At 35.1% G+C, this 57,671-nt stretch carries 56 protein-coding genes, 1 tRNA gene and 1 other RNA gene (1 of these 58 running past the window's edge); 30 read left to right on the top strand and 28 right to left on the bottom strand.

The window, feature by feature from the left end:
* The 7 genes from ACGH47_RS10140 to argA all read left to right on the top strand — a co-directional run.
* Window positions 1–340, top strand: partial view of a LysR family transcriptional regulator gene (locus ACGH47_RS10140; RefSeq protein WP_220215953.1) — the 3' end only. 560 nt of this gene lie to the left of the window's left edge; only the last 340 of its 900 coding nucleotides appear in the window; its start codon lies off the left edge, out of view; the stop codon is at window positions 338–340.
* 327 nt (window positions 341–667) lie between these two features.
* A complete protein-coding gene (gene aroE, locus ACGH47_RS10135; RefSeq protein WP_411623352.1) occupies window positions 668–1,498 on the top strand; it encodes a shikimate dehydrogenase in 831 nt (276 codons plus the stop codon).
* 153 nt (window positions 1,499–1,651) lie between these two features.
* On the top strand, window positions 1,652–2,005 hold the full coding sequence (locus ACGH47_RS10130) for a DUF1870 family protein (RefSeq protein ID WP_267350143.1): 354 nt from the start codon (window positions 1,652–1,654) through the stop codon (window positions 2,003–2,005).
* A gap of 213 nt (window positions 2,006–2,218) precedes the next feature.
* Window positions 2,219–2,731, top strand: coding sequence for a shikimate kinase AroL (gene aroL, locus ACGH47_RS10125; RefSeq protein ID WP_267350141.1), 513 nt, complete (start codon window positions 2,219–2,221; stop codon window positions 2,729–2,731).
* Between the two features lie 290 nt (window positions 2,732–3,021).
* Window positions 3,022–4,221 (top strand): MFS transporter, encoded by a 1,200-nt coding sequence (locus tag ACGH47_RS10120; RefSeq protein ID WP_411590627.1) that lies wholly within the window; start codon window positions 3,022–3,024, stop codon window positions 4,219–4,221.
* A 74-nt stretch (window positions 4,222–4,295) separates the two neighbouring features.
* On the top strand, window positions 4,296–5,576 hold the full coding sequence (locus ACGH47_RS10115; RefSeq protein ID WP_411623351.1) for an MFS transporter: 1,281 nt from the start codon (window positions 4,296–4,298) through the stop codon (window positions 5,574–5,576).
* 333 nt (window positions 5,577–5,909) lie between these two features.
* Window positions 5,910–7,238: an amino-acid N-acetyltransferase gene (gene argA / locus ACGH47_RS10110; RefSeq protein WP_411623356.1), complete on the top strand. Its 1,329-nt coding sequence runs from the start codon at window positions 5,910–5,912 to the stop codon at window positions 7,236–7,238.
* Between the two features lie 29 nt (window positions 7,239–7,267).
* Here the strand turns inward: argA and mutH are convergent, their stop codons facing one another.
* The 3 genes from mutH to ACGH47_RS10095 form a co-directional block, all read right to left on the bottom strand.
* Window positions 7,268–7,936 (bottom strand): DNA mismatch repair endonuclease MutH, encoded by a 669-nt coding sequence (mutH, locus tag ACGH47_RS10105; RefSeq protein ID WP_267360922.1) that lies wholly within the window; start codon window positions 7,934–7,936, stop codon window positions 7,268–7,270.
* A 49-nt stretch (window positions 7,937–7,985) separates the two neighbouring features.
* Entirely contained in the window at window positions 7,986–8,534 is a 549-nt protein-coding gene (locus ACGH47_RS10100) for an NADPH-dependent FMN reductase (RefSeq protein WP_411623350.1), read from the bottom strand.
* 79 nt (window positions 8,535–8,613) lie between these two features.
* Complete coding sequence (locus ACGH47_RS10095) at window positions 8,614–9,198, bottom strand: Dps family protein (RefSeq protein WP_065558418.1); 585 nt, start codon at window positions 9,196–9,198, stop codon at window positions 8,614–8,616.
* 274 nt (window positions 9,199–9,472) lie between these two features.
* On the opposite strand from ACGH47_RS10095, the gene srlA reads away from it, so the two are divergent.
* The 6 genes from srlA (at window position 9,473) to srlR (ending at window position 13,559) form a co-directional block, all read left to right on the top strand.
* Window positions 9,473–10,021, top strand: coding sequence for a glucitol/sorbitol-specific PTS transporter subunit IIC (srlA, locus tag ACGH47_RS10090; protein WP_267350127.1), 549 nt, complete (start codon window positions 9,473–9,475; stop codon window positions 10,019–10,021).
* 27 nt (window positions 10,022–10,048) lie between these two features.
* A complete protein-coding gene (locus ACGH47_RS10085; protein WP_324123839.1) occupies window positions 10,049–11,056 on the top strand; it encodes a PTS glucitol/sorbitol transporter subunit IIB in 1,008 nt (335 codons plus the stop codon).
* A gap of 24 nt (window positions 11,057–11,080) precedes the next feature.
* Window positions 11,081–11,449, top strand: coding sequence for a PTS glucitol/sorbitol transporter subunit IIA (locus ACGH47_RS10080; protein WP_267360918.1), 369 nt, complete (start codon window positions 11,081–11,083; stop codon window positions 11,447–11,449).
* Window positions 11,450–11,459: 10 nt separating this feature from the next.
* Window positions 11,460–12,239: a sorbitol-6-phosphate dehydrogenase gene (gene srlD, locus ACGH47_RS10075; protein WP_267360916.1), complete on the top strand. Its 780-nt coding sequence runs from the start codon at window positions 11,460–11,462 to the stop codon at window positions 12,237–12,239.
* Between the two features lie 72 nt (window positions 12,240–12,311).
* Window positions 12,312–12,677, top strand: coding sequence for a transcriptional regulator GutM (locus ACGH47_RS10070; RefSeq protein ID WP_267380258.1), 366 nt, complete (start codon window positions 12,312–12,314; stop codon window positions 12,675–12,677).
* 102 nt (window positions 12,678–12,779) lie between these two features.
* Window positions 12,780–13,559, top strand: coding sequence for a glucitol operon DNA-binding transcriptional repressor SrlR (srlR, locus tag ACGH47_RS10065; RefSeq protein WP_411623349.1), 780 nt, complete (start codon window positions 12,780–12,782; stop codon window positions 13,557–13,559).
* 137 nt (window positions 13,560–13,696) lie between these two features.
* Here the strand turns inward: srlR and serA are convergent, their stop codons facing one another.
* Window positions 13,697–14,938, bottom strand: a complete 1,242-nt coding sequence (gene serA / locus ACGH47_RS10060) for a phosphoglycerate dehydrogenase (protein WP_267380257.1) — start codon at window positions 14,936–14,938, stop codon at window positions 13,697–13,699.
* Between the two features lie 59 nt (window positions 14,939–14,997).
* On the bottom strand, window positions 14,998–15,672 hold the full coding sequence (rpiA, locus tag ACGH47_RS10055) for a ribose-5-phosphate isomerase RpiA (protein ID WP_411623348.1): 675 nt from the start codon (window positions 15,670–15,672) through the stop codon (window positions 14,998–15,000).
* 208 nt (window positions 15,673–15,880) lie between these two features.
* On the opposite strand from rpiA, the gene ACGH47_RS10050 reads away from it, so the two are divergent.
* From ACGH47_RS10050 to ACGH47_RS10035, 4 genes are all read left to right on the top strand, one after another.
* Entirely contained in the window at window positions 15,881–16,780 is a 900-nt protein-coding gene (locus tag ACGH47_RS10050; RefSeq protein WP_065558410.1) for a LysR family transcriptional regulator ArgP, read from the top strand.
* Between the two features lie 89 nt (window positions 16,781–16,869).
* Window positions 16,870–17,943 carry a uroporphyrinogen decarboxylase gene (gene hemE / locus ACGH47_RS10045; protein ID WP_411623347.1) on the top strand — a complete coding sequence of 358 codons (1,074 nt, stop codon included), beginning with the start codon at window positions 16,870–16,872 and terminating at the stop codon, window positions 17,941–17,943.
* On the top strand, window positions 17,936–18,529 hold the full coding sequence (locus tag ACGH47_RS10040) for a YjaG family protein (protein ID WP_267350113.1): 594 nt from the start codon (window positions 17,936–17,938) through the stop codon (window positions 18,527–18,529). The genes hemE and ACGH47_RS10040 overlap by 8 nt, the downstream gene beginning before the upstream one ends.
* Before the next feature lie 176 nt (window positions 18,530–18,705).
* Entirely contained in the window at window positions 18,706–18,978 is a 273-nt protein-coding gene (locus ACGH47_RS10035) for an HU family DNA-binding protein (protein WP_065558407.1), read from the top strand.
* Between the two features lie 172 nt (window positions 18,979–19,150).
* Here the strand turns inward: ACGH47_RS10035 and ybaK are convergent, their stop codons facing one another.
* The 3 genes from ybaK to glyQ form a co-directional block, all read right to left on the bottom strand.
* Complete coding sequence (ybaK, locus tag ACGH47_RS10030) at window positions 19,151–19,636, bottom strand: Cys-tRNA(Pro) deacylase (RefSeq protein WP_267350111.1); 486 nt, start codon at window positions 19,634–19,636, stop codon at window positions 19,151–19,153.
* A 965-nt stretch (window positions 19,637–20,601) separates the two neighbouring features.
* Window positions 20,602–22,674 carry a glycine--tRNA ligase subunit beta gene (glyS, locus tag ACGH47_RS10025; protein WP_411623355.1) on the bottom strand — a complete coding sequence of 691 codons (2,073 nt, stop codon included), beginning with the start codon at window positions 22,672–22,674 and terminating at the stop codon, window positions 20,602–20,604.
* A gap of 8 nt (window positions 22,675–22,682) precedes the next feature.
* Complete coding sequence (gene glyQ / locus ACGH47_RS10020; protein ID WP_065558403.1) at window positions 22,683–23,618, bottom strand: glycine--tRNA ligase subunit alpha; 936 nt, start codon at window positions 23,616–23,618, stop codon at window positions 22,683–22,685.
* Between the two features lie 212 nt (window positions 23,619–23,830).
* On the opposite strand from glyQ, the gene envC reads away from it, so the two are divergent.
* Together envC and ACGH47_RS10010 are read left to right on the top strand one after the other, a co-directional pair.
* Window positions 23,831–25,039 (top strand): murein hydrolase activator EnvC, encoded by a 1,209-nt coding sequence (envC, locus tag ACGH47_RS10015; RefSeq protein ID WP_267380249.1) that lies wholly within the window; start codon window positions 23,831–23,833, stop codon window positions 25,037–25,039.
* On the top strand, window positions 25,036–25,857 hold the full coding sequence (locus ACGH47_RS10010; protein WP_267360900.1) for a divergent polysaccharide deacetylase family protein: 822 nt from the start codon (window positions 25,036–25,038) through the stop codon (window positions 25,855–25,857). Before envC ends, ACGH47_RS10010 begins: the two co-directional genes overlap by 4 nt.
* On the opposite strand, the gene rapZ is transcribed toward ACGH47_RS10010, so the two are convergent.
* The 4 genes from rapZ to dsbB form a co-directional block, all read right to left on the bottom strand.
* Entirely contained in the window at window positions 25,858–26,706 is an 849-nt protein-coding gene (gene rapZ, locus ACGH47_RS10005) for an RNase adapter RapZ (protein ID WP_267380246.1), read from the bottom strand.
* 99 nt (window positions 26,707–26,805) lie between these two features.
* Window positions 26,806–27,402 carry an XTP/dITP diphosphatase gene (locus ACGH47_RS10000; protein WP_411623346.1) on the bottom strand — a complete coding sequence of 199 codons (597 nt, stop codon included), beginning with the start codon at window positions 27,400–27,402 and terminating at the stop codon, window positions 26,806–26,808.
* A 76-nt stretch (window positions 27,403–27,478) separates the two neighbouring features.
* Window positions 27,479–28,135: a bifunctional tRNA pseudouridine(32) synthase/23S rRNA pseudouridine(746) synthase RluA gene (gene rluA / locus ACGH47_RS09995; RefSeq protein WP_267360896.1), complete on the bottom strand. Its 657-nt coding sequence runs from the start codon at window positions 28,133–28,135 to the stop codon at window positions 27,479–27,481.
* 78 nt (window positions 28,136–28,213) lie between these two features.
* Window positions 28,214–28,744, bottom strand: coding sequence for a disulfide bond formation protein DsbB (dsbB, locus tag ACGH47_RS09990; RefSeq protein WP_267350097.1), 531 nt, complete (start codon window positions 28,742–28,744; stop codon window positions 28,214–28,216).
* 146 nt (window positions 28,745–28,890) lie between these two features.
* On the opposite strand from dsbB, the gene rluC reads away from it, so the two are divergent.
* Both rluC and ACGH47_RS09980 read left to right on the top strand, forming a co-directional pair.
* Window positions 28,891–29,868 carry a 23S rRNA pseudouridine(955/2504/2580) synthase RluC gene (gene rluC, locus ACGH47_RS09985; RefSeq protein ID WP_065558396.1) on the top strand — a complete coding sequence of 326 codons (978 nt, stop codon included), beginning with the start codon at window positions 28,891–28,893 and terminating at the stop codon, window positions 29,866–29,868.
* 30 nt (window positions 29,869–29,898) lie between these two features.
* Entirely contained in the window at window positions 29,899–30,561 is a 663-nt protein-coding gene (locus ACGH47_RS09980; RefSeq protein ID WP_267350095.1) for a histidine phosphatase family protein, read from the top strand.
* A gap of 61 nt (window positions 30,562–30,622) precedes the next feature.
* On the opposite strand, the gene ACGH47_RS09975 is transcribed toward ACGH47_RS09980, so the two are convergent.
* The 3 genes from ACGH47_RS09975 to proS form a co-directional block, all read right to left on the bottom strand.
* Window positions 30,623–32,074 (bottom strand): M48 family metalloprotease, encoded by a 1,452-nt coding sequence (locus ACGH47_RS09975; RefSeq protein WP_267360891.1) that lies wholly within the window; start codon window positions 32,072–32,074, stop codon window positions 30,623–30,625.
* Window positions 32,075–32,239: 165 nt separating this feature from the next.
* On the bottom strand, window positions 32,240–32,824 hold the full coding sequence (locus ACGH47_RS09970; protein ID WP_267350093.1) for a tyrosine-protein phosphatase: 585 nt from the start codon (window positions 32,822–32,824) through the stop codon (window positions 32,240–32,242).
* A gap of 24 nt (window positions 32,825–32,848) precedes the next feature.
* Window positions 32,849–34,570 carry a proline--tRNA ligase gene (gene proS / locus ACGH47_RS09965; RefSeq protein WP_411623345.1) on the bottom strand — a complete coding sequence of 574 codons (1,722 nt, stop codon included), beginning with the start codon at window positions 34,568–34,570 and terminating at the stop codon, window positions 32,849–32,851.
* A 329-nt stretch (window positions 34,571–34,899) separates the two neighbouring features.
* Between proS and ACGH47_RS09960 the strand changes: the two genes are divergently transcribed.
* A complete protein-coding gene (locus tag ACGH47_RS09960; protein WP_267350091.1) occupies window positions 34,900–36,258 on the top strand; it encodes an L-serine ammonia-lyase in 1,359 nt (452 codons plus the stop codon).
* A gap of 196 nt (window positions 36,259–36,454) precedes the next feature.
* Here ACGH47_RS09960 and mpl read toward each other — a convergent pair whose 3' ends face one another.
* The 4 genes from mpl to xerD all read right to left on the bottom strand — a co-directional run bounded on the left by mpl (window position 36,455) and on the right by xerD (window position 41,397).
* Window positions 36,455–37,846 (bottom strand): UDP-N-acetylmuramate:L-alanyl-gamma-D-glutamyl-meso-diaminopimelate ligase, encoded by a 1,392-nt coding sequence (mpl, locus tag ACGH47_RS09955; protein WP_411623344.1) that lies wholly within the window; start codon window positions 37,844–37,846, stop codon window positions 36,455–36,457.
* A 117-nt stretch (window positions 37,847–37,963) separates the two neighbouring features.
* Window positions 37,964–39,700, bottom strand: a complete 1,737-nt coding sequence (recJ, locus tag ACGH47_RS09950) for a single-stranded-DNA-specific exonuclease RecJ (protein WP_411623343.1) — start codon at window positions 39,698–39,700, stop codon at window positions 37,964–37,966.
* Window positions 39,701–39,777: 77 nt separating this feature from the next.
* Complete coding sequence (gene dsbC / locus ACGH47_RS09945; protein ID WP_267350088.1) at window positions 39,778–40,473, bottom strand: bifunctional protein-disulfide isomerase/oxidoreductase DsbC; 696 nt, start codon at window positions 40,471–40,473, stop codon at window positions 39,778–39,780.
* A gap of 24 nt (window positions 40,474–40,497) precedes the next feature.
* Window positions 40,498–41,397 carry a site-specific tyrosine recombinase XerD gene (gene xerD / locus ACGH47_RS09940; protein WP_411623354.1) on the bottom strand — a complete coding sequence of 300 codons (900 nt, stop codon included), beginning with the start codon at window positions 41,395–41,397 and terminating at the stop codon, window positions 40,498–40,500.
* A 235-nt stretch (window positions 41,398–41,632) separates the two neighbouring features.
* On the opposite strand from xerD, the gene ACGH47_RS09935 reads away from it, so the two are divergent.
* Window positions 41,633–42,253: a Pr6Pr family membrane protein gene (locus tag ACGH47_RS09935; RefSeq protein ID WP_267360883.1), complete on the top strand. Its 621-nt coding sequence runs from the start codon at window positions 41,633–41,635 to the stop codon at window positions 42,251–42,253.
* 2 nt (window positions 42,254–42,255) lie between these two features.
* On the top strand, window positions 42,256–42,906 hold the full coding sequence (gene grxB / locus ACGH47_RS09930) for a glutaredoxin 2 (protein ID WP_411623342.1): 651 nt from the start codon (window positions 42,256–42,258) through the stop codon (window positions 42,904–42,906).
* A gap of 133 nt (window positions 42,907–43,039) precedes the next feature.
* Here grxB and ACGH47_RS09925 read toward each other — a convergent pair whose 3' ends face one another.
* Window positions 43,040–44,080 (bottom strand): tagatose 1,6-diphosphate aldolase, encoded by a 1,041-nt coding sequence (locus ACGH47_RS09925; RefSeq protein WP_267360879.1) that lies wholly within the window; start codon window positions 44,078–44,080, stop codon window positions 43,040–43,042.
* A 496-nt stretch (window positions 44,081–44,576) separates the two neighbouring features.
* Here ACGH47_RS09925 and adhP point away from each other — a divergent pair, with 496 nt between their 5' ends.
* Both adhP and ACGH47_RS09915 read left to right on the top strand, forming a co-directional pair.
* Window positions 44,577–45,611 carry an alcohol dehydrogenase AdhP gene (gene adhP, locus ACGH47_RS09920; RefSeq protein ID WP_411590655.1) on the top strand — a complete coding sequence of 345 codons (1,035 nt, stop codon included), beginning with the start codon at window positions 44,577–44,579 and terminating at the stop codon, window positions 45,609–45,611.
* A 203-nt stretch (window positions 45,612–45,814) separates the two neighbouring features.
* On the top strand, window positions 45,815–47,302 hold the full coding sequence (locus tag ACGH47_RS09915; protein ID WP_411623341.1) for an APC family permease: 1,488 nt from the start codon (window positions 45,815–45,817) through the stop codon (window positions 47,300–47,302).
* A 1-nt stretch (window position 47,303) separates the two neighbouring features.
* Here the strand turns inward: ACGH47_RS09915 and rimL are convergent, their stop codons facing one another.
* The 4 genes from rimL to ACGH47_RS09895 all read right to left on the bottom strand — a co-directional run bounded on the left by rimL (window position 47,304) and on the right by ACGH47_RS09895 (window position 50,102).
* Window positions 47,304–47,855, bottom strand: coding sequence for a 50S ribosomal protein L7/L12-serine acetyltransferase (rimL, locus tag ACGH47_RS09910; protein ID WP_411623340.1), 552 nt, complete (start codon window positions 47,853–47,855; stop codon window positions 47,304–47,306).
* Between the two features lie 112 nt (window positions 47,856–47,967).
* On the bottom strand, window positions 47,968–49,332 hold the full coding sequence (locus ACGH47_RS09905) for a PTS ascorbate transporter subunit IIC (RefSeq protein ID WP_411623339.1): 1,365 nt from the start codon (window positions 49,330–49,332) through the stop codon (window positions 47,968–47,970).
* A gap of 21 nt (window positions 49,333–49,353) precedes the next feature.
* Window positions 49,354–49,626 carry a PTS sugar transporter subunit IIB gene (locus ACGH47_RS09900; protein ID WP_065558381.1) on the bottom strand — a complete coding sequence of 91 codons (273 nt, stop codon included), beginning with the start codon at window positions 49,624–49,626 and terminating at the stop codon, window positions 49,354–49,356.
* Between the two features lie 32 nt (window positions 49,627–49,658).
* Window positions 49,659–50,102 carry a PTS sugar transporter subunit IIA gene (locus ACGH47_RS09895; protein ID WP_065558380.1) on the bottom strand — a complete coding sequence of 148 codons (444 nt, stop codon included), beginning with the start codon at window positions 50,100–50,102 and terminating at the stop codon, window positions 49,659–49,661.
* Between the two features lie 320 nt (window positions 50,103–50,422).
* Between ACGH47_RS09895 and ACGH47_RS09890 the strand changes: the two genes are divergently transcribed.
* Window positions 50,423–51,454 (top strand): LacI family DNA-binding transcriptional regulator, encoded by a 1,032-nt coding sequence (locus tag ACGH47_RS09890; protein WP_411623338.1) that lies wholly within the window; start codon window positions 50,423–50,425, stop codon window positions 51,452–51,454.
* Window positions 51,455–51,564: 110 nt separating this feature from the next.
* On the opposite strand, the gene ACGH47_RS09885 is transcribed toward ACGH47_RS09890, so the two are convergent.
* The 3 genes from ACGH47_RS09885 to tgt all read right to left on the bottom strand — a co-directional run bounded on the left by ACGH47_RS09885 (window position 51,565) and on the right by tgt (window position 53,016).
* Window positions 51,565–51,689, bottom strand: a non-coding RNA gene (locus tag ACGH47_RS09885) — RtT sRNA.
* A gap of 41 nt (window positions 51,690–51,730) precedes the next feature.
* Window positions 51,731–51,807, bottom strand: a tRNA-Pro gene (locus ACGH47_RS09880).
* A gap of 72 nt (window positions 51,808–51,879) precedes the next feature.
* A complete protein-coding gene (gene tgt / locus ACGH47_RS09875; protein ID WP_220215899.1) occupies window positions 51,880–53,016 on the bottom strand; it encodes a tRNA guanosine(34) transglycosylase Tgt in 1,137 nt (378 codons plus the stop codon).
* A gap of 180 nt (window positions 53,017–53,196) precedes the next feature.
* Between tgt and ACGH47_RS09870 the strand changes: the two genes are divergently transcribed.
* Window positions 53,197–53,838: a M48 family metalloprotease gene (locus ACGH47_RS09870; protein WP_411623337.1), complete on the top strand. Its 642-nt coding sequence runs from the start codon at window positions 53,197–53,199 to the stop codon at window positions 53,836–53,838.
* Between the two features lie 74 nt (window positions 53,839–53,912).
* Here the strand turns inward: ACGH47_RS09870 and queA are convergent, their stop codons facing one another.
* Window positions 53,913–54,947, bottom strand: a complete 1,035-nt coding sequence (gene queA, locus ACGH47_RS09865; RefSeq protein WP_267350068.1) for a tRNA preQ1(34) S-adenosylmethionine ribosyltransferase-isomerase QueA — start codon at window positions 54,945–54,947, stop codon at window positions 53,913–53,915.
* Window positions 54,948–55,103: 156 nt separating this feature from the next.
* Here queA and ACGH47_RS09860 point away from each other — a divergent pair, with 156 nt between their 5' ends.
* Both ACGH47_RS09860 and ACGH47_RS09855 read left to right on the top strand, forming a co-directional pair.
* On the top strand, window positions 55,104–55,856 hold the full coding sequence (locus ACGH47_RS09860) for a M48 family metallopeptidase (RefSeq protein ID WP_411623336.1): 753 nt from the start codon (window positions 55,104–55,106) through the stop codon (window positions 55,854–55,856).
* Between the two features lie 1,114 nt (window positions 55,857–56,970).
* The coding region (locus tag ACGH47_RS09855; protein ID WP_411623335.1) for a hypothetical protein at window positions 56,971–57,671 on the top strand (701 nt) is incomplete at its 3' end.

Here is a 57,671-nt window from a genome sequence, read left to right as displayed (position 1 = left end):
CTTAATTCACGAACCCCTTATTTTATTTACAGAACGAAGTGGGATGAAAAGTGTGATCGATGACATGTTAAATAAAACGGGCATCAAGCCGAACATAGCTTGTCATGTTGAAACAGAAAGCGCCATGATGGGATTAGTATCGATTAATTATGGTATCGGTATTATGCCGAGAGTACATATACCTGAAGAGTTCAATGTAACATTAGTACCAATGAGCAAAAATTATCAAAAAAGAGATATATTTATTGCGACAATGGAAAATAGACCGTTATTACCGGCAGCGCAGAAGTTTTATCATTTCTTAATTGAACACAGTGATGATGCGATTTTTGGTCGATAAATTTTATCAACTAGCATGAATTTATCATAGGGGATTTGGCATATCAGAATAATGATAAGGTTTGTGATGTGATAAACCTTATCAATGATCAATTTTCATCAAAAAATATAAAAAAGTTTATTATCGATGAATTTTCTAAACAATTTAACATTGCTTTTACTCATCAAATTTAAATTCTATATATTAAACAAATTGTTATAAAACAAATCATTAAGGGTGTCTATAATTTTAGAAAAAATGATTTAATTTTATAATAAATATGCTTTAATACAATGAATGACAGAATTTATTTATTCGGTTTAATTTTCTAACTTTCAAGGAGATTACATGAGCCAGTTCACGCCTTATAGTATTTACGGCATTATCGGTTATCCTTTAGGACATAGTTTGAGTCCACTAATTCATACCACATCATTTCAAGATTATGGCATTCCAGCGGTTTTGGTTCCATTTTCAACACCACCAGAAGATATTCCTACGCTTTTTAAATCTGTAAGATTATTAAATATTCGCGGATTGTGTGTCACAATTCCACATAAGCAAGCTATTATTCCTTATTTAGATGAAGTGACTGAACATGTCAAAAAAGCAGGTGCTGCAAATTTGGTTTATTGGGATGGTGATAAGCTTTGTGGTGATAACACAGATATTGTTGGTTTTATGCAACCTCTTCAAGAAAAGCAGCTACCGCCACACTACAAAAAAGTGCTATTACTTGGCGCAGGCGGTGCAGCTCGAGCTGCGGTAGTTGGCTTACATGATCTAGGTTATACCGATATTACTGTAACGGATATTGTAACAGATTTGCCGTTAGAGCTTGCCAAAGAATTTAATTTAAAAACGGTTGCTTGGGAAGACCGTGATAAAGTTGAAGCACAAATTATTATCAATTCTACGCCATTAGGTATGAAAGGTAAATTTGAAGATCAGACACCTTATGAATATTCTTGGTTCAAAGGAAAAGGTATTGCATATGACATTGTGTATACTCCATATCATACTCGTTTTAGACAAGAAGCTGAAAAAGCGGGATGGGAATCAATTTCGGGACGAGAAATGTTTATCGGTCAAGCGAATGCCCAATTCAAAATTTGGACAGGAAAAGATTTATCTGACCGGGCAAAACAAGCTGTTATAGATGCTTTAGCTGAAAAATAAGTATTTAGTAAAAATTCAATACATTGAACCATTTTGCATCATTAAATGTGTTTGATAAACGATTTATACAATTTGCTGAAAAATTCTAATTTTCGATTTTAATTGGTTTTTATTCTATTGTATAAATTTAGTCTGTTATTAGAAGGAGTAATTATGACTAACCTAGAATTGCAAGCTTATCGCCGTTTTCTTATGCTAAAAGTGCCAGAAGCAAGCGAATATATTGGTAAAACTGATGCGAAAACTTGGCACGATTGGGAAAAAGGCATAGAGCCTGTACCGGAATTTGTGGCTAATGCAATGAAAGCGCTAAAAAAACTTCGTACTGATAAAGTAAATATTATCATCAATAGTATTAATGATAGAGTAGGAAGTAATACTATTCGTTATTTCATGACATTTGAAGAATTTAAAAAGGTAAACCCAGATCTTGATGTCATACAGTGGCGCTTACATCAATCAATTGCAACGGAACTCTATTTTCGTGGTTTAGAAAAACTTTGTTAGTAGATTATAGATGATAATATAAATTTATAAAGTGAACAGAATAAAGGGTGTAAATTTTTATTTACAAAAAATTGATAAAAAATTAAATTAAATTTATAAAAATCAATGCCGTTTGTTTTGATAAACAATATGTAAAAAAATTGTTGCAAAAGCTGAAGTGAATCACTAGCATAGTGATATATTTTTCAATCTGTAAATATGAAAGGATCCAATATGAATAAGACAATTTTTTTAGTTGGTGCAAGAGCAGCAGGTAAAACAACTATAGGAAAAATGCTTGCAAATAAGCTGTCATTTTCTTTTGTTGATACAGATTGCCATTTACTGGAAACTACCCAAAAAACCGTTGCAGAAATCGTCGAAAAAGAAGGTTGGGAAGGATTCAGAGCAAGAGAGAGTCAAGTCCTGATTGATACGACCAAATCGTCACGTGTTATCGCAACTGGAGGTGGGATGGTATTAGCTGAACATAATCGTGACTTCATGAAACAAAATGGAACAGTGATCTTTTTATCTGCTCCTGCGGCAACATTAGCCGCACGCTTAATGAAAGATCCTAATGTTGCCCAAAGACCATCCTTAACAGGCTTATCCATCGTTGATGAAATGGAAAAAGTATTAGCAGATAGATTACCTTTATATCATGATGCAGCACATCATGTAATCAATGTTGATCAAGATGAAAGTCAAATTCTTAGTGAAATTCTTCAAATTTTGCAGAATTAATATACTATTTTCTTCCTTTCTTCCAAAGTGCCACATTCAATGTGGCATTTTTTATAAAAAAAAAGAATAAATTCTTAAAATACTATAGAATAAATTTATTTTTTGGTTCGTATATTAATCAATACTATATTTTTCTATTTATGAATTTATTAGAATCTATAAATAAATGTGACCAACATTAAAGTTTAGCAATAAAATTATACTTATCTCTTTTAGATTCAGATTGATGATTGTATATTGAAAGCAATTATAGTTTTATATTTTTAATTTTTAGCTATGGAGTACTACCAATGGATAATCGAAAGGTCAATTCTTATGGGATTGTCAGCTCTATTTACGCAAATTACATTATACAAAGTATTGCTTTAATCGTAATCATGCAATTTTCAAATGATCTTTCAAAACAACTCAATACCGATATTGTTGAACTTGGCTATGTTGCTTCTGGTATTGGGATAGGAAAAATATCTTTGATGCTAGCTGGTGGAATCTTGTCAGATATATTTGGTCGTAAACTTTTTATCTATTTAGGAATGGCATGTTATGTAATCTTTTTTGTAGGTATGACGTTTTGCACTGACATTCATATCGCCTTTTGTCTCGCTATTGCTATTGGGGCTGGAAACTCATGTTTAGATACTGGCTCTATGCCTACATTAACTGAGTGTTTTCCTCGATCAGCAGGTTCTGCTAGTGTATTGATTAAAGCGTTCATTTCAATTGGAACATTAATATTACCTTTTATCGTTACTTTTTTTGGTGAATATCATATCTGGTATGGTTGGGCATTTCTTTCTTTTGCTGCATTTTTGATAATCAATGGAATATTGCTTGCACCAACCCAATTTCCTTCTAAAAAAATTGCTATTACGGGGTGTGAAGGAAGTGATAATTATTTTAAAGATACCCCAAAATTTGCTATTGAAGGTGTGCTATTAATTATCATGGGGTTTACCACCACAGCAACATTTTTGGTCATTTCACAATGGTTGCCAACCATAGCGGTTCAAGGTGTGAATATGGATGAATTTGAAGCTAACCAGTTGATTAGCTATTATAGCGGAGCATCAATTATTTCTGTGTTTGTTACTGCATTTATAGTCAAATATTTTTTAAAGCCAATAGATTGCATCATTATTCTTCCTGCTCTATCCGCTCTTGTGCTCATTCTTTTCTATTTCAATATATCTTCGGAGATGTGTTTTTTTGTTGCTATTGGAATGGGGTTTACTGCTGCAGGTGGCGTACTTCAATTAACGTTAGTTGTCATGCAACAATTATTTCCAACCCATAAAGGTATTGCCGTTGGTTGTATGTATACTTTTAGCGGATTCTCTTTTACTGTTATTCCATTGATAGTACCTAAATTAGCGAAAATTGATGTACGTTATGCCATTTTGACCGATTTTGTTATTGCGCTGACTAGTGTGGTATTAGCGCTGATTGTCTATTTCCGTTTTACCAAAGTGATAGATATGAAAAAAATTTAAAACTCAATGTTATTTACATGATGAGTAAAATTTATTTTAGTGTTTTGAAAATTAATTTTTACAGGAAATAATAAATGAAAAATAGATATTTAGGCACTTCGATCTGTTTATATATAAACTACTTTGTGCATGGAATGGGGGCAATAATACTTGGTTTGAATATTGATTATTTAGCTGCTCAGTTTAATCCTGACATTGCTTACTTATTTAATATTACGCAAGATGCACTTACCCCTGAACAAACTGACTTAATAGGCAAGGCAAAAAAAAGTGTTTATGATGTCATGATGGGGTTAGGCGTGGGGCGCTTGCTAGTCCTATTTGTTATGGGAACGTTATCCGATAAGTATGGGCGAAAACCTTTTATTGCGTTAGGCGGATTATTTTATATTGGTTTTTTAGTTGGTATTTTGGTAAGCCCGAGTTTTGAAATTGCTTTTATGTTTGCGGTGTTAGGCGGTATAGCTAATTCAACACTTGATGCCGGTACTTATCCTGCATTAATGGAAGCTTTTCCAAAATCGCCTGGTTCTGCATCGATATTAACTAAAGCAGCGATTGCCGCAGGTCAATCAGTACTACCTATCATTATGGGTATTATTATGGCGAGTGAAGGGTATTACGGTTGGTCATTTATCTTATGTTGTATTATTCTCGCATTAAATGCATTAGTTGTACTGAAAATGCCATTTCCAAATCATAAAATCACACCAGAACAAGAAGAAAAAGATTTACAAACGATTACTGAAGAAGCGCCAACTTTAAAACATAAATCAAATTTTTGGATTGAAGGTATCTGTTTTATTGTGATTGGTTTTACCTCTACCGCAACATTTTATTTGGTTTCTTCATGTTTAAAGGATTTCTCTCAAACTGTCGCTGGTATGGATTCAGCAGGAGCGGTTAAGGCATTCTCTTCGTATGGTCTAGGTACCCTTGCTAGTGTCTTTTTAACTTCAATATTGGTCAAAAGTTTAATCAAACCTGTATATATTGTGGTTGTCTATCCGCTGTTATCTATGTTAATGCTTATCGTATTGTATCTCAATCCATCACCAACAATGTGTATTGTTGGAGGATTTGTGCTTGGTTTCACTGCTGCAGGCGGTGTATTACAGCTTGCATTAACGACCATGGCTGAATTTTTTCCATCAGGAAAGGGTAAAGTATTGGGCATTTTCTTCACTTCATCGAGCGTTGCAACGACAGTCATTCCCTTTTTAATTGGCTGGATATCTACAAATTTTGGTTTAAGATATATCATGTTAAGTGATGCAATCATTGCAGGTTTAGGTGCATTACTAGCGGTTATCGTATTAATGCGCTATCGCATAATCTTTAATATTAATAAATAAATCATTTAATGAAATTTTAGGAGATGTTGATATTAATTATGACAAAAAACGGTGAATAAATAATGCTCGTTTTTTAGTGCATTACTTAAATTTATTCTCAGTTTAAAAAGCATACAATAATGGTATGCTTTTTTTATACGTTGATTTTGTTTTTGTTACCACTTTTAATAATATTTTGATAAACAAAACACTATTGAATACAGGTTTTTCTTTTGTTACTTAACTTATGATTTTATCTTGTTAAAATTTTATCAAATATTGCTTGATTATTGTTCGCAAATAAATAAAAATACAAAAAATATGAATAAATATTCAATTTGGGTGATTGCGAAAATGAAAGAGCGAACAACCGAGTTAGTTGAAGGATTAAGGCATTCTGTACCTTATATCAATGCTCATCATGGAAAAACTTTTGTTATCCTATTAACAGGTGCTGTGCTAAAAAGTAATAACTATTCAAGTATTATTAGTGATATTGGATTACTGTATAGTCTTGGAATCAAATTGGTTATTGTCAATGGAGCACGCAATCAAATTGATGAATCACTTAAAAATCAAAATATTGAGCCGAAATACCACAAAAACACCCGAATTACAGATGCCGTTACTTTGGATATTATTAAGCAAGTAACAGGCATGTTACAACTGAATATTACTGCCAGTTTATCAATGAGTTTAAATAATACCCCATTACAAGGTGCTCATATTAATGTTGTCAGCGGTAATTTTGTTATTGCTCAACCCTTAGGAATAGACGAAGGAATTGATTATTGCCATACGGGTAAAATTCGTCGTATTAACAATGAGGCAATTGATGAGCAACTCAATCGTGGTTCAATTGTGCTATTAGGGCCGGTTGGTGTATCGGTGACTGGAGAAAGCTTTAATTTAGCTTCAGAAGATGTCGCTGCCGAAGTGGCGATTCGAGTCAAAGCTGAAAAGTTAATCAGCTTTTGTGCTGAGCAGGGTGTACTTGATGAACAAGGTAAAGTTATTACTGACCTTTTCCCAATCGATGCTGACAACTATGTCAATCGTAAACAGCAATTAGGTAAATATCTATCCAGTGAAGCTCGCTTTTTGAAAGCCGCTTCAAAAGCCTGTCGAAATGGTGTTAGGCGTAGTCATTTAGTTAGCTATTTAATTGATGGCGCTATTTTACAAGAACTATTTTCACGGGATGGCATAGGAACGCAAGTTGCTAAAGAGCATTCGGAGCAAATTCGCTTAGCGACCATAAACGATATTGGTGGTATTTTAGAATTGATTCGTCCATTAGAAGAACAAGGTATTTTAGTTAAGCGTTCACGAGAGCAATTGGAAATGGAAATTGATAAATTCACAATTATTGAACGTGACAATATGACTATTGGTTGTGCAGCGCTTTATCCTTATCAGGAAGAAAAAATGGGTGAAATGGCATGTGTAGCCATTCATCCGGATTATCGCAATTCATCCAGAGGTGATTTGTTAATTAATACGGTTGCAAGTAGAGCACAAAATTTAGGACTCAATAAAATCTTTGTGCTAACAACGCGTAGTATTCATTGGTTTAGAGAAAAGGGATTTAACCCAGCTGAAGTTGATGATTTACCGATTAAAAAAAAGCAACTTTATAATTATCAACGCAACTCCAAAATTTTAATGCTTGATATTATTTAAATTCTTTTCTTAGAATCAGGATGATAGTGTTAGTAAGTAGCATTGTGTAAAATTTGCTTGGTGAAAGACTTTTTAAGATAGAAACCACGTGGACGTGTTAAAATAGTTTGACCATTTTCTCCTACCGCTTCGGTTAAAGCTTTACCGTTTGCCGCTTTAGGTCTTATTTGTAAATATGTGCCATAATGTGCTGTAATTCTTTCAACATGACCTAATGCAATCATATCCATCAGTTCTTGCCAATCTTGTTTGAGTTGCTGTTCTTGTTCTTTTGAGGGTATCCATAAAATAGGACTGCCAACTTTACGATTGGCAAGTGGGATAGATCTTTCCCCTTCGATTGGGATCCAAAGTACTTTAGATAATTTATATTTCACATGGCTTGTTTCCCAAATCACACCATGATTTGCCATTAATGGTGCGACACTGACAAAGGTCGTTTCTAATGGTTTACCATGCATATCAATTGGAATTGTTTTTAGTTCGATGCCCAAATTACTAAAATCTCGTTCAGCTTTACTACCGGCATTGGCTCCCAAAAACGTTTCAATAAGATTGCCAACCCATCCTTTTTGTTTAGTCAAATTGTCAGGAATTGGCATGCCTAAATATTGAGCAATTTCACCAAATGTATATCCAGCAACAAGTTTTGCTCGATCTAATAACTCTTGTTCACTGCTTGGAAAAAATATTGCCATTTATAAACGCTATCATCTAATAATTATGCCTACCTAAAATGATAAAGGATTAGCTTAATTTTTCAACCCATACTGCGTAAGCTTGAATAATTGATGAAAGAAATTCTCGGGTTTTTTCTGAAATATTGCCATTCACATCGAAAGCGGCACTGATACCACCAATATAAGCTTCAGGCTGTTGTAAGGTTGGCATATCTAGAAAAACTAGTGACTGACGTAGTTGATGATTAGCGCCAAAACCGCCAATTGCACCTTGTGAGACCGAAATCACTGCGGCTGGTTTTTTTGCCCAGACATTTTTACCATAAGGACGTGAGCCGACATCAATTGCATTTTTGATCACAGCAGGTAAACCTCGGTTATATTCAGGTGTGACAAAAATCACGCCTTGACAATCCGCTATTTCGTTGCGAAATAAAGTGTAAGATGCTGGTGGGGTATCGGTATCAATATCTTCATTATAAAAGGGAAGATCGCCAATTTCGATTAAATATAAGGAAAGTGAAGAAGGGGCAATTTCTTTAAGGATTTTAGCTACTTTTAAATTATATGAACCTTTACGTAAACTACCAACGAGTACTGCAATTTTTTTACTCATTTTGGGTCCCCTTAAATTGAAAATAAAGAGACACCATTAGTGTCTCTTATTTAAAATAATTACAGATCATTACGGTGTTTTAATGTCCTGATGAATCCAATTTACGTCCTGTCTCAAATAGGAACCAAGCTCGTCTTTCAGATTGGTCAATCCATTCTTCAATTAAGCTTGCTGTTGCTGAATCATTATATTTATCACAAATATCATGAGCAACACGCATTCGTTCTGTTAATCTAATATTATCTTGACAAAGTTCAGCAAGCATATCAGACGGCTCAACAAAATCTGCATTATTGTCAGAAATACTTTGTAATTTAGAGATGTGACTAATTGAACGTAACGTTGTTCCGCCCAATTTACGTACACGTTCAGCAATCGGATCAGTCATTGCAAATAGTTGATCTCCATGATCGTCTAACATTAAATGGTAATCACGAAAATGTGGACCACTGACATGCCAATGGAAGTTTTTAGTTTTTAAATACAAAGCAAAGACATCGGCTAACACAGAATTCATTGCTCCAGAGATATCTTTAGACGCTTTTTGACCTAAATCAGTTGGAAATAAAATTGCAGATTGTTGTAGTCTTTTTGCAGTAGCTGTACTTTTGGCAGATAACGGTTTTTTTGTAGTCGTTTTTTTGGAAGTAGTACTTTTAGCCATCTAATATTCTCCTATAGGTGAATTGTAAAAATTGCTTAACTTTCCTATACCAAATTACGCCAAGTCTTAACTAAAGTCCAATCAAAATGAGCTATTTTTAACTATTACTGCTATTTCAGCAGTCTATGATTCTTATTTTTATTCTAAATAAAGCATTATTTGAAATAAATTCTTTCACAATAAAAGAATTTATTTCAAATTGTGACATAGTTAAAAGTTTTGTGTTTTTGAAATTGATACTCTTTGTTTGAAGTTTAATTAATGAGGAGAAATTATGATTGATACAATTTCATATGGAGCCGAATGGTTTATCGGCTTATTTCAAGAAGGTGGAAAAGTGTTTGTCGGTATGGTTACGGGAATATTACCACTGTTAATTTCACTGTTAGTGGTTATGAATGCCGTAATCAAATTCATTGGGCAAGACCGTATTGAGCGCTTAGCGCAAGCTTGTGCAGGCAATCCTATTTCACGATATTTATTGTTACCTTTAATAGGCACATTTGTTTTTTGTAATCCGATGACGCTTAGCCTAGGGCGTTTTATGCCCGAGTTTTATAAACCTAGTTATTATGCGGCATCATCTTACAGCTGCCATTCAATGAATGGGCTATTTCCTCATGTTAATCCCGGTGAACTTTTTGTTTATTTAGGTATCGCGGCCGGGTTAACAACCTTAAACCTTCCTTTAGGACCATTGGCTGTAAGTTATTTTTTAGTTGGCTTATTCACCAACTTTTTTAGAGGTTGGATTACTGATTTTTGTACTGCTATTTTTGAAAAAAAAATGGGCATTAAATTAGATCGAAAGGTACATCTATAACTAAAAGGAATAAACAAGGTAATGAACATGATGAAATTTATTCGAATTGAAAAAGGTGAAGCCGGTTGGGGTGGACCTTTAGAGCTGCCAATTATAGCGGGTAAAAAAATTGTATACATTGCAGCAGGTACCCGACCAGCAATTGTTGATACTTTAGAAAAATTAACGGGTTGGCAAGCTATTGATGGTTTTAAAGAAGGGGAACCGCCTAAGGATGAAATTGGGGTTGCTGTCATTGATTGTGGTGGCACATTAAGATGTGGTATCTATCCTAAAAATAGAGTGCCTACAATTAATATTCATGCGACAGGTAAATCAGGGCCACTTGCCCAATATATTTTGGAAGATATTTATGTCTCAGCCGTAAAATCCAATAATATTAGTGTGATTGAAAAAGAGATAGATAGTGACATCCAGAAAGCATCTGTTACAAACAATTCACATCAAAAAGTGCACACAAATAATTTTAAAGAGTATGACAGTAGTAAAAAAATCACCGAACAAAGCGATGGTTTATTAGCAAAAATCGGTATCGGTATGGGATCAGGTGTTGCCGTATTCTTTCAAGCTGGTCGAGATACGATTGAAACTGTACTTAAAACTATTTTACCGTTTATGGCATTTGTATCGGCCTTAATTGGTATTATTATTGCCTCAGGATTAGGTGATTTGATAGCTCATGGCTTAGTTCCATTAGCTGATAATCCACTTGGTCTGGTTATTTTAGCGCTTATTTGTTCTTTTCCATTACTTTCGCCATTTTTAGGACCCGGTGCGGTTATTGCACAAGTCATCGGGACGTTAGTTGGTGTTCAAATTGGTCTTGGTAATATTCCGCCACACTTAGCTTTACCTGCTTTGTTTGCCATTAATGCTCAAGCTGCTTGTGATTTCATTCCTGTCGGTTTGTCTCTTGCCGAAGCGAAACAAGATACCGTGCGTGTTGGGGTTCCCGCTGTTTTAGTCAGTCGTTTCTTAACTGGCGCGCCAACTGTTTTAATTGCGTGGGCAGTGTCGTTATTTATTTATCAATAAGCAAACGAATAGAGAAGGTCAATGATGTCAAAAGTTATCTACCATTCAAAAGTTAAACAAATTGGTGACTTTGCCAAAGAAGCGTTGGCAGATGGCATGCTAATCCTGTTTAAAGAAGGTGCACCGTCTGATTTAGCCGATTATTGCTTTATACATAGTCATGACGAGTTAAGGCAGAATCTTGAAATAGGGCAATGCATTCAATTAGGCAATCACACTTATCGTATAACTTCGGTTGGGGAAGTCGCCACAACCAATTTTAAAGAGTTAGGTCATCTCACATTAAGATTTGATGGGAATCGTGAAGCTGAATTACCGGGGTCAGTGCATGTTACTGGTGAAATACCTAATCAACTTAATATTGATGATGAAATTATAATTTTAACTATTTAAGGAACAGAAAATGAAACAAGTAGCAGTCATTATAGGTGGTGGACAAACCTTAGGGGCTTTTTTATCTGAAGGTATTGCTGATGCTGGGTATAAAATTGCCGTTGCAGATTTAAATATTGATAATGCAAATAAAGTTGCTGAAGTAATAAATAAAAAATATGGGGTAGGAACAGCAAAAGGTTTTGGGGTCGATGCAACAAATGAGGAGAGCGTGCGACAGCTAGCTCAAGAGGTTGATAACACATTTAAACGAATTGATTTAATGGTTTACAGTGCCGGTGTTGCTAAAGCTGCGCCCATTACTCATTTTGTATTGAAAGACTTTCAATTATCCGTCAATGTTAATCTTACTGGTTATTTTTTATGTGCACGTGAATTTGCTAATTTAATGATTAAATATAAAACTGCCGGTCGAATTATACAAATTAACTCTAAATCGGGCAAAGTCGGTAGCAAACACAATTCAGGGTATAGCGCCGCAAAATTTGGTGGCGTTGGATTAACGCAATCTTTAGCACTCGATCTTGCTGACTACGGAATTACGGTTAATTCATTGATGCTGGGTAACTTATTAAAATCGCCAATGTTTCAATCCTTGATTCCACAATATGCTAAAAAACTTGGTATACCAGAAAACCAAGTTGAACAAGTTTATATTGATAAAGTGCCACTGAAACGAGGTTGTGATTATCAAGATGTGCTTAACGTATTGTTATTTTATGCAAGCGATAAAGCATCATATTGTACAGGACAATCAATTAATATTACGGGTGGACAAGTTATGTTTTAACTCAATTTGGTGCGAAGGTATAGCGATGCCTTTCGCACATCTCTTTTCTGGTCTGGTTAAAAGGAGAGAATAATGGATACGACATCAACGTTAGCCTTATTGGCTCTAATTGCTTGGAGTATACAGATAATACTTGGCTGGTTTCAAATTCGTCGTTTTAATCGAGCATTTTTATCGATGAAGAAAGGCACTTACTTAGGTGTTGGTCGTAGCCAAACTCAACGTTTTAAACCGAAAGTTTTAATCGCGCTATCATTAGATCACGATAAAAAAGTGATTGATTCAGTATGGATGAAAGGAGTGACCGTTTTTGCATTGCCAAAACCAATACCACAATTATTGGGACTAAATATTACCGATATTATGCCTGAAACCATTTTCCCCAATGATTTTGCGTCACAAAGCGCCTTGATTCTTGCATTAAAAGCAAATAAATAATCCCTATCTTTTATTTTGAAAAGTATTTTCTTTCATGATGAAGTATAATATTTTATACAATAAATTAATTCTGTTATTAAACAGTAATAATGGACTCCAATCATGAAAGTAAGGCAACGACAAACTGCAATCTTAGAATATCTGCAAAAAAATGGGCAAGTGAGTGTTGATGAGCTAGCTACCCATTTTCAAACGACGGGTACCACTATTCGAAAAGATCTTACTCAACTCTATGAAAGTGGGCTTGTACTACGGACTTATGGTGGTGCAATGTTAAATCGCGAAATTGGTGACCGTGCGATTGATCACAAAACTTATATTAATACGGCACAAAAAAAAGCAATAGCACAGGAAGCGGCAACACTTATTCATGACGGGGATTCTGTTATTTTTGATGCAGGAAGTACCGTTGCACAAATGATTCCTATGCTAGCTCAATTCAATAATTTAACTATCATGACCAACAGCTTACATATGGTGAATGAGCTCGTTGCTAATGATAATGACCAAAATATTATATTAACAGGTGGCACATTTCGTCGTAAATCCGCTTCGTTTCATAGTAATAATGCTTCAGCTATTGCAGCATTTGAATCCTATTCATTTGATAAACTGTTTATGGGTGCTGATGGCGTGGATTTGGTTGGTGGGGTAACCACTTTTAATGAAAGTTATCACGGTAGTGTGGCAATGAGTAAAGCTGCTGCCAAACTGATTTTATTAGCGGATTCTTCAAAGTTTGGACGACGAAGCCCAAATGTTGTTTGTGATTTAGATGCAGTGGATACTATCATCACTGATGATCATTTAGATGATAAATATTATGATGCTTTGATACAACGGGGTATCAATGTTATTAAAGTTAAAGTAGTTGAGAAATAGATTAATACTAAAGTTTGATTGAATGTGGAATTAAATTTCTGGAGTATTTGGCCTCTTACGTAATCTCAATATATATTGAGATACGTTAGAAACCAAAACCCATGATCAATAACCCTTTAATTGATAATTTTCTTTAGTTAAAATAGTAATCTTGCTCTGATAGTCCCTGCGACATTTTTGAGTTTAATTAATAACTCTTCAGCTTTACTTTGTTCAACCCTATCGATATCAATAACTACATAGCCAATTTTAGGATCCGTTTGTAGGTATTGAGCCGAAATATTTAAACCTTGTTCTGCAAACAAAGTATTGATTGCGGTTAATACACCGGGTTGATTATGGTGAATATTGATAAATCGACTCGATCCTTTAGCCGGAATAGGTAAAGAAGCTTCAGGAAAATTAACAGCTGACAGGGTCGCACCTGTGTCGGAATATTTAGCCAATTTAGTCGCCACTTCGATACCAATGTTTTCTTGAGCTTCGCTGGTAGAACCACCAATATGCGGAGTGATAATGACATTATCGAATTCACATAATGGCGATTCAAATGGATCATTATTACTTGCTGGTTCGGTCGGAAATACATCAATGGCGGCACCACTAATTTTATTGGCTTTTAAAGCATCAGTTAATGCATCAAGATCGATAACTTTACCGCGTGATGCATTAATTAATATCGCACCTGATTTCATTTGATTGATCTCATTTTTGCTGATCATTCTGATTGTGGTTGGGTTTTCAGGGACATGCATACTGACAATGTCACTCATTGCGAGTAATTCATTCATGCTTGCTACCTGTTTTGCATTGCCTAAAGGTAATTTTGTTTCAATATCATAAAAATAGACATTCATTCCCAATGATTCAGCCAATATACTTAATTGGCTACCTATGTGACCATAGCCAATAATACCTAGATTTTTACCTCTAGCTTCATGAGATCCCGTCGCTATTTTATTCCATTTACCTTGATGAGCTTGAGCATTGGCTTCTGGTACTCGTCGAAGTAATAATATGGCTTCGGCTAAAACAAGCTCAGCAACAGATCGCGTATTCGAAAATGGAGCGTTAAAAACAGGAATACCTTTAACAGTTGCAGCATCGAGATCAACTTGATTCGTGCCTATACAAAAACAACCAATACCGGCTAATTTAGGTGCTGAATTAATAATATCTTCGGTTAAATGAGTTCTTGAGCGAATTCCTATGAAGCGGACATCTTTTAAGGCTGTTTTAAGTTCGGTAGGGGATAAGGCGCTTTTAAGATATTCTATATTTGTAAAACCTGCGGATTTGAGTACCTCAATGGCACTAGGGTGAACACCTTCAAGTAATAAAAACTTATTTTCATCTTTAGTTAAAGCCTGAACAACCATCTTTTCCTCTCTTTCCATATACCACATTAATGCGTAAAACTTTAATAATAACACTCAATTTAATTTGAACAATGGTTTAATGTTAACTCTTTGACACCTGAACTTGAACCGACTAATGCAATGTTTGCACCTCTGTTAGCAAACAAACCAACTGTGACGACACCTGGAATATTATTAATACAATTTTCTAATTTAATTGGGTTTGTGATGACTAAATCATGAATGTCTAAAATAACATTGCCATTATCAGTCACCACGCCCTGACGATAAACGGGTTTTCCACCCAGTTTAAATAACTCACGTGCAACGTATGATCTAGCCATTGGTATGACTTCAATGGGTAAAGGAAATTTACCTAATACATTGACAACTTTTGATTCATCAACAATACAAATAAACTGTTTAGCCAATGCTGAAACAATTTTTTCGCGCGTGAGTGCAGCTCCTCCACCTTTTATCATCTGCATCTGATAATTAATTTCATCTGCGCCATCAACATAAACATCCAAACTATCGACTTCATTACAATCAAGTACGGGGATACCATAGCTGAGTAGTTTTTGGGTGGAAGCTTCTGAACTTGAAACCGTTCCTTTAATTTGACCTTTAATCGTTGCTAAAGCATCAATAAAATGTGCGGCTGTTGACCCTGTTCCAACTCCAACTAATGAGTTGGGTTTTACAAACTTTAAAGCAGACCAGCCGACCGCTTTTTTTAATTCATCTTGCGTCATAATATCACCGTAGTTTTAAATAATTTTTATTCAAAAAAATAAAATTTTGAAAGCAAAATTACTGAAGATATGGCATAGTAACCGTTTGGAAAGCAAAAATCATTAGTATTTTAATAAAATATATTAAGTTTTAGATCTATTTAAAAAATTAGCCGGTTCTAAAAGGTTTGAGTATTCAAGCAAAGATCCCATTATTCGTAAAGAGATTATGAAGCGTCCAGATTATAGAGCATTACAAGCATTAGATGCAGTAATAAAAGAGCGAGGTTTTGAAAGAGCAGCCGATAAATTGTGTATTACACAACCGGCGGTTTCACAACGCATCAAGCAACTTGAAAGTTTTTTTGGTCAGCAGCTTTTAGTCAGAACCATTCCGCCCAAAGCGACCAAGCAAGGGGAACATCTTTTAGGTTTATTGCATCAAGTAGAATTACTCGAACAACAATGGTTAGGCGATAACGATCAAAATCCGACACCATTGTCGTTATCGATTGCAATCAACGCGGATTCACTCGCAACCTGGCTTTTACCTGCGTTAAAACCCGTGTTAGATAAAAATATTTTACGTTTTGATATCCAAGTTAAAGATGAAGAGCATACATTAGAATTATTGCGACTTGGTACGGTTGTGGCCGCAATCAGTATTCAAGCCAATCCATTACCGGGTTGCTTGTCAGATATGTTAGGCGCCTTAGACTATATTTTTGTTGCGTCGCCAGATTTTGCTAAAAAATATTTTCCTAATGGGGTTACCCGTTCTTCCTTGTTAAAAGCACCAGCGGTAGCTTTTGATCATTTAGATGATATGCATCAAGCTTTTTTACAAGAGAATTTTAATCTTACGCCAGGAAGTGTCGTCTGTCATATAACCAGTTCTTCTGAAGCATTTGTTCAGCTAGCCAAACAAGGTTCGGCTTGTTGTATGTTACCAAAACTTCAAGTTGAACAAGAGTTGAAAACGGGAGAACTTGTCAATTTGACAGAAGGTCTTTATCAAAGACGAATGCTTTATTGGCATCGATTTGCCCCTGAAAGTAGTGTGATGCAAAATATTTCTGAAACATTGATCCGTTATGCACAAAATGTGCTTTCTCAACCTCATAAATAATCGATTATATAAGCATATAAAATGCTAAAATAAGATGTTAACTTTAAACGTTTGGATCAATTGTCATAACAACTAAAAGAGTCGATGCTATGTATCAACTAAAAAATGATCGTTATTTACGAGCTTTACAGTGTTTACCTGTTGATTACACGCCTGTGTGGATGATGCGCCAAGCTGGGCGTTATTTACCTGAATATCGTGATTTAAGAGCTAAAGCAGGGGATTTTATGACGATGTGTCAAACTCCCGATTTAGCTTGTGAAGTGACTTTGCAGCCACTGAAAAGATTTGATCTTGATGCCGCCATTATTTTTTCTGATATATTAACTATTCCTGATGCAATGGGGCTTGGTTTGTATTTTGAAACAGGAGAAGGCCCAAAATTTAAGCAATCAATTCAGTGTCTATCTGATATTCAGCAACTCCCCATTCCTGATCCAGAGCAATCATTAAGATATGTGATGGATGCTATTCGGCTAACCAAAAAAGAACTCGACGGAACAGTACCATTAATTGGATTTTCGGGTAGTCCGTGGACACTCGCTACCTATATGATTGAAGGTGGAAGTAGTAAAGCTTTTACTAAAATAAAAAAAATGCTGTATAGTGATCCTAAAGCACTGCACCTATTACTTGAAAAACTGGCTAACAGTGTCGCTATATATTTAAATGCCCAAATTGAAGCCGGTGCGCAGTCGATAATGATATTTGATACTTGGGGCGGGGTGCTAAGTCATCAAAGCTATCAAACGTTTTCATTAGATTATATGAAATTAATCTTATCGCAATTAAAACAAGGTAAAAAGAGTCAAAATATCACTTCTTATGTACCTGTAACCTTATTTACTAAAGGTGGCGGATTATGGCTAGAAAATATTATAAACTCGGGATGTGATGCGATAGGTGTTGATTGGACAGTTGATCTAAATAACGTGCCACAAAAAGGACAAATAGCGGTACAAGGTAATCTTGATCCTTCAGTATTATATGCTGATAAGCAAATAATCGAAGCGAATGTAGATGCTGTGTTATCGGAATTTGGCTATCATAATGGGCATGTTTTTAATTTAGGACATGGTATTCATCAAGATATTCCGCTAGAACATGTACAATATTTAATTGACGCGGTTCATCGTCAATCAAAAAGGTTTCATCATGATTAAAAACCCAATTCAATTAAGAATGGAAAAATTGCCTGAATGGCAACAACGTTTATTTATGGTTTGTTTGTGTGAACGAATGTACCCTAACTTTGTTTACTACTGCAAACAAGTTGATAATCAAGAAGATAGTAAAAATTACAAAAAAATACTTGATTTAATATGGGAATCCTTATTAGTCTATGATGTAAAAATAAACTTTGATTTACAGCTAGAAAAATTAGAAGCTATCATTCCTGTTTTTACTAATGAAAGCCCTTATATGGTCTATCCTGCTATTGATGCATGTCAGGCACTTAGCGAGTTGTTACACTCGTATTTAAGTGGTGATATTGCTGAACACACCGCTAAAGTAAGTAGTATATCAGCGACAACTATTGCTGAATTTGAGATGACAAAAGAAAATATTTTACTTTCAGAGGATGAACAACAGCAATTACCTAGTGTAATTGATGAATTTGATTTGCAATGGGAAATTTTCCGATTATTACGCGATGAAAAAAATGAAATGGAAGATTTAATAAAAGGTCTAAAAGCAGAAATTCGAACGTCACAAATGAGCAATATTGGTGTTTTTTTAAGCAATTAAAGCGTTCCAGCCATGATTTTTTTATTTTTTAATAAATTTTTCTTTTATATTAGAGCAATATAGACTACATTTAATAGTAATGTAACCTAAATGTTGTTTACAGTTGGAAAGTTATGTAATTAACTTTCTTTATTATGTTAACTTTAACAATAAAATAAATATGTAAGGATATTTCCATGAATAAAACAGAACTTGTCGATGCAATTGCTAGTAAAGCTGATATTACTAAAGTTGCAGCTAAAACTGCGTTAGAAGCTACATTAGCAGCTATTACTGAATCATTAAAAGCTGGCGAACCAGTACAATTAGTTGGTTTCGGTACATTTAAAGTTAATGCTCGTAAAGCACGCACGGGTCGTAATCCTAAAACCGGTAAAGAAATCAAAATTGCTGCAAGCAAAGTACCTGCTTTCGTATCAGGTAAAAGTCTTAAAGAAGCAATCAAATAGTTTTTTTAAATTGTCGAAAATGTTTTTTTGACAATTAATAACGCTAGGTCATGGAACATCGTTTCATGACCTTTCTATTTAAAAAAATGATTAAAACGTATCAATGCATTACAATGCGTTTAAATTATCTTACATTTAATCTGTGTTTGTTAGTTAATATTATTTAATTAAACTAAGATGTAATTTCTATAAATTTAGCATTTAATACTGTGAGTAAATCACTAGGTGCCATTTCAATTTCTAATCCTCTTTTTCCGCCTGATACCAGCATAGTGTTTAAATAATTTGCGCTAATATCAATTAATGTGGGTAGACGTTTTTTCTGACCTAATGGACTGATTCCTCCAACCAAATAGCCTGTCGTTTTTTCAGCTATATTAGGATGAGTTAAATCAATCTTTTTACAGTTAAATGCTTTTGCTACTTTTTTAAGATCTAAATGTTTATTAACAGGTAATACGCAAACAGCTAATGTTTTGTCATTGTTGTTTAAACTTACAACAAGCGTTTTAAAAATTTGATCGGCAATCACATTTAATGTTGGATCAAGTTTATTGACAGCTTCTTGACCGTAATTAGTTGTATTAGGGTCGTGTTCATATTGATGAATTTTAAATTGAATTTTTAATTTTTTTAGTTGGTTAATCGCTGGTGTCATATCAATATCCCCTGTAATTCAAAATGATAGGGTATCATTTAATTTTAATCACTCTATAAATTTTTTAATAGAGTGATTAAAAAGAATAGTGGATAATTTTAAATAATTAATTGATATTTTGCTTTGTTTTTTAATGGGTTTTATGCTGGTTTTTTAATAGCATATTGAGACGATAAAGGAAACATATCATAAAGATATTAGCAAATATTATTATTGTTGAATAGATAATATTTATCATCAGTGATGTAATTGAAATTGCCCAATTTGACAATAAAAATATAGCTAAAAAGTAGATTAAAAACATTGGTAAGGTTAATCGCCAATACATTAACGTGTGTGTAAAACAGTCTATAAATTTTTGGAAAAAATCTTTTGTTGAAGGTTCAATAATTAAACTATTGAATTGGAAATAAACTATCGATATAACAATCATAACAACAATCGTGACCGTTAAAATTAAAAGATTCATGATTTGGATGGGTAAAATCAGATTCAAAACTGAGCATATTAATAACATAAATATTAACCCAGTAACGATTAAACATGCACAAACTAAATTTAAACCGATTAAATTTAATATGTTTGGTAACAAACGGGACAATATTAAATTGAAATTAAATTTATTGCTGATTGAATAATTATATATCACAGCAAGTATAATCGCCTGTGTCATAAAATTTATCACCATATAAATCATTGCTGGTTTTAATAATTGCAATAACACGGCATAGAGAGATTGGTTAGATAATTGCTGAAAAAGTTGTTTATCAAATAAATTATTTAAAATTGGTGTGGTAGTGGCACTGATTAAAAAACAGATGATAATGATTGGCTGAAAACGATTTCTAATAAAATTAATTGTTTCATTTAACAATCGAGAAAAGGATAATTCGGTTTGCATTTTTTAGCTCTAAGTCATTAAGTGGTAACCAAAATAGGCTACCACAAGTGTTGATATATATTTATTATGATTGTAATAATGAGATATCTGCAACTTTTAAAAATAAACTTTGTAGTTTTTTCAATAATGATAAACGATTAAGTTTTATTTTTTCATCATTAACCATGACCATAACTGAAGCAAAAAATTCATCAACGGGTGCTTTAAGCGTAGATAACTCAACGAGGGCATCTTGATACCGTCCTTGATTAAAATATGGGGCTAATTTATCCATTAACACCGCAACATGTTTTGCTAACTCTCTTTCTGCACCAGCTTCAAGCAATGAAGCATTAACACTATCAGGAATTGCTAGTTCTGCTTTAGACAATATATTCGATACTCGTTTATTTGCTTCAGCTAATGATGATGCTTCTGGCAGTGTTCTAAAATGTGTTACGGCTTTTACACGCGCATCAAAATCGGCTGGTTTGGTAGGATTAAGAGCCAATACGGCTTGAATAGTATCAATGGTGAAACCAAGTTCTTGATACCAAGCACGAAAACGACCCTGCATAAAACTAACAATATCAGTTACAACATTTTGGTTATTTAATTTATCACCATATAATGAAACGGCAAATTCAGATAACGCAATAAGATCTAACGGTAAGTTTTTTTCTACAATGATTCTTAGCACACCAATAGCCGCACGTCGCAGTGCAAAGGGATCTTTATCGCCTTTAGGGTGTTGCCCAATACCAAAAATACCGGCTAAAGTATCCATTTTTTCAGCGATTGAAACAGCACAAGAAACAGCTGTACTTGGTAACTCATCACCGGAAAAACGAGGTTTATACTGTTCTTCTATGGCGGTGGCGACTTCAACACTTTCACCATCTTTAAGGGCTAAATAACGTCCCATAATCCCTTGCGTTTCAGGAAACTCGAAAACAGTGTTCGTGACTAAATCGCATTTAGTCAATTTGCCTGCACGTTTTGCTTGCGCTACATCTGCACCAATTTGCTCAGCAATGAAACCTGACAATGATTCAATACGTAATGCTTTATCTTTTACAGTACCCAACTGTTGTTGAAATAATACCGTTTCAAGGCGAGGTAAGCGATCTTCTAAACGCTGTTTTAAATCTGTTTTATAGAAAAACTCAGCATCGGCTAAACGTGGACGAACCACTTTTTCATTACCAGCAATGACCACTTGCGGATCTTTTGACTCAATATTAGCAACAAAAATAAAATTCGGTAGCAATTTTCCTTGTTTATCATAAACAGGGAAGTATTTTTGATCGCCTTTCATAGTATAAACAAGTGATTCGGCAGGGACGTCTAAAAAACGTTCTTCAAATTTTGCTGTTAAAACAACAGGCCACTCAACCAATGAAGAGACTTCTTCTAATAAACTGTCTGTTAAATCCGCTTTACCATTAAGTTTTGCCGCTGCGGCTTCTGCTTGTTGTTGGATAATTAATTTACGTTTATCATAATCAGCAATAACTTTACCGCGTTGTTCTAAAATTTCAGGATATTGATCGGCATTATCGATAGTAAACTCCTGTTCACCCATAAAACGGTGTCCACGGATCACCCGTGCGGAATCAATGTCTAAAATAGTACCGGGTACCAGTTCATCACCATATAACATCGTCACAGTATGGCTTGGGCGAATAAATTCAACTTGACGGGCTGCCCAGCGCATTGGTTTTGGTATTGGTAATTTGTTTAAAGCATTTTTAACCATATCACATAACAAATTGACAACAGGCTGTCCTTTTTGATTTTGTGTAAAAGAAAGCCATTCCCCTTTATCTGTTTGTATTCGTTCTGCTTGATCAACCGTAATACCACAACCACGAGCCCAACCTTCTGCGGCTTTCGTTGGATTTCCTGCTTGATCGAATGCTGCACTTACTGCTGGGCCTCGTTTAACGATTTGGCTATCAGGTTGAGTATCATTCAGATTTAATACTTTTAATGCTAAACGTCTTGGTGATGCATACCAAAGGACTTCACCATGTTCTAAATTTGCATTATCCAGTTGTTCGATAAAATTAGCCGCAAAACTTTCAGCCAAAGTTCGGAGCGATTTTGGTGGTAACTCTTCTGTACCAATTTCCACTAAAAATGTTTTTTGCATAATATATATTCCTACTTAGATGATGCACTTTCGCTTGAAGGTGAATTTTGGCACATAGGGAAACCGAGCGCTTCACGTGATGCATAATAGGCTTCAGCAACCATTTTAGTTAATGTTCGAATACGTAATATATAGCGTTGTCGCTCTGTAACCGAAATGGCTTTACGGGCATCAAGTAAATTAAAACAGTGAGCGGCCTTTAAAATACGTTCATAAGCTGGTAAAGGAAGTGGCTTTTCTAACTCAAGCAAAAATTTTGCTTCTTTTTCGTGTTGTTCAAAACAGTAAAATAAGAAGTCAGTATTCGCATATTCAAAATTATAAGTTGATTGTTCAACTTCGTTTTGATGGAAAACATCGCCATAAGTCGTTTTACCGAATGCTCCATCACTCCAAATCAAATCGTAAACACTATCGACGCCTTGAATATACATGGCTAGTCGTTCCAAACCATACGTTATTTCACCTGTTACTGGCTTACATTCAAGTCCACCGACTTGTTGAAAATAAGTAAATTGGGTTACTTCCATACCATTTAACCACACTTCCCAGCCAAGCCCCCAGGCACCTAAGGTTGGGTTTTCCCAATTGTCTTCAACAAAGCGAATATCATTGATTGTTGGATCTAGACCAAGCTCCTTCAACGAACCTAAATAAAGTTCTTGGATATTATCGGGTGAAGGTTTTAAAATAACTTGGAATTGATAATAATGTTGTAGCCTATTTGGATTTTCACCATAACGACCATCAGTAGGGCGACGAGAAGGCTGAACATAAGCAGCATTAATTGGCTCAGGTCCAAGCGCACGTAAACAGGTCATTGGATGTGATGTACCTGCACCCACTTCCATATCTAAGGGTTGAATCACTGTACAACCTTGATTAGCCCAGTAATCTTGTAACGTAAGTATTAAACCTTGAAAGGTTTTGACATTAAACTTTTGCATGATGTTGTCTTTATGGTTGAATTGATTTTTTCGATATTTAAAACAGTGCTGTATTTTATACTTTTTATGAGTGCTTGTGAAATGTCTAATCGCTTCATATCATAATATATTACTTAACTATCTTAATGTGGTTTACATTTTGCATCTTTACCTATTTGTCGGTATAGTGACATTATCATTATTGCTTGGTAATAAATCTAAAATAAAACACCATGTCTATTTATCAAAAAATTGTTGTGATTATTTTTATAACATTAATCAATGTTAGTTTTTTGCACGCTGATGATACTCAGAGGCTAGAGTCTTTGCGTCGTTCAATTGAAGAACAAGAAAATCGAATAGCAGAACAAAATAAACAACGCACTCAATTAGTCAAAGACCTTAAACAGCAAGAAACCGAAATAGCAATTTTGTTGACCTCAATTGAAAAAAATGATTTATCGTTAAAAAAACTTAATCAAGAAATTCATATAATGATTGACCAGATAGATGAGCTGGTTAATAAGCAAACACAGCAACGAGCAGTGTTAGCTAAACAATTGATTGGTGCATTTAAAATTGGGAAAAATAGCGGATTAGAACTGGTATTTTCGGGGGAAAAGGGGGAACGTAACGAACGAATTATTCAGTATTACGGATACATTAACCAAGCTCGAGAGCAATTAATTAATGAGCTTAAAGAGACCCAATTACAATTAAGTGAAAAAAAAGCAGCTTTGCAAAAAAAAGAGTCCTCTCATAAAGTATTACAAAATAGACAAAAGCAAGAACAATTGAGGCTTGAAAAAAATCGTCAAAATCGTAAAAAAACGATAGTATCGCTTGAATCATCTATGCAACAGAATCAACAAAAATTAGCGCAACTACGTGAAAACGAAGCGAAGTTGCAAGCAAAAATCGCTCAAGCAGAAAAAGAAAGTCAACGTATTGCAGAAGAAGAAGCAAGGCAAGCTAAAAATATTGAAGAAAAACAAAAAAATAATAACTATACATTGAGCTCAGATGAACAATCACTCATGGCAAGAGTGAGTGGTATTGGCAAACCGGCTCATCAATTTAACTGGCCGGTAAGTGGGAGTGTGGCACATCGATTTGGTGAGGCATTACAGGGCGAATTATACTGGAAAGGTATGGTCATTAATGCGAAAAATGGTGTGACAGTCAAAGCAATTGCTGATGGAAGAGTGTTATTAGCCAGTTGGCTACAAGGCTATGGATTTATGGTGGTTTTGGAGCACGGAAAAGGCGACATGAGCTTATATGGATATAATCAGCGTGTTTTAGTGGGAGTTGGGGATAAAATTAAAACCGGTCAATCAATTGCAATTGTTGGCTCGAGTGGTGGTCAAAATAATCCCGGACTTTATTTTGAAATTCGGCGTGATGGTAAAGCGCTAGATCCGAGTGGATGGTTAAAATGATTGTACGCTGTGTAAGTTTAGTTTTTATGAGTCTGTTATTATTCCCTATTAATAATGGACTTGCTTCACAACTGGCTATTGTTATTGATGACTTCGGTTATCGTCAGCAAAATGAACAAAAAATTATTTCACTATCACCTAATATTACGATTGCAGTCTTGCCTTATTCACCCCATGCCAAACAGATGTCTACCTTAGCAAATAAACAAGGTAATGAGGTGATTATTCACTTACCCATGGCACCATTATCTAAACAACCGTTAGAAAAAGAGACACTATTTCCTTACATGGGGGAAGAAGAAGTTAATCAAATTATTGCCAATGCTGTTGAGCGCGTACCTTATGCAATTGGCGTGAATAATCATATGGGAAGTTTAATGACATCTGACCTTAAAGGTATGGAGCATGTTATGAAAGCACTTAGCCATTATTCATTCTTCTATTTAGACAGCAAAACAATAGGTAAAACGCAGGTAATGAATGCGGCTCAAAACTATAATATACCTGTTCTTGTACGAGATGTTTTTCTTGATGATAAACAGAATGAAAATGCCATTGCTTACCAATTTGATATTGCTATTGAATTAGCCCGAAAAAAGGGGCAAGCAATTGTTATTGGTCATCCTTATCCACAAACGGTGAACGTCTTAACAAAAAAGCTGTCCGAATTACCTTCAGATATACAACTTGTTAAACTTAGTCAATTAATTCATCCAGAGTCCTTACCCGAAAAACCAACATTAACCTTCAAAGATATATACAAAATATTTGAAAAAATAGGTTATGAAATCTATTATTTATCAATAATTCAGCAATAATTACTTCTTCTCTAAAGTACGGTGACGGACTTGGACTTGTTTATTTTGAGCTCGAAAAATATCAGCTAACTGGTCAGCAATGAACACGGAACGGTGTTGACCACCTGTGCAACCAATTGCAATAGTTAAATAACTTCGATTGTTTTTCTCTAACATTGGTAACCAATTTTTTAAATAATCTGCAGTTTGATAAATAAAATTGGTCACTTCATCATGTTTTAATAGATAGTTTTTGACCGGATCATCTAATCCTGTTAGTGGTCTTAACGATACATCCCAGTGTGGATTCGGTAAAAAACGAACATCAAAGACAAAATCTGCATCCACCGGTAAACCATGCTTAAAACCAAATGATTCAAAAATCATGGTGAGTTCACGCTCTTTTTTGCCTAAAATGCGAGATCGTAAAATATCTGATAATTCATGCACGGAAAGATTATCAGTATTAATCATTAAACTGGCATGAGATTTTAAGGGTTCTAAATATTTTTCTTCTTGATCGATGGCTTCTTCAAGGGAAAATTGCTGATTAGCCAATGGGTGAATTCGTCTTGTTTCACTATAACGACGGATAAGCGTATTACGGCTACAATCAAAAAAAATTATCTCAGGCGAAACAGATTGAGGTAAACGTTGAAATATATCTTTATCAAAATCAAAATTGATTGGTAAATTACGGATATCAATACTCACAGCAACAGGGGTTTTATTATTTTTGAGTGAATCAGCTAATTGTGGTAATAAAGCAACAGGAATATTATCAACACAATAAAAACCCATGTCTTCTAAAGCACGTAATGCAATCGATTTTCCTGAACCTGAACGGCCACTTACTATCAGTAGGATCACAATTTCAACTCCGATATAATTGATGCATGTAAGTATATAACGTTTATTCGTAAACTTGCAATTTGGAATATAAACAATATTACAACAAACTAAATATTTTTAATATTTAGTTTTTATTTCTTTAATCAATTGTTTAAGAGCTTGCCCTCTGTGGGAAATTTGGCTTTTGTGTTCTTTAGTCAGCTCAGCGGCAGTACAATTTAGTTCTGGCACATAAAATAAGGGATCATAACCAAAACCGCCTTTACCTTTTAATTCATTTAAGATTAAGCCATTCCATTTGCCTAAACAGATGATGGGAGTAGGATCGTTTTCATGATGCATAAAAACTAGAGCACAATAAAAATATGCGGAACGCTTTTCTTGAGGAATAGGTTGTAATGCTTGTAATAATTTTTGATTATTACTTTCATCATTACCGTGCTCGCCTGCATAACGTGCAGAATAGATACCCGGTTCACCATTAAGTGCTTCCACAACTAACCCTGAATCATCGGCTATGGCGGGTAACCCAGTTAATTTTGCAGCATATCTCGCTTTTATAATGGCATTTTCGACAAATGTTAAACCTGTTTCATCGGCATCAGGGAGATTAAACTGACTTTGTGCGATGATATCAAAACCCGCATCAGCCAGTAAATTTTGTAATTCATTGACTTTACCCTGATTATTGGTTGCTAAAACAATTTTTTGCATAAAGGTTCCTTAACCTATTGGCTTAATATTTGAGCTGATTGCTTAAACATAATGAGTGTTTTTTATATTTACTTATTTAAAATTCAGGATCACAAGTAAAAGTCATGTTTTCACCTGATTTAGGATGATTAATTGTTAATAATTGTGCATGCAATAGTAATCTTTTTGACATCGAGAAAGCTTCTGGATGGGCATAAAATTTATCGCCTAAAATTGGATGACCAATAGCTTGCATATGCACACGCAGTTGATGAGAGCGTCCTGTAAATGGAAATAATTTAATGCGAGTTGTATTATCGGGATTTCTTGCAATAACTTGATACTCTGTTAATGCATATTTGCCATTTTCCTTATCTACCATTTGTCTAGGACGATTTGGCCAATCACAAATCAGTGGTAATTCAACAGATCCGGTGTCTTGCTCAACATGTCCATGCACAACCGCGATATAGGTCTTTTTAGGAATACGTTCTCGAAATTGTTTTTTAATTTCTCGATCGGCAAGTTTAGATAATGCGACAACCATAATGCCACTGGTTGCCATATCTAAACGGTGTACCGATTCCACATAACTATATTTTTGTTGCAAACGATGAATGATACTGTCAATAAATTGTGGTTTATTACCAGAAACCGATAAGATTCCCGGTTGTTTGTTAACAACAACGATATGATCGTCTTGATATAAAATTGACAGCCAAGGATCAGTAGGGGGATGATATTCCAAAAGCATTTAAATATGACAATTAATAACTAAAAATTGCCATATATTCTAGCAAAATCAACAAAAAGTGCCAGTTCTATAAATTGTTTACTTATGCCATGTTGATTCTTTCGGTGAAAAGAGCTGCATAAACAATATGATCAGACCCACAATAAAATAGCAAGCAAAAATGATGATCATCCATTGTGACATTTCAATCGTTAAAAATGACCAGATTTTTTCAGAGCAAGAACCATAAGCACTAAATACTTCAGGTAACCAAGTATCTAAAGGTAACCAGGATGGAAATTCAGTTTTAATTGAACACGTATCACCAAAGCTTGGTTCGAACTGTAGTTGTGCATGGAATTTTGCTAATCGAAAACCTTGAAATGCACTAATAAGCCAAATAAAAATACCGGCTAAACGAAAAGATGTTTTGCAAGGAGCCAGAAATCCAATAAAGCTTGCTATCATGATACCAAATATTGCACAACGTTGATAAATGCACAATGTACAGGGTGCAAGACCTAAATTGTATTGAAAATGTAGAGCAATTAATTCAAAAACAACGGTTGAAAGAAAAAGTAAAAACCAAGCAAACCTTCTACGTGAGTACTGATTAAGCAGCGATAACATACTATTTTATTCTCCCAGATTCCGTTATAATTGTTTTGCTTTTATTATACTGAAAAAAACTACCTAATTATAATTAAGATTAGTGTAGATTATTTAAGAATAATGTAAACGACTTTTACTCATTGATAGCGGACTAATCATCTCTTATGCACACAAACGCTCCACAAAAAAAATTAAATGTTACTTTTGTGACTATATCTGAAGAAAATGCGACTCAACGTATTGATAACTTTTTACTCACCTATTTGAAAGGTGTACCAAAGAGTATGATCTATCGTATATTACGCAAAGGTGAAGTGCGAGTGAATAAAAAACGTATTAAGCCAGAATACAAATTGAATATTGGCGATGAAGTTCGTATTCCTCCTATTCGAGTTGCTGAAAAAGCCACGCCCGAAATCTCAACAAAATTAAATAAAGTGGCCGAATTAGAAAAGGCAATTATTTATGAAGATGAGATGATTTTAGCTATCAACAAACCTTCGGGCATTGCGGTGCATGGTGGCAGTGGTTTAAGTTTTGGTGTGATTGAAGGATTACGCGCGTTAAGGCCTGAAGCAAAATTTTTAGAGTTGGTGCATCGTATCGATCGTGAAACATCAGGGGTACTGTTGATTGCTAAAAAACGCTCTGCATTAAAAGCGTTGCATGAACAGCTTCGTTTAAAGCAGATGCAAAAAAATTATTTAGCGTTAGTGAAAGGCAATTGGTCTTCTGAATGTAAAGTGATTCAAGCACCATTGCTAAAAAATGTGCTCAAAAGTGGTGAACGAGTGGTGAAAGTTGATAAAGAAGGAAAACCTTCAGAAACACGTTTTAAAGTAGAAGAACGATTTGAGTTTGCCACGTTGATAAAAGCCAGTCCTGTAACAGGCCGTACTCATCAAATTCGAATTCATACGCAATATGCTAATCATCCGATTGCTTTTGATGATCGTTATGGGGATCGCCAATTTGATGCATTATTATCACATACTACACTCAACCGTCTTTTTTTACATGCGGCGAGTGTCAAATTTATTCATCCTAAAACCCAGCAAGAAATGCTATTACAAGCCCCAATGGATGCCACATTGCAAGCTTGTTTAACTCAGCTTAGAAAAGATAAATTTAAACAAGCATAATTTAAAAAATAAATAAGGTAGTTAGCACCAATGAAAGATATCAATTTATATTTAATTAGACACGGTCAGACGGAATGGAATATTAAAGATCAAATGCAAGGCTCACAGAATTCCCCTTTGACAGAAGAAGGAATTTTAGGTGCAAAGGTGACAGGAAAGTACCTTAAAGATATTCCGTTCATACAGGCTTATTCAAGTACTCAACAGCGTGCAATGGAAACTCGAGACTATATCATCAATGAAAATGTAAATGTTATTCCAACCGCTGAACTTTCAGATTTATGCGAAATGGATTTTGGTATTTGGGAAGGTAAACATGTGCCGACATTAAAAAAAGCATTTCCGGAATTTAACACTTATCTCACTGATCCTGCTAACTTTGATGCAACAGTCAATCAAGGTGAAAATTATCAACAAGTTTTGGCACGTATGGAGCGAGCATTAAAGACCATTATCGAAAATACTAAGCAAGATACCGGTAATATTTTAGTTGTTTCTCATGGCACAGTATTACGGATACTACTTTGTGTTTTAAATGGAGGAGATTGGCGTTTACACCGTGATGAAGCGTATTTTCCACGTATGTTAAATACAAGTATCAGTGTGGTTAACTATAAACAAGATGAAAATCAGCCTAAAGGGCAATTTTCGGTTAAGTTTTATAATAACGTTGATCATTTAGCCAATAAATAAATTTGCTGAATGAATATTTTTCTGGCTAATGTGGATGCCATTAGCCAGAAAATTATAAATTTTACCTTTTGTATTTTGCAAAGCGTTTTTGCAGTTGCTTTAATTGATTTATTCTGGCGTCTATTTTAGATAGTGTGATTTGATCGCCTTTAGCTCTATTTTTAGCGTTTTGCAGCAATTGAATAGATTCATCAAATCTACCTTGTAAAGCAATAAGCTCAGCTCTTGCAGTCATTTGTTGTGCTGTTGAGTGCAGCCCACCATAAGCTTTAATCAATTCATCCCAGCCATTCATATCGTCATTATGATCATGGGTATAGCGATGAAGAAGGCTAACCGCCTGTTGGTAATTTTTATTATTATTATAAGCCGCCGCTAAATTTAATTGTATCGCTGTGCTGTTAGGAAATTTTTTTAAAGCTTGCTGTAATCGTGTAATGGCAACACTATTATTATTAAGTTCTAAATCAATATCAGTCATTAAATCAATAAACCATAGATTATCAGGCTGACTATCTAATAATGGTTGAAGTTGCTGTTTGGCTTGTTGATATTTACCTGCCTGATAATCCGCCAATGCGGCACAGTATATGATGGCAATTTTGCTTGGTTGATTATTTAATTTTTTATAATCTTGAATTAATAACAAAGCGGCATTTTTATTTTTAGCCGTAATAATCGCTAATCGAGCTTTAGCTAAATAGTAATCAAGAGAAGAAGTAATATTTTTTTTACTGTATTGCAAAGTTCGGTTGCGAACGTCAGTTAAACGATTATTAGGCAATGGGTGAGTAAGTAATATTTCAGGCGGTTTACTACTAAAGCGCGTTTGGTCAGCAAGTTTTTGCAAAAATTCAGATGATGCATAAGGATCAAATCCGGCTTTGACTAAAGTCCTAAGACCAACACGATCCGCTTCTTGCTCATTGCTCTGAGTAAAACTAATCATACTTTGTGCAGACCCCGCCATAGTACTTGTCATCGCAGCCATTCCAGCTTCAGGATTTGCTAATGTAAGTAATATAGAACCTAACGTAGCTCCCCAAAAATAAGGACTGTTACGATTTTGGGCTTCGATTGCACGGGCTAAATGTCTTTGGGTGACGTGACCTATTTCGTGAGCCATGACCGACGCTAGTTGACTTTCGTTATCCGTATCAAGTATTAACTTAGAATGGACAACAACATTACCACCAAAAAAAGCGAAAGCATTAAGGACATCGCTACGCATGATATAAAAGTGAAAAGGGGTTTGTACTGATTCTGATTTTGAAACTAATTTTTGACCCAAGTCATTAATATATTGATTCAAAACAGGATCATTTAGAATAGGGGCTTGAGCGCGTAACATTCGCATGTAATAATCCCCCATTTCCATTTCTTGACCGATACTTAATGTTGATGCAGCCGCTGTACCAATATCGGGCAAGTTAATGTTATCTGCATATACCAATGAAGTATTTTGCAATAGCAATGAAGCCGAGATTAAAAATGCAATTGTTTTTTTTAGCATTATTTTATTCCATAGGGATAATATAATTATTAATAGTTATTTTAGCTGAAAAAAAACACAATATCACTTTGAATTTGTGATTAAACTTTACATAAAGTTAATAAGCCTAACAGATAGCATCTTTAATCAATGACGTTGTTTAGGGTTATCAAAATTTCTATCTTTTTATTGAAAAACGGCAGAGCGAATTTTTTCAATATCAACTGTTTCAAGATATTTTTTGATATTGGGATAAACATTGTAGTGATGACCAAATTCAGCTTGCATTAACTCATTAATAGCTTGAGATTTAGTCCAATTTTCAAAAACCAAACGGTACATAGCAATAGCGACGCCGGTACGATCACTACCTTGCCAACAATGGATTAATATCGGTTTAGGGGAGGTATGAATTGCTTTCATTACTTGGATCATTTTCTCATCAGTAATATCACCTGCCCGCATTCGAATCCAAACTTCTGACATCTGTGTATTTTCGACTAACTCACGATCACTGTGAAATAGCCGTAAATTTATAATGGTTTTAAAGCCAAGTTTATCAAGATATTTAAATTCAGTTATTGAAGGTTGTTCTGAGCGATAGATATCGTTAGACACTTGATGAAAATTATCCGGTAATTGATAATCAGAATTAAGCTTAGATTGACAGCCAATGAGATTTAAACTCATACAACACAGCAGTAGTAGACATATCACAATCGTTGTAATACGGTTATGACTCATTTTTAACTGTTGTGTTGTATTTTGCATAACTAATTATTCGAACATGTTTATTTAAACTGTTTGAAGACGTTTTTTAATAAATGTCATCAATTCATCGATTTTTACTAGCGATTTTTCACCACCAGCACGGTGTTTATATTCAACTTCGCCATTTTCAAGATTGCGTTCACCGATGACAAAAGTATGTGGAATACCAATGAGTTCGGCATCAGCAAACATCACGCCCGGTCGCTCTTTACGATCATCAAAGAGTACTTCAATACCTGCTGATTGTAGATCTGCATAAAGCTTTTCAGCAGTGGCTTGTACTTTTTCTGATTTATGCATATTCATTGGTATTATGGCAACGCTAAAAGGCGCAATTGCGTCAGGCCAAATAATACCGCGGTCGTCGTGGCACTGTTCAATCGCTGCTGCGACAATACGACTTACACCAATACCATAACACCCCATAATCATGACATGATTTTGACCATCTTCCCCTTGAACAGTGGCTTTCATCGCTTGAGAATATTTGGTGCCTAATTGGAAAATATGTCCTACTTCAATACCACGTTTAATTTGTAATGTTCCTTTACCGTCAGGGCTAATATCGCCTTCGACCACATTACGAATATCTTCGATACGCGGTAAAGTGATATCTCTGTCCCAGTTGATATTGAAATAATGTTTATGATCGATATTGGCGCCTGCGCTAAAGTCGCTCATGACTGCCACATCACGGTCAATGATGATTGGCATATCAAGGTTTACCGGTCCTAATGAACCTGGTCCTGCATTCACTATCGCACGAATTTCATCTTCAGTTGCAAATTCTAAAGGCGATGCCACAATATCAATTTTTTCCGCTTTGATTTCGTTCAACGTATGATCACCACGGACTAATAAAGCCACAAGTTGGTGCCCACTCTCTTTAGTCGCCTTAACCATAAGTGTTTTAACTGTTTTTTCAATAGGTAAATTAAATTGTGCAACTAATTCATCAATCGTTTTGGCATTAGGTGTATCAACCAGTTCCATCGCCTTGGTTGGTGCAAGGCGACTTTGTGTTGGCGCTAATGCTTGTGCCATCTCAATATTCGCCGCGTAATCAGATTCGGTAGAAAAGACAATATCATCTTCACCACTGTCGGCTAATACTTGGAACTCATGCGACCAGTTGCCACCAATAGAACCCGTATCAGCTCGTACCGCTCTAAAATTTAAACCTGCACGTGTAAATATGGCACTGTAGGCTTTATACATATCATCATAGGTTTCTTGCAAGGATTCTTGTGAAGTATGAAATGAATAAGCATCTTTCATAATAAATTCACGAGAACGCATTACGCCAAATCGAGGGCGGACTTCGTCACGAAATTTGGTTTGAATTTGATAAACATTAAGCGGTAACTGTTTATATGAACTCACTTCGTTGCGTATTAAGTCAGTGATCACTTCTTCATGGGTTGGACCTAATACAAAATCACGATCTCCCCGGTCTTTAATACGTAATAATTCCGGACCATATTGTTCCCAACGGCCGCTTTCTTGCCAAATATCAGCAGGTTGCACAACTGGCATTAACACTTCAATTGCCCCTGCTTTGTTCATCTCTTCCCGAACAATATTTTCAACTTTTTTAAGTACACGATAACCAGTGGGCAGCCAAGTATATAATCCTGCGGCAACTTTACGGATCATGCCGGCACGTAACATTAATTGATGGCTTATCACTTCAGCGTCTGCTGGAGTCTCTTTTAATGTAGAAAGAAGATATTTACTGGTTCGCATAAATTTATCCTGAAAAAAATAATGTACTAATGAATATACTAAAATGTGAGCTAGTTTAGCAGTCCGTCGCGTAACACTAAAGTAATTTTATGCGTAATTGTTGTAATCGACAAAAATTATTTATAAATTTAAGCAAATAAAGAGAGATAAAATGAAAATTAACAACATGACTAAGGCGCATATCTTCGCTTGGCAAAATTTGTTACGATTTAAATTGAAAGCTTGATTCTATACTTGATTATGCCATGGTTAACGCCATAATATAGCCATCATCTTTGATCAAATAGTTATTCTTACTTTAATCGACGTTAACCGTATAAAGGAAACAAATGGCTTCAGTTTTTGAGATATTTAAAATTGGTATTGGCCCTTCAAGCTCGCATACTGTTGGTCCAATGCGAGCAGGCAAAGCATTTATCGATCAGTTAATTGATAATGGTCAAATGCCTGTTGTGACTAAGATTATTGCCGATGTCTATGGTTCATTATCTTTGACAGGTAAAGGGCATCATACTGATATCGCTATTATTTTAGGGCTAGCGGGTGAAAAACCCGATACCGTTAATATCGATGATATTCCTATTTTTATTCAAAATATGAATCAAAATAAACGGTTATCTATCTATAATGGTCGTTATGAAATAGCGTTTTCAAGTGAAAATATTCTATTTCACTCTACTTTTTTGCCTAAGCATGAAAATGGTATGACTTTAACGGCTTATCAAGGTGAGCAAATACTTGCTCAAACCACTTATTATTCGGTCGGTGGTGGTAAAATTGTAGAAGATACACAGTTTGGTCAACAAGATCAAAATACGGTTGACTTTCCTTATCCTTTTTCATCGGCAGCACAACTTTTGCAGCACTGTGATGAAAACTCATTATCGATATCAAGCATTCTGCTTAAAAATGAGTTACAACTCCATTCGCAACAGGAAATTATCAACTATTTTACGTTGGTTGGACAAACCATGTTAGATTGTATTAAGCGAGGTATCCACACTGAAGGTTTATTACCGGGTGCATTAAAAGTACCTCGTCGAGCGAATGCACTTTACCGACAATTATCAACCAGTAAAAATGATAATGATCCGATGATTATTATCGATTGGATAAATATGTTTGCCTTAGCGGTCAGTGAAGAAAACGCAGCAGGGGGGCGGGTGGTGACAGCGCCAACCAATGGGGCTTGCGGTATTATTCCAGCAGTGCTTGCTTATTATGATAAGTTTATTGATCCAGTAACTCCTGATACCTATGTTCGGTATTTTTTAACTTGTGGCGCCATAGGGCTTTTATACCAAAATAATGCTTCTATTTCGGGGGCTGAAGTAGGTTGTCAAGGTGAGGTGGGAGTAGCTTGTTCAATGGCTGCAGCTGGACTTGCGGAATTACTGGGTGGCAGTCCTGAACAGGTGTGTATGGCGGCTGAAATTGGTATGGAGCATAATCTTGGTTTAACCTGTGATCCCGTAGATGGTCAAGTACAAGTCCCTTGTATTGAACGTAATGCCATTGCTGCAGTAAAAGCGATTAATGCGACACGTATGGCGCTAAGACGAACAACTGCTGCCATTGTATCTCTTGATAAAGTAATAGAAACGATGTACGAGACAGGTAAAGATATGAATGCCAAATATCGTGAAACATCACGGGGTGGATTAGCCATAACGGTGCATTGTAGTTAGTAGTGCATTTATAATTAGTAATCGATTTGAAATCTATTTCTTAAAATCAATTTTGCCAGTCAATACTGATTGGGGCGATCCGATTTTGATTGTTGATAAACAAATTGTAATATATTGAATAGATTGTGAAAGGTGTGCTATTTATACTTGTATGGTAGGCTAGGTATCTAGCCATACCGATAAGCATAAAAATCAATTAGATTAAATCTTGGTTTTCCTGCTCTTTGCTTTGCTGTTTTGTTAACTTATCCAAAAGCTTTTTATGAATACCATTAAATCCTCCATTGCTCATAATTAATATTGCATCGGTTGGTTTTGCTGATTTAACAATCATTTCAACTAACAAATCAATATCACCAGACCAATAAGCCGGTTGAATACAAGCATCAACAACATCAACGACTAACCATGGTAACTGTTCTGGTTGAAAAATGAAGATTTCATCGGCACGACCTAATGATGGCGCTAATTCATCTTTCGATATGCCTAATTTCATGGTATTTGAGCGAGGCTCTAACACTGCCAGAATACGACGATTAGCACCAATTTTACTACGTAGCGCTTCTAAGGTTGCCAAAATAGCCGTTGGATGATGTGCGAAATCGTCATATATTTCAATATTATTGACTTTACCATAAAGTTCTAAACGTCGTTTAGCATTAACAAATGAGCTGAGAGCTAAACAAGCATCAGCCGGTTGAATACCGACATTATGGGCTGCAGCAATTGACATGAGTGCATTATGCATATTGTGTTCACCAACCAAAGAATACTCTACTTCGCCGACTTTTTGACTATTGTAATAAACAGCAAAGTGACTCGCATCATGGTTAATTCTTTGAGCTAGCCAACCAGATTCTGACTCAGTAAAAGTTTGTTCACTCCAGCAACCTTTGGCTAAGACTTGTCGTAAATTCACATCATCTTGAGGTGAAATAATCAGCCCTTTGCTAGGGACTAAACGTACCAAATGATGAAATTGTTTTTGGATTGAATTAAGATCATCAAAGATATCCGCATGATCAAACTCAAGATTGTTCATAATAAGCGTTTTAGGGCAGTAATGCATAAACTTGGAGCGTTTATCAAAAAACGAACAATCATATTCATCAGCTTCAATAACAAAAAATTTACCTTCGCCTAATCGAGCGGAAACATCAAAATTTCCCGGTACACCACCAATCACAAAACCTTGTTTATATCCCTGTTTTTCCAATATCCAATTGACCATGCCTGCTGTGGTTGTTTTACCATGCGTTCCTGCAACAGCGATAACCCAACGATCTTTTAATACATTGTCATGTAACCACTGTGGCGCAGAGATATAAGGAATATTACTATTTAGTATATGCTCGACACAAGGATTACCTCTGGATAAGGCATTACCAATAATGACTAAATCCGGGCTAGGAGTCAGTTGTGATGGATCATAACCTTCAATAATGTCAATATGCTCTTTTTGTAAAAGCGTGCTCATAGGTGGATAAACGTTTTTATCTGAGCCAGTAACTTTATGACCAAGAGAACGGGCTATTAATGCAATTCCTGCCATAAATGTGCCACAGATCCCAAGAATATGAATATGCATTTTTAGTCCTCAATCTCTACAAATTATGTTAATAAACTAGTCTTTATCTGAATTATATCAAAGGTTAATGTAATGTAACTTTTAAATATTCTGCGAATTATAATCGATTTTGATCAACTATGCGATAGGCCACAAATGTCTAATCAATAATTTGGCGGCTTGATTACCACGAAACTCATCTACGTCTAAATGATAAACAAGTTTAGCTTGTTTTATTGATAAATCAGGCCATTCTAGACGATCAACATTAAATGCAATACCATCAATGATTGGTCCGCCATTTTTAGGTTCTAAAACCAATTTAAGATGCTTGTCTGCCAATAATCGCTGTTGATGAATGATGAATTCACCATCAAAAATAGGTTCAGGGAATCCTTCTCCCCAAGGCCCGGAATCTTTTAATTGTTTGGCAATTGAATAATTGAAATCTTGTCCATCGATTTCCCCGTCTGTTTCAATAACCGTTTCTAATAATTTGTCATCTAATCGTTTAAGTAATAATGCTTCAACACATGCGGTAAAACGTGATAAATCATTTTCATGTATTGTTAAACCAACCGCCATCGCATGTCCCCCAAAACTTACCATAAGCTCAGGGTGTAAGTGCTGCAATTCATCAAGTAAATCGCGTAAATGAATTCCTTTAATTGACCGTCCAGATCCCTTTAAAAAACCATCTTGAGTAGAAGCAAACGAAATAACCGGACGATGATACTTTTCTTTCAAACGGGAAGATAAAATTCCAATGATACCTTGATGCCACTCGGGGTGATAAACCACTAGAAAGTGAGGAATCGAGGTTTTTTCATTCTCCATTTTTTCAATGAAAGACAGTGCTTCTTGATGCATCGTCTGTTCAATTAATTTGCGATCATTATTTAAATTATTAAGATCAGTTGCTAAGTTAAGGGCGGTGTCAGGGTGGTCACAGAGTAATAATTCGACACCAAGCGACATATTGTCCATTCTCCCAGCGGCATTTAATCTTGGTGCAATGTAAAAAGCAAGATCAGTCGCATTACATGAACAGCAATCTTTTTTGGCAACTTGCAATAATGCCTTAATACCTTCACAACAGTAACCAAAGCGGATTCGGCTAACGCCTTGATGAACTAAGATACGGTTGTTATGATCCAGTTTCACGACATCGGCAATAGTTCCCAGTGCAACTAAATCTAATAAATTAGCAATGTTAAATTCAGCTAACTGATTATCATTGAACCATTTTTCTTGCCGTAATTTTGCTCTTAACGCTAACATTAAATAAAATGTCACGCCCACTCCAGCTAAATTTTTGGAGGGAAAGGTACAATCAGGTAAATTAGGGTTAATAATGGCATCCGCCGAAGGTAACGGGTTTGGGCATAAATGATGATCGGTAATAATCACTGGCAAATTAGCTTGTTTAGCAAATTCGACCGCTTCAATAGCTGAAATGCCATTATCGACAGTAATAATCAGGTCAGCTTTCGATGATATCGCTTTTTTAACCACTTCAACACTTAAACCATAACCATCTTCAAATCGGTCAGGAATAATATAGTCGACAAACTGACATCCCATCTGTTTTAATGCTCGAACAGCCAATGCGGTACTGGTCGCCCCATCGGTATCAAAATCGCCGACAATCATGATTCTTTGATTGTTTTTCATGGTTGAATAGATAATTTCAACGGCTTTATCTATACCATTTAACTGATCATAATTACTTAGATTTCGAGCAGCATAATCAATCTCTTTGCTTGATGTCACGCCACGTAGAGCATAGATTCGTTGCAATAATGTTGGAATGTCATTCGAAAATTCAGGATGTAACTCGGGTAATTTACGACGTACTAATTTAGTTTTATTCATATTTTCAATGTTAGCGCATTTGCGCTAACATACTTATTAATTATAAATTTGAATTTTAGCTAGTATTTAATTAAAAATTATTTAGCTGTGTTTTTTAAGATTTCAATTAATTTATCGGCTGGTACATAACCTGGAATAAGTTGCCCATCGGATAAAACGATTGACGGGGTACCGCTTATACCTAGTTGTCGACCTACGTTAAATTGCTGAGTAACATAAGGAACGTCGCTGGTAGCTGGTGTAATAGGATCGCCTTTGTAAGCTTTATCAAAAGCAGCTTTGCGATCAGCAACGCTCCAGATAGATTGCATGTTTTTACCAACTTCACTATCAGCACCTGCACGAGGGTAGGCGAAATAATGGACTGAAATGCCATTATTTAAATATTGATCTATATTCTCGTGCAACAATTTACAATAATGACAAGTATAGTCAGTGAATACTGAAATCACATATTTTTCATCTTTGGCTTTGTAAATGATAGCATCTTTTTCGATAGTTTTCATTAATGCCAAATTAGTGCTATTAGCGATGTTTTTCGGCTCGTCACCTTCAACATTATAGATAGGGCCTTGAGTTAAATATTTACCATCGTCCGTGACATAAAAGGTTCCATCGGGTGTGACTACACTTTTCAAACCTTTTACGGGCGTGTTGGTAATTTTTAAATCTTTATTCTCATAACCTAGCTTACTCATGGTATCGGTAATGTCACTATTACCTGCCAAAACTGAGGTTGAAATTAACGCCAAACCTAAAACTAATTTTTTCATTTACTTATCCTTATTTTTTAAACCCTATGCTCGAGGATGATGTTTGCTGTGTAATTGCTTTAACCTTTCTGTTGCTACATGGGTATAGATTTGCGTAGTTGAAAGGCTGCTATGCCCCAATAACATTTGAACAACCCGCAAGTCTGCCCCATGATTAAGTAAGTGGGTAGCAAATGCATGCCGAAGCACATGAGGAGAAAGTGCTTCAATATTTATATCAGCTAGTATGGCATAATATTTTATTCGATGCCAGAATGTCTGTCGTGTCATTTTTTTTCCAAGTCTACTTGGGAAAAGCACATCGACTGGCCCCGATTTAAGCAAATCATCGCGTCCATATTTAAAATAGTATTCTAACCAATAAATGGCTTCTTCACCCAGTGGGACTAAACGTTCTTTATTCCCCTTACCTATTACCCGAATCACACCTTGTCGTAAACTAATATCACTTATTTCTAAACTTACTAATTCTGTTACGCGTAAACCGGTCGCATAAAGCACTTCTAACATGGCTTTGTCTCGAAGCTCTAATGAGTCTTGAGTATTAGGGGATTCAAGCAAAGCCTCAACTTGTAATTCAGTTAAATCTTTGGGCAATTTTTTTGGTAATTTAGGTGAAGACAGGACAGCTGAAGGATCATCGGTGCGATAATTCTCTTGATATAAGAATTGAAAAAAACGTTTTGTTGCACTCATCAGTCGTGCGGTGCTACTTGCTTGATAACCATCGGCAACCCGTTGCATTAAAAAATCTTGCAAATGAGTGGTCTGAGCAGTAATAAAATTCACATTTTTCAACTGTAGCAATTGATTGAGTGCCAATAGATCAAGTTTATAAGATTCTATAGTATTTTCCGCTAAATTTCGTTCTAACCATATGGCGTTGAGGAATTCTTCAACGAGTTTGTTATTGTGAGGACGAATGTGGTCTTTTGACACCAAGATTATCTCTACATTTTAAATATAGAAAATATTATATACTAAATTAGCAATTAATTGCAGTGTAACTCATGTTGAATCATGAATATCATATTGTATGATAAAAGACATTATTTTAACTTTTTACTGATATAATGTTATTGATGTTAGTGAAAAAAATATGTGGCTTGCATTGTTTGATATATACTTATCATTTCTAAAATTTCCTCAATGTAATTATATGTTAAAGCGAAATATTTACCTTTTTATCGCGGTTTATGCGTTATTCGTAATTGGGATTGAAACTCATGTTTATTGGCATGCTCGGCTTCGTCCATGGCAACCCGGTACGCCGATAGGTCGAATAATATTTTATTATAGTTTTTTTACTGTTCTTTCCAATCTCATGTTAGCAATAAGTTGCCTGTTTTTAACCTTTAAACCTAACTGTAACCGTTATAGCTTTAATGTTATTCGATTAAATGGCTTAATCGGTGTGATTATTACCGCAATAATTTATAACTCAATTTTACGCGGTATTCATCAACCGCCAAATAGTTTATTGCGTTTTACAAATGAAAGTTTACATGTTGTTATTCCCTTATTAGGTATTTTAAGTTGGCTTATTTGGGGACCATTTAGACGTATCAACGCCAAAGTTGTTATTGGTTCGATATTGTCAATGATAGCGTATGCTATTTATATTTTCGTACGAGGTTATTTTACACATCAATATCCGTATCCATTTATCAATATTGAAAAAATAGGTTATATAAAAGCATTATATAATGTCAGTAAAGTGCTATTATTATTTTTGGGATTGACTTTCTTATTATGGTGTATTGACCGTTTAAGGAGATAAAAATGAAACTATATATTTATGAACATTGCCCTTTCTGTGCACGAGCAAGAATGATTTTTGGTTTAAAAAATATACCGGTTGAAGAGCACGTTTTACTTAGTGATGATTCGGAAACACCGCAAAGTATGATCGGCGAAAAAATGGTTCCGATTTTGCAAAAAGATGATGGGAGTTATATGCCAGAAAGTTTAGATATTGTGGATTACATCGACAGTAATTATGGAGGCAAACCAATTTTAGTTGGATCACAATCATCCGAAATATCATCATTAATTAAGCAATTACAACAATATGATTATAAATTAGAGTGCCCTCGCTATATTAAACTCGGTTTAGCGGAATTTGCAACTCAACATGCTATTGATGATTTTGTTGCCAATAAAACCAAAAAAATAGGTTCGTTTGATGCATGTCTTGAACAAACTGATGAATTAGTCATGTCCGTATCAAACATTCTAGATAAACTAGCACCCCTGATTGTTTCAGCACATGCTTGTAATGGTAGTTTATCGTTAGATGATATCTTATTATTTCCTGTATTACGTAATTTAACTTGTGTAAAGAGTTTGACCTTTCCGCCTAAAATTAAAGCTTATCTGGAATCGATGTCAAAACAGAGTAAGGTTAATCTGTTTTTTGATAAAGCCGTATAATTACCAATATTTTGAAGCAAAAAAACTCATTAACCTAGGTTAATGAGTTAACAATTAGAAAATAGGAATACGATAAGTATTAACCCATGCTAACAATATGATAAATCGTAGTTAGCATGTTGAAACTGAGCGATTAATTACCTAATTTAAGATCAATGATTTCAATTTGGTCTTTACCGCCGTAAATGTCATACCATGGCGTAGCATATTGTTTTAAAATCTTATTGAGTTCTTCAACGTTTTCCCGTCCGGTGGTATCTAACCAGCGTTTTAGTCCTTCTTTCCCTTCTTTGGCATAAACGGCAACACCTTCAAACCAAGTGGCACGACCACCTAAAATACCACTATATTTAGCACCGTTTTCACCCGCAAAAATTAACTCTTGATGGAATGTTTTGGTCGGAACACCGGCACTTAAATATATAAAAGGACGCGTGGCGGCATCGCTGGCTTGTTTAAAATAATCCGCTGCTTGTTTTTGTGAATACACTACAACATTATTATCATTGAAGCCTTCAACATGTTTAAAAAGCACAGGAACTTCGACTTTTAAAACATCGATGTAATAGTGATTTTTCGTGAACTCTTTAATGGTATTGATCACTTTTTGTGGTTTGATTTTGGCAAATTCAGGACTTTTATCATCTGTCACCGTGTTATCATACACGATAGGTTCAACAAAGAGGGGAATATCAGCCGCTCTTGCTTCATCGCCAATACGTTCTAAAAATGCATGCTTTTTATCTAAAATATCTTGTGGATCATCAGGGTTGTAATAGACTAAAACCTTGGCTGCATCTGCTCCTTTTTTTAATAACCGTTGTAAAGAATCTTCCGGTAATACGTCAGGTAAACGACCGGGTGTGTTAGCATCATAACCCGTTTTTTCATAAGAAATGATTAAACCCGCATTTTGATTTTTTTTCGCCATACCTTTAAAGCCATACTCTTCGTCTAACAAAATTGCACTAACATATTTTGTTAATTCTTGAGAAACAAGCTCTTTGAATTCATACACCATATCAACATGATAACGATCCTTACCAACGGCGGCTTCCATCATTTTAACCATTGAACCACGCTGATCGATTGCTAACGCAGCAATAATACCTTCTTGGTTTGATAATTGTTGCATACGGGTAAATTTACCACGAGAAATACGTTTTGTAGCCATTTTACAACTCTCCATTTAAAAAGATTTTTCATTGTAGATTTATTACTCGATGATTTATTAGTCATTTAGTGCTAGTTTTGATTAAAGCTAAAAATGATTAAATTTCAGTTCATTAGTTGCCTTTCTGGAAAGTGATACATTGTGATAGTTTGATATTATTTTCTAGAAAAATCGTTAAAATTTGTCAATATGGTTGATGCCTGTTGGCTAACTTAACATTAATACGCATTCATTTTTTGTATTCTATAGACTGTACTAAACAGTAGTTCTAAGAGAAAACTACTCATGCTTCATCTATCGGCACGATATAAATTGAAATAAAAATGCAAATCCTAAATAGTGAAATTAATTAGCTTTATAGGTTTTTATATAATATCAATAAATAAAATAGGATATAAATTTTTTTAAAACTTTGAAGGTAAGCATATTTTTTAATAAAAATAAGACTAAAATAAATACAATTATGAGTTAAATTTTAATTATTCAGGAGAAAGAAATGAAAGCTGCTGTTATAAGAAATGCGTGCGATGGTCAAGTCGACATTAAAGATATCCCTATCCGTCCATTAGAGGCAGGTGAAGCTTTAGTTGAAGTTGAATATTGCGGTCTTTGCCATACGGATCTTCATGTTGCTTCGGGCGATTTTGGTAAAAAGCCGGGTAGAGTAATTGGTCACGAAGGTGTCGGCATAGTGACTAAAGTTGCGCCCGATGTAAAAAGTTTAAAAGTTGGCGATAGGGTGAGTATTGCATGGTTTCATGCAGGTTGTGGGACTTGTGAATATTGTATATCGGGTAATGAAACATTCTGTCGTAGTGCGTTGAATTCGGGTTATACCGTTGACGGAGGTATGGCAGAATTTTGTATTGTTAAGGCTGATTATGCCGTTAAAGTTCCGGAAGGATTAGATCCCGCTCAAGCAACCAGTGTAACATGTGCCGGTGTTACCACTTATAAAGGCATTAAAGTTGCGGATACCAAACCAGGGCAATGGCTTGCTGTATTTGGTATTGGTGGCTTAGGAACTTTGGCGGTTGAGTATGGTAAAAAAGTCTTTAATAACAAAGTGGTGGCAATTAGTAATAGTGATAGTCAATTAGAGTTGTGTAAAAAATTGGGGGCAGATTTAGTCGTTAATCCTAAAAAAGTAGCTGATGTAGGGGCATACATCAAACAACATACGGGCGGTGGTGCGCATGGTGCTGTGGTGACATCAGTAACTAAGACAGGTTTTAATCAGGCTGTTGAATCTGTTCGCCCTTTAGGACGTGTTGTGGCACTGGGTTTACCGTCTGAAACAATGGATTTAAGTATTCCTAAAACAGTATTAGATGGTATTCAGGTTTTAGGTTCGCTTGTGGGGACTCGAGAAGATCTTGCAGAAGCATTTCAATTTAGTGCAGAAGGAAAAGTTGTCCCGATCGTAGAAAAAAGACCATTAGAAGATATCAACGATATGATCGATGAGATGAAAGCAGGAAAAATTCAAGGGCGTATGGTCATTGATATGAAAATGAAAAGAAGTAACTAAAAAAAGTAACTAAAAGGTTTCGACTTATATGCTTAAGTCAGCTTAATGCTGACTTTTTTATATTTAAAGGATAAAAATCCCATTCTTTCTATGAATTTAATTCTTTTCAGATAGTTAACAGTATTCTTTCTTGAATTTTATTCATAAACTTCTATTATAAATAAATTTTCCTTAATATAGATTATTACTCAAAGAGGACGTTTATGTCAGATCACAATTTAGAAAATAAATTGCGGAAAGATCTTGGTCTAGTTTCTGCATTATCACTGGTTGTCGGAATGGTTTTAGGAGCAGGGGCTTTTATGAAACCACCCGCAGTGTTAGAAGTCGCTGGTGATTATAATTATGCATTACTAGCGTGGATAATTGGTGGTATTTTTTCTATTTGTGGTGGACTAACATTGTGTGAATTAGGAGTGATGTTTCCTAAAACTGGTGGCATGTTAGTTTATTTAGAAAAAATTTATGGTGCGAAAGTATCTCACCTTTATGGTTGGATGATCACTGTTCTTTTTGCGCCATCATTAGTAGGGGCACTTGTTGGCTATTTTAGCTCAGTTTTTTGCTTATTATTTAATATTGATGAAGCTTATCGAATGGCGGTTAGTGCAGGTGTGTTAGGTTTTATTGCCTTGATTAATGCAATAGGGGTTAAAGAGGCAGGCTATTTACAAACCTTTGCAACGATTTGTAAATTAATTCCGATCCTTTTATTAGCTATCTTTGGTCTTTGGAAAGGTAATGGACAAGTCGCCTTACTTGGTGCAAGTGGACAAGGCATTGAAACCTATGCACCTTTCGCTGTTGCCATTCTTGCGACACTGTTTGCTTATGACGGTTGGGCGCAAGTCGCCTCGGTAGCTGGTGAAATCCGAAATCCTTCAAAAGTTTTACCTAAAGCAATCATTCTGGGAATCCTATTCTTAATTATTGTCTATGCCTGTATAAACATTGCACTATTTAAAATATTTCCGGTACAGGAAATGGTATCACTAAAACATGATGCCTCAGCTATTGCTTCACAACGCATGTTTGGGGAATTCGGTGGAAACTTGGTTGCCGTTGGTATTATGGTCTCAATTCTGGGTGGCATTAATGGTTATATCATGACCTTATCACGAACTATTTTTAGTATGGCTGAGCGAGGTACAATTATTGGGGCACGTTTTTTAAGTACTATTGATGAGGATAGTCGTTCCCCAGTTAATGCTATTATTGTCTTAGTTATTTTTTCATTCTTGTATTCGATATTGCTGGATGCTGATCGGTTATCAGAAATTTCAATGTTTGCGATTTGGGTATTTTATCTACTGACTTTTATTGGTGTGATTATTGCCAGAAAAAAATATGCTGATGTGCCTAGACCTTACAAAGTTATTGGATACCCTATTATTCCTATTGTGGCTATAAGCGGGGCTGCTTATGTTATTTATGGTATGTTGATTTATCAAACTGTAAATGGGATTGCTTCAATCTTTTTAACCTTGATTGGCTTACCAGTATACTACTATTATCATAAAAAGAATCAAAACAAAGAGCTTTCGCTTGGTGAAATGAAAAAATATCATAACAAAACACAATACTCTATTGCATATGCTTCATTAATTATCATTGCCGGATTAATTGCATATGGTTATATCGTGAGTTCAGGACTTGCTTTTAAAGTTTTGATGTTATTTTATGACAAGTAGCTTAAATATAATTTGAAATTAAACTATAGATATTTTGATCATAAAACGCATCATTAAGATATTCGGCTTGTTTGAGTGTTCCTTCATAATCAAAACCACAACGCTTAGCGACTTGGTTACTTTTTAAATTAGTGACGGAACATTTAATGACAAAGCGTTTAATGCGTTTCTTCGCAGCATAATAATGTGTGAGTGCTTGGATAGCTTGCGTCATCACTCCTCTTCCTTGTGCTTTGCTATCTAACCAATAACCGAGATAGGCAGTTTTATTATTTTTATCGATATAATTAAAGGAAAGTAACCCGACTGATAGGTTATTATGTAAAATTACATAGGTTTTAGTTTGATCACGCTGATGTTTGACAAAACAATCTGCTAAAAAATTAGCTGTATCTGACTCGCATTTGACAAATTTTGGCCATGCCATAAATTGACTAAAGAAGACACGATTTGAATCAATAATGTGGTATAACGCTTTGGCATAATCAGTTGTTGCAGGACTAAGATAGATATGTTCAGTGACATGAATTTTATCTTGTTGGTTATCATTCATTCTTTATTCTCTTAAAAACATAACAGTTTAATGACCTTTTTTATGAAATTGCCAGACTGTGTAGTCTGGCAATTTTGATGGATTTTAATGGATACAAAACAATAAATGTTTATTATTTGCTCTGACTCTCGCTTTTTGGTTTAGCCACATAGTTATACACAACTAATAAAGCAAAAATAGCAACAATAATCATCATAATAACATCTTTATTTAACCATTTTGCCATATTACCAAGTAAAATACCTACACCGCAAAAATCGACATCAGAAAACGTGGTATTGGCAAAACCTAGTGATCCTAATACAGGCAATAATACCACAGGTAAAAATGTCACTAACAAACCATTAGCAAATGCGCCAAGCATTGCCCCACGGCGTCCGCCCATTGCATTACCAAATACCCCTGCAGTTGCACCACAGAAGAAATGTGGAACCACACCCGGTAAAATGAGTACCGCGTTAAGTTGACCTAAAACAAATAATCCAACTAATCCACCCAAAAAGCTAAATAAAAAGCCAATCAATACCGCATTGGGTGCATAAGGAAATACGACAGGGCAATCTAAAGCAGGTTTGGCGTTAGGGACTAATTTTTCTGAAAATCCTGTAAATGCGGGGACAATTTCGGCAAGAATTAGACGTACACCTTGCAATATGATAAAGACACCTGCTGCAAAAGTGATCGCCTCAATAATGGCATAAACTAAATAATTATCGCCATGACTAAGATTGTTTTCAACATAATCTGAACCGGCAAATACGGCTAAAATTAGATAGATAATCATCATGGTTAACGAGATTGAAATTGAGCTGTCACGTAAAAAGCTTAAGTTTTTTGGTAAGTTCATCTCTTCGGTAGAACGAGACCCTTTGCCAACTGCCTTTCCAAGCCAACCAGCTAAGACATAACCTAGCGTACCAAAGTGACCGAATGCGACGTCATCGTTACCGGTAATTTTTCGCATTTGTGGTTGAGCTAAAGCAGGGAAAAACGCCATAATTAACCCTAAAACCAGTGCGCCGGTGAAGACTAATTGCCAACCTTGAAACCCTGAGACAGTTAAAATAATACTAATCATACAAGCCATATAAAAAGTATGATGACCAGTTAAAAAGATGAATTTTAATCGCGTAAATCGAGCAACAACAATATTGGCAATCATACCAAACGCCATAATTAATGCCGTTGCTGTGCCATACTCATTTAATGCCATGGATACAATAGCTTCATTATTAGGAACGATTCCTTGAAGTTTAAACGCCTGTTCAAACATGATACCTAATGGTGTAATTGCGTTAATAAGTACTGTTGCACCACCACCTAATACCAAAAAGCCTAAAATAGTCTTAATGGTTCCTTTTACCGTATCGGCAAATGATTTACGTTGAGCTAATAATCCTACCATTGCGATTAAGCCAACAAGCACCGCAGGTACTTTTAGGATATCAACAATAAATTTTACTATTTCCTGAATCATAGTAACTCCTTAACGATTTGCTCAGTTCTTGGCAAAATGCTCAACGAGTTTTTGTTCTAAATCGTTGATATCAATAATATTGTTTAACACCACTAATTTATCGGCAGGAATCCCAGAACTGGTGGCTAAATCTTTTGTCATGACAAACAGATCAGCTTGATCGGGTGTTGCTGAAGCTAAATCAGCATGTGTAACTTCTGCATCAATATTTAATTTTTTTAGGACTTTTTTGATATTCATTTCAACCATAAAACTACTACCAAGACCTGAACCACAAACTGCCATAATTTTCATATTGTTTATCCTTTTACTCATTTCTATTTAATTTAATATTGATCAATCACAGCCAAGATTTCATCACGATGTTGTGCTTTAAAAATGGTCTGCATATCGTTTGATTCACCGAAGAGTGTTGCTAATTGCGTTAACATTTCAATGTGACTGGTGCTATCATTGGCCGCTAATAAAGTCACTAAATAAACAGGGTCATTATCTTCTGAATTGAATTTAACGCCTTGCTTGACCAATAACATTGACAATCCTAATTGATTTACACCCTGTTCAGGTCTGGCATGTGGCATAGCAATACCGGGTGCCAAAACGTAGTAAGGTCCTATTGATTCGTGTAACTGAAAAATAGCATCCACGTAATTTTGTGAAATAGCATTATTTTTTAATAATGGTGTTGCACAAAGTTGTATCGCTTCTTTCCAGTCTTTAACCGAATCAATAATATTGACTGTTTGGTTGGTTAACCATTTACCTAACATTTTTCCTCCATTAAAACCGATATAAAGTTAATATCTTTTAAAAAATTAACATACTGCACAATAATAGAAATTAAAAAATAGTAGAAATGTGATAGCGCTATCAAAGTTAAAATAAAATTTCTCTGTTTTGTGATACAGATAACATTTTTAATGAATGGATAACTCATATTTTTTAGAGTGTTAATATTATATCGATAATCATGATTAAAAAACAGCTTGAACAATCTGCACTTGATTGCTAGTCATGAAAAAATTTAGTTCATTATTCTTTGGGCAAACAGCCAGATAAATAAAAGGGTTAACGTTAATTGAGATAAAACATGCAGGATATAAAAAAGCGTAAGAGTACTGGGCAGATCACTTTGTTTGATGTCGCGAAACATGCTGGTGTCGGGGCTATGACGGTATCAAGAGCTTTACGGACACCTGAGCAAGTTTCGGATAAGCTCCGTCAAAAAATTCAATTGGCGATTACGACATTGGGTTATAAACCCAATGTCGCAGCAAGCTTACTGGCTTCTGCATCGGCGATTAAAGTTATCGCGGTCATTACTTCTAAAATATATGATCATTCAGCACAAATTTTACTTAATACTTTGCAAACCCACTTAGCAAAAGAAGGTTATACGACATTAATTATTGAATTGTGTCATTATTACAAATGCGAATCGCAATTAGTTAATACGTTAAGTAGTTATCAGCTTGAAGCAATTTTGTTCTTTCATGTCGAAGATGAAGCGTTAATTCAACAAATCATCAATTACAAAACAATACCGATTATGAATATTGGCAAGCAATATGAGGACTTAATAGATTTAAACGTCGAAATAGATGATTGTTTAGCTATGTATACGCTTACCGAGTATGCGATTAAAAAGGGTTATCACCATATTGGTTTACTATGTGCTAATCAACAGAATCATTTTTTTCAACAGCGTTTGCACGGTTGGCATAAAGCAATGTTAACTTATCATTTACCCAATCATAGAGTAATTAATGCAGCTAAACCTGCTAACTTTAGTACGGGTTCCGATTTGCTCTCCGACATATTACTCAACTGGCCTGAACTTGACGCTTTAATATGTACGACTGATGAATTAGCGTGTGGTGTGCTTTATGAATGTCAACGTCGGCATATTCGTGTCCCTTATCAATTAGCAGTAAGTGGATTTGGTAATAATGAATTTAGTGAAGTGAGCTTTCCACCATTAACGACTGTCGCATTACCTTCCAAACAGATTGGAGAATATACGGCGACTTTAATATTACATAAATTAAATAACAAAACGGATTTGAGTGAACCTATATTATCCCAATTAGAGCCAGTGATTCAAGCTCGAGTGAGTTTATAGTTGATCGTATTACATGTTAGATAAAAGAGAGAAAATAATGAGATAAATTTTATTCTCAAAATTCAGAAACAAAAAAAGCCTGATTAGAAAAGTAGGCTTTTTTTTGAAATTGGTCGGCGAGAGAGGATGACTCGCATTTCATGTTCGCCCTTCGGGTCGTTGCTAAAGCAACGTTGTCTCGCTACGCTCGGCTCGAACCTCTGTCGGTTCTCATCCTCTAAACTGAAGCGAATAATAAAAAAGCCTACTCAATGAGCAGGCTTCTTTATATAAAATTGGTCGGCGAGAGAGGATTCGAACCTCCGACCCACTGGTCCCAAACCAGTTGCGCTACCAAGCTGCGCTACTCGCCGTTAGGATGCGCATAATACTGCGCTAACCTCGATGTGTCAAGAGTTACCCCTAAAAATTATGATGATAATTTTTTATTTTGTGAAAGGGGCAGGTGTTTTGCCAATACGTTGATAAAATTCGGTAACAAATTCTTCATAACGTTTGTTAGCAACCGCTTCTCGAATCTCTGCCATTAAACGTTGATAATAGCGTAAATTGTGAATAGTGTTGAGTCGAGCACCTAAAATTTCACCACATTTATCTAAATGATGAAGATAAGATTTTGTGTAATTTTTACAGGTATAACAATCACACTCAGGATCAAGTGGTGTTGTGTCATCTTTATATTTGGCATTACGAATCTTAATGACGCCGTTAGTTACAAAAAGATGTCCATTACGAGCATTTCGGGTTGGCATGACACAGTCAAACATGTCGATACCACGACGTACGCCTTCAACTAAATCTTCAGGTTTGCCAACGCCCATTAGATAACGTGGTTTATCAGCCGGTAATTGAGGGCAAGTGCCTTCTAAGATCCGATGCATATCCGCTTTCGGTTCACCAACGGCTAATCCACCCACAGCATATCCGTCAAAGCCTATTTCGGTTAATCCTTTAATGGATATGTCACGTAATTCTTGATGTATACCACCTTGAACTATACCGAATAATGCATTTTTATTACCAAGTTCATCAAAACGTTGACGGCTTCGTTTTGCCCAACGTAATGACATTTCCATCGATTTTTTGACATAGTCCCACTCCGCAGGAAAAGGCGCACATTCATCAAAAATCATCACAATATCAGAACCAAGATCGTATTGAATTTCCATTGAAATTTCAGGCGATAAAAAGATCGAATCGCCATTAATTGGATTACGAAAATAAACGCCTTCTTCTTTAATTTTGCGAATATCACCTAAACTAAAAACTTGAAACCCGCCTGAATCGGTTAAAATAGGGCCATGCCATTGCATAAAATCATGTAAATCACCATGTTTACGCATAATCTCTTGCCCTGGCCGTAACCATAGATGAAAGGTATTACCTAATAAGATTTGGGCTCCAGTTGCGGCGACTTCTTCAGGTGTCATCCCTTTTACGGTACCATATGTACCAACAGGCATGAATGCAGGGGTTTCAACAGTGTATTCGACGCCACGGCGATCGAATTTCATACGTCCTCGACGAGCAAGTCCGTCTGTATTGTCTAATTCAAATTTCATGTCTTGTTAACCTCGTGCGACCAAATAAACAGTTTGGCGCAAATTATTGATATAATACGTCGTCGTATTACTAAATTTCGGCGCCTAGTTTATCGTGATCACTTACAATAGACAACATTTGGAGAGATTTTAAAAATTTTGAGATACATTATTCTATCATTGTCATTTTTAATTTTATTCATGATAACAGGTTGTCAAAGCCAATTTAATAAACCGCAATTTATTCTTTCTTCTCAACAAATTGACGCGTTATCTGAGCAAGATATCCTAAAATTTAATGAACAAATTTGTCGTGATGAAGATAAACAATCTATTGTTCTTGCTAATGATCATGCAATAAGTCAACGACTTAATCGCCTTATTCAATATCTGCCTAACACGATTAATAATATTCAATTAAATTATAAAGTTTATCTCAATACAACGCCTAATGCTTGGTCATCAGCAAGTGGTTGTATACGCCTAAACAGTGGGTTAATTAAACAATTATCCGATGATGAGTTATTGGCTGTAATTGCTCATGAACAAGGGCACATTGCGCTAAAACATGCGATAAACGCATTCCAACATGCCCCTTATATTGAAATTTATGATAAAGCGAATCAGACTGTTGTGATGATAAAAAAGGAGACCGCTCAGCAAAATGAAATTGATGCAGATAATTATGCGATTGAGATATTACGTAAACAAAAATTAAACCCTACCGCACTTATTAGCATGCTCATGAAAATGCCGGTATATAATGACGTCGATCTAACATCGCATCCTGCAATATCAAAACGAATTAATCATATTTCACAAAAACTGAAGAATATTAAGTAATAATGTTTTCTTCGTTTGCCAATCAATGGGTAAATGGTTACTACTTCGATTGGCAAATTTTAAAAACTCACCAATTAAATTTGTTTACCAGTAATAAACATCGCATCACCATAGCTAAAAAAACGATATTTTTCGTTAACGGCTTGTTGATAAGCATTCATTGTATTTTCATAACCAGCAAAGGCTGAAACTAACATAATTAAAGTCGATTCGGGTAAATGAAAATTTGTGATTAATGCATCGATCACATTAAACTGGTAGCCGGGATAAATAAAAATCTGAGTGTCGGCAAAAAAAGGCGCAATAGTGCCTGTTTTTTGGGCGGCACTTTCAAGTGCTCTAACCGATGTTGTGCCCACGGCGATAACTTTATTACCACGAGCTTTACAAGCTAACACTGCCTCAACAACTGTTTCGGGGACTTCTGCATACTCGGCATGCATTATATGCGATTCAATATTTTCAACTCTTACGGGCTGAAATGTACCTGCACCAACATGCAAAGTAACAAAAGCCATTTCAACGCCTTTATCTTTCAATTTTTTTAATAGAGGTTCATCAAAATGGAGCCCCGCAGTAGGTGCAGCAACTGCACCGGGCACTTTACTGTAAACAGTTTGATAAACTTCACGGTCTTGTTCATCATCAGGGCGATCAATATAAGGAGGTAAAGGAATATGACCAATTTTATTTAAAATAGTCAATACATCATCAGGAAATTGAAGTTCAAATAAAGTATCATGTCTTGCCACCATAATCACCTTAATTGAATCATCATCTCCTAATAAAAGTTCGGTACCTTCTTTAGGTGATTTTGATGCTTTTATATGGGCTAGTGCACGATTATTATTCAAAATTCGTTCAACTAAAATTTCAATTTTTCCTCCCGAAACTTTTTTACCAAATAAACGGGCAGGAATAACTTTAGTATTATTAAAAACAAGTAAATCACCGGGATTAATTTTATTAATAATATCGGTGAAAATTCCGTGTTCAATCTTTCCTGTATGACCATTTAAAGATAAAAGTCGACAGTCACTTCTTGTTTGAGAAGGGTGCTTTGCAATAAGTTCTTTGGGAAGTAAAAAATTAAAATCGGATAGTTTCATAATAGCTATGTCTGAAAAAAATAGGCATTAGTCTAAATCTCATAATACCAGTAAGCAAGTAATTATTTATTGCTTATTATTAAAGTTAGTTTAAAATTTTCGCTGCCTAGCTAAGGTTAGGAATAAAGTAATTATATTTAAAATAAGGAAAACAAAATGAAAAATCTCAAAAATACATTATCCATTGCGCTTCCTTTGGTTGCAGCAATGTCATTAGTCGGTTGTAACAGTATAGATAATATGACTGATCTAGGTATGCGTGGCATTCAAGCAGCAACACTTAGTGACGATGAAATAAAAACACTCAGCGCTAATGCATGTGCTCAAATGGATTCAAAAGCAAAAATTGCGTCTGCCAACAGTGCTTATACTAAACGATTGAATAAAATTGCCAAAACACTTGGCTATAACATAAATGGAACACCTATCACATATAAAGTATATCTAACTAAAGATATCAATGCATGGGCAATGGCTAACGGTTGTGTCCGTGTTTATAGTGGTTTAATGGATAACATGAATGACAATGAAATTCAGGGTGTTTTAGGGCATGAATTAGGCCATGTTGCTTTAGGGCACACTAAAAAAGCAATGCAAGTTGCTTATGCTACCGAGATAGCGCGTGATGCTGCTGCTTCATCAGGAAACGCGGCGGTAACTGCGTTATCAAAATCTAAATTAGGCACTTTAGCCACCGCTGTGGTTAACTCTCAATTTTCACAAAAACAAGAAAAAGATGCTGATAACTACTCTTTTGACTTCTTAGTAAAGAAAAACATTAATCCAGTAGGGCTTGCAACGAGTTTTGAAAAACTTGGTGGTGGTAATTCTGACTTATTAAGTAGTCATCCTTCTTCATCAGATCGTGCGGCTAATATCCGTAAAAAGATTGCCAGATTGAAAAAATAATATCGAGTCAATAATTGAATCAAAAGCACCTAATTTGTTGGTGCTTTTTGTTTTTATGTAAATTGAAATTTCAAGACGAATTTAATAATATTAATCAATAGACATCCAGAAGATATACTTCATTTCTTTACCTATCATCTCGCATTTACAAACTACTTATTTTTACTATTTAGTCATGTCATTACAGGATTATTGTAAATAACTATCTATTTATCAGATTGTTAAAATAATTTAATGCTTCTTTTCATACTTCACTAAGCAAAATTAAAAATAGTTATACTTAAATTAATAGGTTTTATTGATTTTAATTGTTTAAATTGATCGTTTTTTTACGATCAATGTATAATTGTGAAAATTTTTGAAAACTATCTGTAAAAAACGCTTGTTTTGTTAATTTTTCTGATCATTAAAAACGAATAGAGATGAAATGAATGTGCAACATTTAAAAATTTTTACTCATCCGAAAGTTTGGTTGTAATTGAATTCTTTATCTTAATTTATTAAATGGATTTGTATCAGTAATGCATTAATTGAAAACAAATTTTTTTGATTTTTTTAAAATTTTGCTGATTAATTTACAAAGTTAAATATCCAATAGTGTCTAATCAAGATCAATAAGCAAAATTATGTAATTAAATATTGATATTGTTATTAATTAGCATCTGTTTTTTTAATTTTAAAAGTAATGAGTACATGTTTTTATACGTAATTAATCTTAATAAAAATAGTTATATGCGGTAATGATAGTTTTTTGCGATCATGTTGTTATGTATTGATCGTTTTTTGTGATCAATATATAATTGCGAAAATATTTGAAAAAAAAATGTAAAAAAATTTTTGTTTTGTTAAATTGCCCGCTTCTCAAAAAATCGTTTTGAATCAAGGGATAAGAAGTTTATGTTCAAAATTTATCATTTTTGCTAGCCCAAAAATTGAGTAATAAGTTGAACTATTGTTTCATTAATTAGGTGTTTTTCTTTTAAAAAAACAATTGATTATAAATTATTGTTTTGATTGGTCAGCAGAATAACAATTTAGTCAATAAAACCTAATAAATAAATTTAATTATAAAAAAATAAAGCAATTGACCTTAAAAAGAAAGGAAATAAAGTAGATGAAAAAACATAACTGGACCCGGCATTTACCTTGTCTGGGGATAAGTGCTGCTTTTTTACTCGGCTCAAATGGTGTTTATGCCGGTGCGGATAACGTGCCCAAATTGAACATTATCCGGGATGAGTTTAATGCAGAAGAAAAGCTTAACTTAAGTATCTATAATCCCAAGCTTAAGCTGACCTCGCAAGGGCTGTTTACCTCACCAATGGGATTTTATGTCTATACTAACTACCCCTCAAAAATAGCGGAATATCAGATTACGGTTTACCGTCAATCAGACTTAGATAACCAATATCCCTTAAAGACGTTCCGTTTTAGTGATATCAGTCCGGATGAGGCCGTATTATGGAGCGGGGAAACGGATAATGGTGAGCCGTTATCAATTGACAGCGAGTATAAAGCGATTTTAAGCACGACCGGTTATGCAGGCCAAAAAGATACCGTCTATGCAGTGCCATTTAAAACCTTAGGTTACGGCAGTGCACAAATCGACAATCCATTCACCGCCTACCGCAAAATGACCCCCACGTCGAATTTATTATTTGGCCAATTAAAATCAGACAGCACCATACCGGGCTTTGGTGAAAGCCGAATAAACCATCAGGGCATCGTCACCAGTGCACAAGACCGTAAAGTGGTCATTCAAATGGCGGGACTGGAAGATAAAAAAGCAGTGATGCTCAATGGTGAGCGCTTAGT

Origin of the sequence: Gilliamella sp. CG16, assembly GCF_046635785.1 — a bacterium.
GTDB classification, from domain to species: domain Bacteria; phylum Pseudomonadota; class Gammaproteobacteria; order Enterobacterales; family Orbaceae; genus Gilliamella; species Gilliamella apicola_I.
This window is presented reverse-complemented; position numbering and strand designations above follow the sequence as displayed.

What these genes read in the sequence shown, in the direction of transcription:
- mutH (WP_267360922.1), bottom strand. Translation starts at nt 7,936, where the DNA reads ATGGCAATATTTTTTCCAAGCAGTGAACAAGAGTTATTAGATCGAGCA.
- rluC (WP_065558396.1), top strand. Translation starts at nt 28,891, where the DNA reads ATGCACACAAACGCTCCACAAAAAAAATTAAATGTTACTTTTGTGACT.
- srlA (WP_267350127.1), top strand. Translation starts at nt 9,473, where the DNA reads ATGATTGATACAATTTCATATGGAGCCGAATGGTTTATCGGCTTATTT.
- ACGH47_RS09935 (WP_267360883.1), top strand. Translation starts at nt 41,633, where the DNA reads ATGTTAAAGCGAAATATTTACCTTTTTATCGCGGTTTATGCGTTATTC.
- mpl (WP_411623344.1), bottom strand. Translation starts at nt 37,846, where the DNA reads ATGCATATTCATATTCTTGGGATCTGTGGCACATTTATGGCAGGAATT.
- ACGH47_RS09925 (WP_267360879.1), bottom strand. Translation starts at nt 44,080, where the DNA reads ATGGCTACAAAACGTATTTCTCGTGGTAAATTTACCCGTATGCAACAA.
- rpiA (WP_411623348.1), bottom strand. Translation starts at nt 15,672, where the DNA reads ATGACGCAAGATGAATTAAAAAAAGCGGTCGGCTGGTCTGCTTTAAAG.
- ACGH47_RS10085 (WP_324123839.1), top strand. Translation starts at nt 10,049, where the DNA reads ATGATGAAATTTATTCGAATTGAAAAAGGTGAAGCCGGTTGGGGTGGA.
- rluA (WP_267360896.1), bottom strand. Translation starts at nt 28,135, where the DNA reads ATGCTTTTGGAATATCATCCCCCTACTGATCCTTGGCTGTCAATTTTA.
- serA (WP_267380257.1), bottom strand. Translation starts at nt 14,938, where the DNA reads ATGGTTGTTCAGGCTTTAACTAAAGATGAAAATAAGTTTTTATTACTT.
- aroL (WP_267350141.1), top strand. Translation starts at nt 2,219, where the DNA reads ATGAATAAGACAATTTTTTTAGTTGGTGCAAGAGCAGCAGGTAAAACA.
- srlR (WP_411623349.1), top strand. Translation starts at nt 12,780, where the DNA reads ATGAAAGTAAGGCAACGACAAACTGCAATCTTAGAATATCTGCAAAAA.
- ACGH47_RS09860 (WP_411623336.1), top strand. Translation starts at nt 55,104, where the DNA reads ATGAAAAATCTCAAAAATACATTATCCATTGCGCTTCCTTTGGTTGCA.
- ACGH47_RS10115 (WP_411623351.1), top strand. Translation starts at nt 4,296, where the DNA reads ATGAAAAATAGATATTTAGGCACTTCGATCTGTTTATATATAAACTAC.
- aroE (WP_411623352.1), top strand. Translation starts at nt 668, where the DNA reads ATGAGCCAGTTCACGCCTTATAGTATTTACGGCATTATCGGTTATCCT.
- ACGH47_RS09905 (WP_411623339.1), bottom strand. Translation starts at nt 49,332, where the DNA reads ATGATTCAGGAAATAGTAAAATTTATTGTTGATATCCTAAAAGTACCT.
- proS (WP_411623345.1), bottom strand. Translation starts at nt 34,570, where the DNA reads ATGCGAACCAGTAAATATCTTCTTTCTACATTAAAAGAGACTCCAGCA.
- argA (WP_411623356.1), top strand. Translation starts at nt 5,910, where the DNA reads ATGAAAGAGCGAACAACCGAGTTAGTTGAAGGATTAAGGCATTCTGTA.
- adhP (WP_411590655.1), top strand. Translation starts at nt 44,577, where the DNA reads ATGAAAGCTGCTGTTATAAGAAATGCGTGCGATGGTCAAGTCGACATT.
- ACGH47_RS09900 (WP_065558381.1), bottom strand. Translation starts at nt 49,626, where the DNA reads ATGAAAATTATGGCAGTTTGTGGTTCAGGTCTTGGTAGTAGTTTTATG.
- ACGH47_RS10070 (WP_267380258.1), top strand. Translation starts at nt 12,312, where the DNA reads ATGGATACGACATCAACGTTAGCCTTATTGGCTCTAATTGCTTGGAGT.
- rimL (WP_411623340.1), bottom strand. Translation starts at nt 47,855, where the DNA reads ATGAATGATAACCAACAAGATAAAATTCATGTCACTGAACATATCTAT.
- ACGH47_RS10095 (WP_065558418.1), bottom strand. Translation starts at nt 9,198, where the DNA reads ATGGCTAAAAGTACTACTTCCAAAAAAACGACTACAAAAAAACCGTTA.
- dsbB (WP_267350097.1), bottom strand. Translation starts at nt 28,744, where the DNA reads ATGTTATCGCTGCTTAATCAGTACTCACGTAGAAGGTTTGCTTGGTTT.
- hemE (WP_411623347.1), top strand. Translation starts at nt 16,870, where the DNA reads ATGTATCAACTAAAAAATGATCGTTATTTACGAGCTTTACAGTGTTTA.
- recJ (WP_411623343.1), bottom strand. Translation starts at nt 39,700, where the DNA reads ATGAATAAAACTAAATTAGTACGTCGTAAATTACCCGAGTTACATCCT.
- ACGH47_RS10010 (WP_267360900.1), top strand. Translation starts at nt 25,036, where the DNA reads ATGATTGTACGCTGTGTAAGTTTAGTTTTTATGAGTCTGTTATTATTC.
- envC (WP_267380249.1), top strand. Translation starts at nt 23,831, where the DNA reads ATGTCTATTTATCAAAAAATTGTTGTGATTATTTTTATAACATTAATC.
- ACGH47_RS09870 (WP_411623337.1), top strand. Translation starts at nt 53,197, where the DNA reads ATGATAACAGGTTGTCAAAGCCAATTTAATAAACCGCAATTTATTCTT.
- ACGH47_RS09980 (WP_267350095.1), top strand. Translation starts at nt 29,899, where the DNA reads ATGAAAGATATCAATTTATATTTAATTAGACACGGTCAGACGGAATGG.
- ACGH47_RS09890 (WP_411623338.1), top strand. Translation starts at nt 50,423, where the DNA reads ATGCAGGATATAAAAAAGCGTAAGAGTACTGGGCAGATCACTTTGTTT.
- ACGH47_RS09915 (WP_411623341.1), top strand. Translation starts at nt 45,815, where the DNA reads ATGTCAGATCACAATTTAGAAAATAAATTGCGGAAAGATCTTGGTCTA.
- ACGH47_RS10000 (WP_411623346.1), bottom strand. Translation starts at nt 27,402, where the DNA reads ATGCAAAAAATTGTTTTAGCAACCAATAATCAGGGTAAAGTCAATGAA.
- grxB (WP_411623342.1), top strand. Translation starts at nt 42,256, where the DNA reads ATGAAACTATATATTTATGAACATTGCCCTTTCTGTGCACGAGCAAGA.
- ACGH47_RS10120 (WP_411590627.1), top strand. Translation starts at nt 3,022, where the DNA reads ATGGATAATCGAAAGGTCAATTCTTATGGGATTGTCAGCTCTATTTAC.
- ACGH47_RS10050 (WP_065558410.1), top strand. Translation starts at nt 15,881, where the DNA reads ATGAAGCGTCCAGATTATAGAGCATTACAAGCATTAGATGCAGTAATA.
- ACGH47_RS09975 (WP_267360891.1), bottom strand. Translation starts at nt 32,074, where the DNA reads ATGCTAAAAAAAACAATTGCATTTTTAATCTCGGCTTCATTGCTATTG.
- ybaK (WP_267350111.1), bottom strand. Translation starts at nt 19,636, where the DNA reads ATGACACCAGCGATTAACCAACTAAAAAAATTAAAAATTCAATTTAAA.
- ACGH47_RS10040 (WP_267350113.1), top strand. Translation starts at nt 17,936, where the DNA reads ATGATTAAAAACCCAATTCAATTAAGAATGGAAAAATTGCCTGAATGG.
- ACGH47_RS10035 (WP_065558407.1), top strand. Translation starts at nt 18,706, where the DNA reads ATGAATAAAACAGAACTTGTCGATGCAATTGCTAGTAAAGCTGATATT.
- tgt (WP_220215899.1), bottom strand. Translation starts at nt 53,016, where the DNA reads ATGAAATTTGAATTAGACAATACAGACGGACTTGCTCGTCGAGGACGT.
- ACGH47_RS09960 (WP_267350091.1), top strand. Translation starts at nt 34,900, where the DNA reads ATGGCTTCAGTTTTTGAGATATTTAAAATTGGTATTGGCCCTTCAAGC.
- ACGH47_RS10080 (WP_267360918.1), top strand. Translation starts at nt 11,081, where the DNA reads ATGTCAAAAGTTATCTACCATTCAAAAGTTAAACAAATTGGTGACTTT.
- glyQ (WP_065558403.1), bottom strand. Translation starts at nt 23,618, where the DNA reads ATGCAAAAGTTTAATGTCAAAACCTTTCAAGGTTTAATACTTACGTTA.
- ACGH47_RS10100 (WP_411623350.1), bottom strand. Translation starts at nt 8,534, where the DNA reads ATGAGTAAAAAAATTGCAGTACTCGTTGGTAGTTTACGTAAAGGTTCA.
- ACGH47_RS09970 (WP_267350093.1), bottom strand. Translation starts at nt 32,824, where the DNA reads ATGCAAAATACAACACAACAGTTAAAAATGAGTCATAACCGTATTACA.
- ACGH47_RS10130 (WP_267350143.1), top strand. Translation starts at nt 1,652, where the DNA reads ATGACTAACCTAGAATTGCAAGCTTATCGCCGTTTTCTTATGCTAAAA.
- srlD (WP_267360916.1), top strand. Translation starts at nt 11,460, where the DNA reads ATGAAACAAGTAGCAGTCATTATAGGTGGTGGACAAACCTTAGGGGCT.
- ACGH47_RS09895 (WP_065558380.1), bottom strand. Translation starts at nt 50,102, where the DNA reads ATGTTAGGTAAATGGTTAACCAACCAAACAGTCAATATTATTGATTCG.
- queA (WP_267350068.1), bottom strand. Translation starts at nt 54,947, where the DNA reads ATGAAACTATCCGATTTTAATTTTTTACTTCCCAAAGAACTTATTGCA.
- dsbC (WP_267350088.1), bottom strand. Translation starts at nt 40,473, where the DNA reads ATGAAAAAATTAGTTTTAGGTTTGGCGTTAATTTCAACCTCAGTTTTG.